The sequence below is a fragment of the Vreelandella stevensii S18214 genome, from assembly GCF_000275725.1.
Taxonomy (GTDB): domain Bacteria; phylum Pseudomonadota; class Gammaproteobacteria; order Pseudomonadales; family Halomonadaceae; genus Vreelandella; species Vreelandella stevensii.
This window is the reverse complement of the sequence record NZ_AJTS01000041.1, coordinates 1-54,488: the sequence shown is the minus strand read 5'-3', so window position 1 is coordinate 54,488 and position 54,488 is coordinate 1. Positions and strand designations below refer to the sequence as shown.

The following is a 54,488-nucleotide window of genomic DNA, read 5'->3' as shown; positions in this document are numbered from 1 at the left end:
GTCGGCCTCATGAATAAGCCGGGATTATCAGAAGGGTAACTAACAGCGGTCGCCCAACCGTTGCAAATGACGCTTTGATGTACTTAAAACAGCTATTTAACCATGGCATCAAGCTAGGGTTTTTGACCTATAACCCTGCGTCTGCTTTCAACGTCAACGATGCGGGCGGGGTCGAGAAAAGCCGTGATAGAGCACTTAGCGTTGAGGAGCTCAGGTTTGCCTTTGAGGTTTTCAGAGAAAATCGCACTAGCTTTACGCGTGACAACTATCTCGCATGCGCACTGCTTGTTGTGCTTGGAGTGCGTAAAACAGAGCTCACTGAAGCCACGTGGTCAGAATTTGACTTGAACAATGCAAAATGGAACTTACCCGGAGAGCGCAGCAAATCGGGTGTGGGAATGGCGATTCCTTTGCCACCACAGGCAGTCGAGTGGTTAGAGGAGCTTCACATCCGTGCTTGTGGTTCACCTTACGTATTTCCTAGCCGTCGTAGCAGTAAGCAGCCCCATATGGGCAAGGATACACTCAATCGCGCCATTGCTAAGCTATTTGGTAAAGAACCAGGCAAGAAGCAGCAACCTGAAAATAGAATGGGTGATTTACCCGAGTTTACGGTGCATGACCTTAGGCGCACTTGCCGCAGTCTGTTGGCTGAGACCGGCGTACCTAGCCATGTGGCTGAGCGTTGCTTGAATCACAAGCTGAAAGGCGTTGAAGGCGTCTATGATCGGTATGATTATTATGAGGAACGAAAGCGTGCTTTGATAAAAGTAGCAAATTTATTTAATTCTGTAATGTTACCAAGTTCCTGCACACCCTGCGCTGCTAATGCTGGGTGTGCTCTGTTAAATCATACTAAGTAGAAAAACTTTATTTTTAGTTTGATGTAAGTGTTGATTGTAACGCTATTGCTGGATTTCAGCTTGCCAACTTAAAATTTTTAATAATGATTGAATCCATGTCTACTACTTTTTTCTAAGGCTTTTTCAAGTATCGTAGAGTTTACGGATCCGTCACGAGACTGCATGATAGAGATTTTAGTTGCCAGCTCTGTAATACGCTCTCTGACTGAGTGAAAATAAATAGCGCGTACACTGAAGTCTTTAACTGGATCTCCTGCATTCTTCAGTACTTCAAGGTAACAGCGGTGATTTATTTCGTTCATCAACTCATCGATCAAACTATCCACGTCACTTTGATGTATATATTGTTGTGCTACATCTAAAAACGAATCGCTTAAATTGCTGGTTTCTTTAGCTATAAAATTCTTTTTTCCCAGCGCCTCGTTAATAAGGTCGCTGAGTGTTTGTGCTTGAGACTGTTTACGCTTTTTCGCTAAAAGCTTTAGTTGCTTTATTTTTTTCTCTGGGATTTGAAGAGAGACTGGGTTGCCATTCTTCTTACGGTATTGGTACGTATTCCAGGCTCCTTTCATTTGCCTGCTGGCTTCTCGATATTCAGCTTCATCAGGAAGCTTCTTCAAGCTTTTAGCCATCTCAACATAACCGTACTCAGCAGGCGGTTTTACCGAAATGAACGCCGTAGAACCTTTGAAAATCTTACGCGCCAAGTAACTAGCTATCCACTCCAGCTGAGCAGGATCACGAGTTACGATCCAATCGAAAGGTTGAGTCATGAACAATTTCCACTAGTGAATTAGATATATCTAATTTTTTTTGAGTCGGCTGTCACATGTCAAATACATTGTACACATGCAATGTACGGTTTCAATGGTTAATTACAATGTAATAGAACAACGTAAAAAAGTGAATTGTTAAAAGTCCGTGAAATCGGATTTTTATTTTTTGTAGAATGCCGTAAGCTGCATGCTATGCACACATCCATTCTGACCTACAAGAACGCTCGCCTAACGCCCGAAGAACGATGGCTACTGATGCAGTGGGCGTCTGTGATAGGCGCTGACCAGAGCTTTGATGGCACTTTGAAGGATCTCTTCATGAGCCTAGGCATGACGTATGCGCAAGGCCGTCGAGCCTGGGGTTGTCTCATAAAAAAACACGGAGAAAGGCAAAACCAGTTTATTGAGATTGAGCGGCTACCTATTAAAGGACCAGGTCGGCCAGCGGTACGTTATCGTTTATCAGCAAAGTTTGTGAAAGAACTACAGAAGTATCCGTTGTCTTCTACGCACCACGTAGAAGAAATAGCCACACTTACCAAAACGACCCTACTATCTGCTGAAAATAAAAATAAGGATCTGGTAAGAGATGGACGTCGCCGCCGTTCAAGGTTGACCTTGCCTAACCGGTGGCTATTAATGGTGTTGCTAGCTCATGCTGATACGCCAGGTGTAATAACCAGCCTTGGAATATCAACAATACGTCACCTCACTGGGATGTCACGCTCCCGCATAGATAGGCAACTGAAGAAATTGGTTGATTTAGGTATCGTTGCTCACCATGAGCCAGGGCGATACTCACACCAAGCTAAAAAACGCAAAACCTCTATTTATCTGCTTGATTTAGCCCACCCCTCATTTGGAAAACACACAAGAACGCCCATTACAATTGTGTCGCCGCCTTCAAGCACCAAACCCGAGGTAACGGAATCAACAAAAGGTGAAATAAAAAGAACGGAGTTAGTCGGTGGAATAGTGGATGCAGTGATGACTGCAGGGGTATGCAGCTTGCAAATCGAAGCATTGTTGAAGGAGTACAATGCCAACAAGGGTTCTGATAGTACCGTGTCAGACGATACTAAGGATGAATCAAAACGAGAGCATGATCCTTATCGCGAGGCTAAAAAATATCAAGAGAGATACAACGAAATCAAAATGGTTTTTGACCTGGCGCTATCAATGCTGCCAAGCACACGTTATCTAGAAGGTGGCGTTGAAGAACTGCTTAAGCGCTACGATGTGGAGGATGCAAACTGGTTACTTACCAGTGTTCATATCGATACTTGTCGTCTGCTAACTTCCTCCTGGAATGAATTGAAAGAAGGTTGTTCCGGGCCTGAACAGCCACAACATGACGTTATAGTGGCGACTGCTCGTCGTTTAGGCATAACGCCTGAATATGTGATCGAAACGAAACCTGAGCAGGAGTCAGAATGGGCGTCTGAAAAAGCAGACAACTATACAAAGGCCTTGGACGATAAGCCTCCCACAGTAGAACCAATAACAGAACAATTCTCTTATCACCCCTTGGCGCTACTGTTTTATGCCCTGTCACATCACCTAGCCAAACAGCTTCAGCGTGACATCATCCGTAATGGACACGGAGACGACGAAGCAATGACCTACATGCTTGTGCCTGTTTTTCCCAATTCACCTAACGGCTCGACCTTACCCGCGTTTCAACTACGTAGCTATGGCCTGCGTTCCGAAGATGCCGGTAAAGAGCCAACGACCACTATATCCCGCAGCCCTGTCAGCGAGGATCTAAAAACCTATTGGCAAACACATCATCAGGATTGCCTTTCAGCTATCAATGATGAGTCAGATGATGCCACAGAGTCTGACGCTCAAGAGCCTAGCGACGCATAACCACCAGTCGCCAAAGCCACTCTCCAATTAAAAAATACTCACCTGCCTCATCTCATGAACGAATAACAGGAGTTCGTCATGAGCAATCGATTAATCCGCATCAAAGACGTCATGGATCGTACTGGGCTGGCTAGATCGACGGTCTACAAGTACATCAGCCTTGGGCAGTTCCCTCAGCCCATCAAGCTGGGCACTCGGGCTGTTGCCTGGGTCGAGCGTGAAGTGGAAGCCTGGATCTGCGAAAGCATCGAGCGCAGGAATGAAGCAGTGCTGAAGTAACTCAATCTTTCCTCATTTAATTGAAGAGTGATTATTCGCTGACGGCGACTCACTCCCACCAGCAACCATCAGTACCTATCGGTCACTACCCATTCCCAAGAACCTTGTTTAATTATTATTAGTTAAATCAAATATTTAAATCAAAGGGTAATGGGAGGGGCATCAAGCCCCGTCCCTGAGTAGCGAGCGTAAAGGTAGCCATCCACACGTATCCGTCTCAATGAATCCAGCCTCCGCTGGAGGCTTCGTCGTGCCTGACATACATGCTCATGCCTCCGAAGGCATGGGTCGATCTCACTATCGAGGTAATTAAAATGCTTCAACGACACCCATCAAACGCTAATTTGTGCTTGAACGCTGCTCCTACCTTCAACGGGCTTGCTCTCCAAGTGAAACATCTCCCAATGGCCGATGAATACCTTCAGGCCCTTTACATTACAATGCACAAGGCTCTCGCTGACTACCCTCGCGTGCTAGCCTTCAGGGTCGATCCTGTCATTCCCACAACGATAAGCGACCGGATGAGGCCGGAGGATCACAAAGGCCTTATCGCAAGGTTCATCGCTTCCTTTAAAGCGATTATCAAACATGATCGTGAGAGTAAACGCCAAGCTGGCTGGGTGCCTGACACTAAGGTGCGCTACGTATGGTGCCGGGAGGTTGGCCTTAACGGCAAGCCGCACTATCACTTCTTCTTCCTACTGAATCGTGACGCGTATCACATGCCAGGTAAGGCAGGCTCTCAAAACGAGAACCTTATCAGCCGGGTGTCACGTGCTTGGTACAGCGCGCTGGGAATCACTTGGAACCCTCAAGAGCCATGGGTACACGTCCCTGATAACCCTTACTACTGGATCGACCGAGGTGACCTAACTAGCTTTGAGCAGGCTTTCACACGTGCCTCTTATCTCTGTAAAACGAATACAAAGCAGTACGGGCTAGGTGTACGAGCGTTTGGTACTAGCCGCCAATAAGGGACATTGTCTATCGATCCACAAGCTCACTAAACCTATCCAGGCAATGGATACGGTCAGTGGAGTATCGCTTTGCCCTCATGCCCCCACACCGCTAAACTCGGCTCACTCTTTTGTGGGGGCTAGGTATCCACCATGCCGACGATTACTGCCATATATGGAATCATCGATGAGCTACACCGTTACGCTGCAACAGCTGGAAACTCCAGTAGCACATGAATTTACGACCAAGAGATTATGAGTGCAACAAAATAAACTTTGGTATCGCGCCTGCAATGCGGAAACCAAGAATTATCAATACGTTATCTTTTCCAGGGATTACATTACTCACATGTCTTTCATCCTGTTAGCAGCCAGATGACAACCAGGCGGCGACCATATATCTGTGATATTGGCCTACCCTAAGAACATGAAGGACAACATAACACTTGCTGAAAAGGCCGCATTGAAAACACTGACCCACCAATTAAAGGAGGAAGTTTCTGGATGAGCATTTTTGACGAACTCCAAACATCGCTGCAGGAAGCCGTTGAGATTAATGGGTAAGCGGATTAAATGGTTGATCTTACCTTTGCATGAGAGTGAGACAGACCGGCATCTCATCGGATTATCTGGTTGATGCTTCACCTACTGCTGGTGCATGTTTCCTTCGCTAATTCCAGCAAGAACCCCACACGCCTCAACTTCCCGGTCATCGTTGCAACTCGCTCTCAGTGAAACGAGTTGTTTCTCAAGCGCTTGCAGAGCGGTTATCTGCGACCGCACATGAGAGATGTGATCATCGAGCAAGGCGTTGACGGCGGTACAAGGCTGATGAGGGTCGTCCTGATAGCTCTGTAGTTCGTGAATCTCAGCCAGTGACAGGCCCAGGATTCTGCAGCGACGGATGAAGGCCAGCCCCTCACCATGCTTCTCGGTATAGACACGGTAACCGTTGTCCTGCCGATCAGGCGGCGGCAACAAGCCCTGCTGTTCATAGAAGCGGATCGTCTGTGTTTCGACCCCTACCAACTGCGCCAACTGACCAATGCGCATCAGCCTCCTCCCCAACGGATTCTTTACTCTATTGACCTTATAGTAGCTTTATAGTTTTAAATGGTACCACAACATTGTTCAAGTGGAGTCGTATCATGAGCAAATCCTGTGGTGGCGCCTGTGGCGGTGATGCAACGTCCGCAGCGGATACCGATATACAGGCCTCCTCCGAAGCGCCGGGGAGATGGGTCAGCGTTTATGCCGTGCCGAAGATGGACTGTCCGTCAGAAGAGCGCATGATTCGCCTGGCCCTGAGCGGCTTTGAGGAGATTCGAGCGCTGTCCTTCGACTTGTCGAACCGCCGGCTGAAGGTCGTGCATGACGGCGAGGTCGAGCCCGTCACCTCGAAACTGAAGACCTTGGGGCTAGGCGCCTCGCTTCAGGAAACCGTTGCTGCAAATCCGGAGACCATCAAGGCCGCCGAGTTTTCGGCAGCTTCTGCTAAGCAAGAATCCAGGACCCTGCGCTGGCTGCTTGGCATCAATGCAGTCCTGTTCGTGGTGGAAATGACTGCCGGCCTGATCGCCCAGTCCACCGCCCTGATTGGAGAATCCCTGGACAATTTTGCCGATGCGGCAGTGTATGGGCTTGCCCTTTATGCAGTCGGACATAGCGTAAAGAAGCAGGTGCGTGCCGCGCACCTTGCTGGTGTACTGCAACTGATCTTGGCTGTGGGCGTGCTCGTAGAGGTGGTGAGACGCTTTGTATTCGGTAGTGAGCCAGAATCGATGGTGATGATGGTTATCGCATTCGTCGCATTGATTGCCAATACCGCCTGTCTGCTGATGGTATCCAAACATCGAGGGGGCGGAGCTCATATGAAGGCTAGCTGGATATTTTCGGCCAACGACGTGGTGATCAACCTGGGGGTCATCATCGCCGGCGCCCTGGTCGCGTGGACCGGGTCCAATTATCCGGATCTGATTATCGGCACCATCGCGGGGGTCATTGTACTTAACGGTGCCAGACGCATTCTGGCGTTGAAGGGTTAAATAATGCTCATTATTGGCAAAAAGCTCTCGCCGTATGCCCTATTGTCCATATCGGGCCTGCTGGCAGCGTCTGATCAGGCTGTAAAGTGGCTGGTGCAGCAATCAATGGCCTATGGCGAGTCTATTTCAGTGACCTCATTCTTTAACTGGGTACACGTATGGAATACCGGTGCCGCATTCAGTCTTTTTGCGAATGGTGGAGGCTGGCAGCGCTACTTTTTTATCGGAATCGCGGTAGTGGTCTCGATTTTTCTGATCAAGCTGATCCTTGAAAATCGTCATAAAGGAGAAGCCATCGCTTACAGTCTTATCCTCGGTGGCGCCATGGGCAACCTGATTGACCGGGTCTTTCGCGGCTATGTTGTGGATTCCTTTGATTTCTATTGGCGAGACTGGCATTGGCCGGCCTTCAACCTGGCTGATATTGCAATTGTCCTCGGTGCCTTACTTTTCGTTTCCAGCAGCTTGTTGGGTAAAAAAGCAAACACCAATGCCGAGCCGGATGGATCTGACTGACACCTACGCCATACAATTCCGCGCCTTCCGGGGTGAAGGCGGCATCGAGCGGAATTTCTTTGCAGCATACGCAGCAGGTGGTGCAACTGGCAGTGTTCGGGGCGTTTGCGTTCATGGTGGTACTCCTCCAGATTGGTAGCGAAGCTCAAAGCTGCCCACTCTCGGCTGGCTGGGAAGCGGTCATGATCTTCCCTTGAAGGCCCGCAGCAGCCGCGTCACAGACAGGACAAACAAGCCGGTCAGCGTGAGGGCTGCAATACCCCAGTGCTCCCCGATGAACGCGCCGGCCGTCGTGCCGGCTAGCACAATGGCGAGAATCGGCAAATGGCAGGGACAGGTGAGCACGGCCAGCGCGCCCCACAAGTAGCCGGTGATCGGTTTGTGCGTCTCAGACGGCAAGTGCTCTGGGCTGTTCATGGCAGACTCTCCGCGTGCTGTGCCGGTTCGGTTGGCATGGCGGCCAGTTGCATTTCGAGGCTGGCCAGGGCCTCGCGCCGACGCTCGACGAGTTGCCGCAACACGGCAAGCTGCGCAGACGCACCGTCACCGTCCGCAGCATCCAGCGCCCGGCACAGCCGCGCCAGTGCGTCCAGGCCGATACCCGCTTCGAAGGCAGCCCGTACAAAGCGCAGCCGTTGCAACGCGGTGTCATCGAACAAGCCGTAGCCGCCCGTGGTGTACGCGACCGGCCGTAGCAATCCGCGCAGCAGGTAGTCGCGCACGATATGCACGCTCACCCCGGCATCAAGGGCCAGCCGGGACACTGTGTAGGCGCTCATTGAACACCTCCTTTTCCTCATCCGGCGCAGCACGAAAGCTGCTTCACGTCCTTGCTGAAGGTCTGCGCCGCGAGCTTCAGCCCTTCGACCATGGTCAGGTAGGGGAACAATTGGTCGGCCAGTTCCTGCACGGTCATACGGTTGCGAATGGCGAGCACCGCCGTCTGGATCAGTTCACCCGCTTCCGGGGCCACCGCTTGCACGCCGATGAGCCGTCCGCTACCTTCCTCGATGACCAGCTTGATGAAGCCGCGTGTGTCGAAGTTGGCAAGCGCACGCGGCACGTTGTCCAAGGTCAAGGTGCGACTGTCGGTCTCGATCCCGTCGTGATGTGCTTCCGCCTCGCTGTAGCCCACGGTGGCGACCTGCGGGTCGGTGAACACCACGGCCGGCATTGCGGTCAGGTCCAGGGCCGCATCGCCGCCAGTCATGTTGATCGCAGCACGGGTGCCGGCCGCTGCCGCCACATAGACGAACTGAGGCTGGTCGGTGCAGTCGCCAGCCGCATAAATGTGTGGCGTACTGGTGCGCATGCCCTTGTCGATGACGATGGCCCCCTGCGCATTGGCAGCGACTCCCGCCGCTTCCAATGCCAGGCTGCGCGTGTTCGGTGCCCTGCCAGTGGCGACCAGCAGCTGGTCGGCGCGTATTTCACCGTACCCGGTGGTCAGCACGAATTCGCCGTCCACATGCGCGACCTGGCTGGCTTGCGTGTGTTCCAATACCTTGATCCCTTCGGCACGGAACGCGGCTGTAACGGCCTCGCCGATGGCCGGGTCTTCGCGGAAGAACAGCGTGCTGCGTGCCAGGATCGTCACTTTGCTGCCCAGCCGGGCAAAGGCTTGCGCCAGTTCCAGCGCCACCACAGACGAGCCGATCACGGCCAGGCGCTCGGGAATGGTGTCGCTGACCAGGGCCTCGGTGGAAGTCCAGTAGGGTGACTCTTTCAGGCCCGGAATCGGCGGCACGGCCGGGCTGGCACCCGTGGCGACCAGGCAGCGGTCGAACGCCACCACACGCTCGCCGCCATCGTTTAAACGGACGGCAAGGCTCTGGTCGTCCTTGAAACGCGCTTCACCATGCAGCACGGTGATGGCCGGGTTGCTGTCCAGGATGCCTTCGTACTTGGCGTGGCGCAGCTCATCGACGCGCGCCTGCTGCTGGGCCAGTAGTTTGCTGCGATCAATCGCAGGCACAGTCGCCGCGATGCCACTGTCGAATGGGCTTTCACGGCGCAAATGGGCGATATGGGCAGCGCGGATCATGATCTTGGACGGCACGCAGCCGACATTGACGCAAGTACCGCCGATGGTGCCGCGCTCGATCAGCGTGACGTTCGCACCTTGCTCGACGGCCTTCAGCGCCGCCGCCATCGCGGCTCCGCCGCTGCCAATAACGGCGACGTGCAGTCCGTCCCCATCACCACCAGCCTTGTCGCCACCGCCCAGCCATCCCAGCGCCTTGCCAAGCAGTCTGCCCCGCGCTGAAGTGGATGGGGCATCGGCGGGTGTGGCCTTGTAGCCGAGGCCGGCCACAGCGGCGGTCAGCGCCTCTGGCGAGGTGCCGGGATCGGTGGCGAGTTGCGCGGAGCCTTTCGGGTAGGACACGAGCGCCGACAGCACGCCCGGCACTTTCTCCAGGGCGTCCTTGACATGTGTCGCGCACGAGTCGCAGGTCATTCCGGTGATATTCAAATACATTGCATCGTTCCTTTTCGTTTCGGCAACTGCCAATGCAGTTAGCCGTGTTTGGGTGGTAGTTCGCAGCGGCGGTTGGCCGGTGAGAGCAGATCCCAGATCGACACCCCGATCATCAAGGCCAGACCGACATAGAGGAGGTTCGCCGTCCACCAATTGCCAAAAAACAAGAGCATGGCCGCCAGCACGATGGCTGGGCCGACCATCCCGAGCAGGCTGCGGTACCATTGCCGATGACTCAGCCAGCCCAGTGCATTCGCCAGCAAAGCCACGACTGCGAACAGCGGCAGCAGCTTGGAGATAAACAACCCTTCGTATTCCTGTAGAAAGCCAAGGCCGATGGCCGCGCCCAGGCTGGCGATAGCCGGGAAACAGGCAGCGCATCCCATCGCGGAAACAACGCTGCCAAGCGCGCCAGCCTTGTCGGCAATGCGTGTAATCAGTCCCATGATCGCCCCAGGTTCGGGTTCAGTGGCTCACTGCTTGACGCTGGACGGAAAGCCCGCATCGCCAGTGGCCTTGATCAACTCATGCACACTGGTCTTGGCATCATCGAAGGTGACAACCGCTTCGCGTGGTTCGAAGGTAACGTCAACTTTATCAACGCCTTCAATCCTGGAAATCGCCTTCTTGACGATGATCGGGCAGGTGGGGCAGGTCATGCCCGGTACGGACAGCGTGACGGTCTGGGTGGCGGCCCACACGGGGGCAACAACGGCAGCGAGGGCGAGGGCGGCAAACAGTTTTTTCATGATGAACTCCTGTGATTAATAGAAAAATGGCATGACGTAGGGAAATCCGAGCGCGACCAGGACCAGCGCGGCCACGATCCAGAAAATGAGCTTGTAAGTAGCTCGCACTTGGGGAATCGCGCAGACCTCACCCGGTTTGCAGGCTTGCGCCGGGCGGTAGATGCGCCGCCAGGCGAAAAACAGCGCGACCAGCGCTGCGCCGATGAAGATCGGGCGATAGGGTTCCAGCACCGTCAGGTTGCCGATCCATGCCCCGCTGAACCCCAAGGCGATCAAAACCAGCGGCCCCAGGCAGCAGGCCGACGCAAGAATGGCGGCCAGCCCACCGGCGAAGAGCGCGCCGCGCCCGTTTTGTGGTTCAGACATACGCTTGTCCTTTCAAATTTGGTTTGGATAGCTTAAGCTTACTTCCGTAGTTATGTACGGAGTCAAGCGATATGCAAATTAATTTTGAGAATCTGACCATTGGCGTTTTTGCCAAGGCGGCCGGGGTCAATGTGGAGACCATCCGGTTCTACCAGCGCAAGGGCCTGCTGCCGGAGCCAGACAAGCCCTATGGCAGCATTCGCCGCTATGGCGAGGCGGATGTAACACGAGTGCGGTTCGTGAAATCGGCCCAGCGGCTGGGCTTTAGCCTGGACGAAATCGCCGAGCTACTGCGGCTGGAGGATGGCACCCATTGCGAGGAAGCCAGCGGCCTGGCCGAGCACAAGCTCAAGGATGTGCGCGAGAAGATGGCCGACTTGGCACGCATGGAGGCCGTGCTGTCTGAACTGGTGTGCGCCTGCCATGCGCGGAAAGGGAACGTTTCCTGCCCGCTGATTGCGTCACTGCAAGACGGAACGAAGCTCGCTGCATCGGCGCGGGGGAGTCACGGGGTGACTACGCCTTAGCGTGCTTTATTTTCCGAATTCTGAGACGACCCCAAAAAGCAAACACCAATGCCGAGCCGGATGGATCTGACTGACACCTACGCCTATACAACACCATGACCGAACTTCCCGACAACATCCTTCACCTCCGCAATACCAAGTACTGGGCTGCAAATCAACCGACGACGAAATGCACTTCCAGGTGGACGTGCCCGATCCCATCGCCTGCGAGGAATGCGGCGTGCAGGGTGAGTTCGTACGGTTCGGCAAGCGTGACGTTCCCTATCGTGATCTGCCCATCCACGGCAAGCGGGTCACTCTCTGGGTGGTCCGCCGCCGATACACCTGCCGGGCCTGCAAGACAACATTCAGGCCCCAGCTACCGGAGATGGTAGACGGATTCCGTATGACACTGCGGCTGCATGAGTACGTGGAGAAGGAATCCTTCAACCACCCCTACACCTTTGTGGCGGCACAGACCGGCCTGGACGAGAAGACGGTGCGCGACATCTTCAACGCCCGCGCCGAGTTCCTGGGGCGCTGGCACCGCTTCGAGACGCCCCGCATCCTGGGCATTGACGAGCTATACCTGAACAAGCGCTACCGCTGCATTCTGACCAACATTGAGGAGCGAACCCTGCTCGACCTGCTGGCCACCCGCCGCCAGGACGTGGTGACCAACTACCTGATGAAGCTGAAAGACCGGCAGAAGGTCGAGATCGTCAGCATGGACATGTGGAACCCCTACCGGGCAGCGGTCAAGGCTGTGCTGCCCCAGGCCCGTATCGTGGTCGATAAGTTCCATGTGGTGCGCATGGCCAACGATGCCCTAGAGAGAGTGCGCAAGGGCCTCAGAAAGGAGCTGAAACCGTCCCAGAGCCGGACTCTCAAGGGAGACCGGAAAATCCGGCTGAAACGCGCTCACGAAGTCTCAGACCGGGAGCGCCTCATCATGGAGACCTGGACAGGCGCGTTCCCGCAACTGCTGGCCGCCTACGAGCACAAGGAGCGCTTCTACGGCATCTGGGACGCCACCACACGGCTCCAGGCAGAAGCCGCCCTGGACGAGTGGATAGCCACCATCCCGAAGGGCCAAAAGGAAGTCTGGAGCGATCTGGTCAGGGCAGTGGGAAACTGGCGCGAAGAGACCATGACCTACTTCGAGACGGACATGCCCGTCACCAACGCTTACACGGAGTCCATCAACCGACTGGCCAAGGACAAGAACCGTGAAGGGCGCGGTTACTCCTTCGAGGTGATGCGGGCACGAATGCTCTACACCACGAAGCACAAGAAGAAGGCACCGACTGCGAAGGTCTCTCCTTTCTACAAGAAAACCATCGGTTACGGACTGCCGGACTTCGCAGAGGAACTCAACTACGGAGTCGATCTATCAACCATCTGAGGGTGGTATCAGATTGATGGGGTGAAGGTGCCCCATCAACCATTAAATCCGTATACCCAGATTAATCAGGGCAACACTGAGGCTAGCCGCACAGCACGCCATGAAGTAGCCGATGTAAAAGCCATTCGTACCAAGCTCAATGTTTCTCAGGCGGAATTTGCCAGCGCAATGGGAACCAGCGTGGATACGATCAAAAGCTGGGAAGGCAAACGTAATAATCCTACGGGGCTAGCCGCTAAGGTACTGGCGACGATTCGGAATAACCCAGACTTTTTCAATGAAATTGCTTCACACTAACACCTACTTTCCTGACATAAGAATAATGGTAATTTGACGTGAGTGTGAAAAGCGCATTCTTAGACGCGCACTCCCGGAAAAATTGCGCCATCACCTGAAGCCCTTGAATCCGCATGCGAATGCAATGGCCTTGTTCAGCCAGCTACATACTACTGTCAACCACCGTAAGGTTGTCTTGGTCTGCGCAACAATATCTTCTTCATTAACTAAGACCCTCTCCTAGGGAATCTGCGCAGTCAACGAATCGGAGGCGTCCAATAGCCTGCTCGTCACAGAGTCAACAGCCGTTGCACAGATCTCGTTACGGTTGTACCAGACCCTAACGAGTTTAATGGCGTACAGTTACCACACCAGCCCGAGCCAACTCGGTGAATCGCATTACCTTTTCTTCAACTGTTCATTTTATTTCAGCTTAAAACCGAGAGGTTGCCTGAAGTTTACTATCTGGATTGAGTATTGCACGAGGGGCTTTCATCATGGCCTGAAACTCCAAAGCGAAGACTTGAATGCAAAATCACAGGCCAGCGGGCAATAGAGTGATCAAGCACACTCATAAGACCGGCGCAAACAAATAGGCCGCTCGAGCCGCCACCCGATGCCAAAGCGGCTTATCGCTGATCTCTTCTGGCTGCATCTGCCGTGCCCGCGCGAAATCCGCCTTGAACATCGCATCAACCTCGGCGGCAAAGTCGGCGTCCATCACCATCGCCGTCACCTCGAAGTTGAGTCGAAAGGAGCGGTTGTCGAGGTTAACGGTACCCACTGCCGCACCGATTTCGTCAACCAAAAAGGCTTTGCCATGTAAGAAGCCCCCCTCGTAGCGATAGACCTCGACCCCCGCCTCGAGAAGCGAATCGAGAAAGGCATAGGCCGCAAAGTAGGTTAGAAGGTTATCTGGACGTTCGGGAATCAGGATTTTCACCTCTACTCCGCTTAACGAGGCTAGTTTAAGCATCGCCAGCACCCCCTCATCTGGCACAAAGTAGGGACTGGATATCCAGATACGCTCTTGCGCGGCGTGAATTGCCTGTTGAATCATCAGACTAGCCGTCTCAAATCGGTCTGCGGGCCCACTCGGAAGAATGAGCACCGGTGTACCATGGCCGCTTGGAATTAGCGGTGACCAGGGAAGCTCGGGGATTTCCTCAGTCGCCCAGTGCCAATCTTCAAGAAACACCAGCTGCAGCGCCAAGGCCGCAGGCCCCTCAATCATTAGGTGGGTATCACGCCACGGGCCAATTCGTGGGTGGCCTTCCAAGTATTCATCGCCAACATTGAATCCACCGACCCAAGCTCTTTCCCCATCGGCCACCATTATCTTGCGATGGTTGCGAAAGTTGAGCTGGAAGCGATTACCTGTCCCCCGCGTAGAATGAAAGCGATGTACTCGAACACCCGCCTCTTCCAGCGTCTGGAGATAGTGGCTCGGCAACGCATAACTTCCAATTTCATCGTATAGAAAGAAGACCTCCACGCCCTGCCTAGCCTTCTCAATCAGCCGTGCCTGCAGCGCCAATCCCACTGCATCAGCCCGAACGATATAAAACTGCACAAGCAGATAGCGCTCAGCAGCATCAATACCGGCAAACAAGCTCTCGAAGGTCTGCTCACCGTCGATCAGCAGTTCCACCCGGTTGCCACCTAGAAACGGCAGCTTGGCCAGCTGTTCGACACCCACCAGATGCTTGTCAGCGTGTTCATCCGAAACCCCATGAGCCCGCAGCTCGGCCAGTTTTTCAGCAAGCGCCTGCCCCAACACCGAGTTCTCGTCGCGTCGTGCAGAGACATAGCCCTGGAATTTCGTGCGGCCGAACACCCAGTAGGCTGGCACCGCCACATAGGGCAATGTGTTTAGTGAAACGATCCAGGCCACAGCTCCCTGAGAGGTACGGCTCGACATCATCGCATCCAGTGACGACACAAACCCAACCAGATGAGCAACTCCCACCACGAGCAGTAAACGACGCCAGAATCGACGTCGCCTGGAGGGCAGCGTTACTGCCCCCGGCTTTTCCCTTTCATCGCTCATGCTCCCCCTAAACCACCTTTTCTTCGCTGTAAAATCAGTTTTATCATTGCCGCAACCTGAACGGTAAAGACAATACTCACGAGCCCTACAAACCAGAACCGAAACCAATTGGGCCCAGACACCCCACTCTGGAAAACTAGATTCCTGAGACTCAGCTCATAATGTAGGAAGAGAAAGTAGATTCCATGAAGAGCAACTAGATAGAAAACCACATAGGCATAATTTTGAAGATGCTTCCATGTTGAGCTTCCCAGGAAGCGCATGGCCTTGTCGGATGATATGGCAAACAGGACGAGCCCAAAAAAGAGGGCGACTAACCCGACCATATTCGCAAGCCCGAACCCCGGATCCACAAGAACCGGGCCTGAAAGCCCCGCCAAAGGCAGCTCCTGATAGCCTAAAAATCCACGAATCGACCACCGTGCCCAGCCATCCCACACTAGAAAAGCATGCACAGAGGCAAAGATCGCAAACCAGATCCCGAAGGCTCGCCGCCAATTGACAAGAAAGCTCAATTGCCTAGGCCATATTTTCACCACAGGGCCTATCACCATGGTGACAAATAACAGGATAAAAGCAGCATCGCCTAAAGCACGCCAAGTGCGCATCTCAGCGTCCCACTCCATTCGGCTCAACCAAAAAAGATAAGCTGTCATGGCACCAATCAGTACAACAACGAAATGTCTTCCAATTCTATGACGCCTAGTCGACTTATTGGCTTTTATTGAAGACGCCGGTTTCTCTTCACTGACTTTTTTAGCTATAACGTGATTGTTCATATCTTTCTCATACCTAGACACCATTTCATCGAAATGCTAGCCCTATTTCACGCTTGATTAATATCGACTTTATTCGGGTGCCTGTGAAGCTTGGCTGTCTTTTCTCAGCGTCCCATACACCCGTATGAAAGCGTTAAAGACCCACCTCATGAAACAGTATCAAGGGTTGCTCTTGCTCTTCTACAAGCTCATCCTGAGTTGGCGGTTCGATGGGCACTACTTGACCGTCGGACCTCTCCAGCAGTTCTTGGAGTTGTGCATAATTTACCGATTGATCCACGATGTACTGATTGAGCATCGGCTGCGTCTCAAGCAGTGATTGTATGCCGTGATTCTGATCTCCAAGAAACTGATATACCTGCACAAACGCAGTGCCATCGTCCCAGCCGACCTTGATGGGCTGATCGACGATATTAACCTGAGTACCTAAAGGCACAGCACCGAATATTGCTTTAATATCTTCCGGAAACATGCGTATGCAGCCACGGCTAGCGCGCATGCCAATGCCGTCTGGATCATTAGTACCGTGAATTAGATAACCAGGTATATCGAGTAGGATGGCATGCTTGCCGAGTGGGTTATCGGGACCTGGCGGCACCACGGCGGGTGCTGATTCGCCCCGCGCCGCCGCTTCTTCACGCATGGAACGTGGCGGATACCAGGCAGGATCCTCAAGCCGCATGGTAGTGGTGGTAATTCCCAGTGGGGTGTCATAGCCGTCTCGACCAATGCCGATCGGATAGGTCTCGACTCGGGGCACCTCACCTTCGCCTACCTCCGGATAATAATAGAGACGCAACTCGGCGATGTTAATTACAATGCCAGTCCTCTCGGCATCGGGCAGGATGTGCTGGGCTGGCACGACCACTTCTGTTCCGACGCCCGGCACCCAAAGACTGACGTTCGGATTAGCCCGACGGATTTCCTCGTAGCCCAGGTTATGGGTACGGGCGATATCGAGGAGCGTATCCGCCTCGTTGTCTACCACTACCTTATAGGCCTCACCAATCAGGTCACCGTATTCAGGCAACCTGTAGTGGCCCAGTGGCCACTCCCCTGTTTCTTCAGCAAGCACAGGTGAAGTGCTCAGCAGCGTAGCAACAAGCAACGCGCCTAGCCCCGTTTTAATAGTAATGGCAGTGATGGTGTGGGAGTGCCCAAGCGTTAGTATCATTGTGTCTTCCTCTCTCGGCGGCGCAGATATAAACCGGGTTGGCTATGATTCTCCACCGGCTGTTGGCGCGACCAGGTGATCAGTGCCATGCCGACCAGTATCATCGGGGTAGTCAGGAGCATTCCCATGGTGACCCAGTCAAACGCAAGGAAGCCGATGTGTTCGTCCGGCAACCTCACGAATTCAACCGTGAAGCGGAATACGCCGTACAGCAGCAAAAAGAGACCAGAGATCAGGCCTCGCCGACGCGGTTCAGCGGAAAGCCACCACAGCAGCACGAACAGCACCACCCCTTCCAGGGCGAATTCATAAAGCGCAGAGGGGTGGCGTGGCTCTGGGCCCATGTGGGGAAACGGCATCGCCCAGGGCAGGTTGCTGACGCGCCCCGGCAGCTCGTGATTGATGAAATTGCCGATTCGCCCTGCACCAAGACCGATCGGCACCAGTGGTGCGATGAAGTCGGTTAGGGCAAAGAAGCCGAGCCGATGCTTTCGCGCAAACCATAGCGTCGCCGCCAGCACCCCGAGCAGTCCACCATGAAAGCTCATACCGCCTTCCCAAACTTTGAACAGCCATAAGGGGTTGGCCATAAACTGTTCTATTCCATAGAACAGGACATAGCCCAACCGGCCACCAACCACTACGCCTACCGCGGAGTAAAAGATCAGGTCGCTAATGTCATCGTGGGTTAGCTTAAGCCGATTAGCTCTAAGGCGCCCAAGCCACCAGGCGGCGCCGAAGCCCACCACATACATCAGGCCATACCAGTGAATCGCGAACGGGCCGAGGCTGATGGCCACTGGATCAATCTGGGGATATTGCAACATGTGGTATCTCCCAATTCATTAGAGGTGCGACCAATCGCGCCCACCGTTATTACTGATCAGCAGTTGATTGAGGTCATCAACCGCCACCAAACGCTGGGAGTCGTGCGGATCCAGCGCCAGATGCATCAGATAGCGCTCTTCCCAGCCACGCTTGACTACCTCCCAATCCCGGCTGCCCTCCCCAACTCTCAGCAAGCCTACCCCTATCATGAAGGCGTAAAGCTCTCCTTGGCTGGCCACCACCAGGCTCGTAGGGCGACGCTCAGGGTATACTTGTCGCCATCGTTCGCCTCCGTCAGGACTCATCAATAGCCCGGTTTGGGTGGCGGCATAGAGTTGTTCGGGATCACGGCTCGAGGCAGCCAGTGAAATCAGCCCGGCCGGCGCCTGGGCGCGAATCTGCCAATTGGCTCCACCATCCTGGCTGGCTTGGAGCTGGCCACTATTGGCCCCATAGAGTACGTTGGGACTGGCCTCACTGATGGTCATCTGATGAAAGTCCACCGGGCCGTCAACGCCGATAGCTAATTGTGACCAGCTGCGGCCTGAATCCTGGGACTTAACCACGCCGAGGTTGCCTCCTCTGGCCGGGTGGCCGCTGGCAAAGAAGGTCTCGGCTTCTTCTGGGTGAGGAGCAAAGCCCATGAAGTCATGGGTCTCCTCCGAGACCCGGTGGGCCATTCCATCACTACCAACGGCATAGAAGCCATGATGGGTGGCCAACCATAGTCGTTCGCTAGTCGATCGATCAACGGCTAGGCCGTGAATATGGGTCTGCTCTCGCAGTTGCTCAAGACTGATACTACTCGGTTCTCGGGAGCAACCTGAAAGCAAGGTAAGCAGGAAGGCCACGGCGAGTGGCCAGCGATAATAGGTCATGACATCACGTCCTTATCAGTCGTCAGGTGGACAAGCACCACGCAAAGCCAACGCGCAACGCCAAAGCAAAACAAGGCAAGGCAAGGCAAGGCAAGCTCAACTCACACGGATCGTTGCCATCATGCCTAGCTCTTCGTGTTCGATGATGTGGCAGTGGAACAGCCAATCGCCGGGCTTGAGGAACACCATGCGCAGCCTGAGACGCTGATAAGGAGCCAGGTTGACGGTGTCCTTCCAGGCCAGCCAGGGCGCGTCTCGCCATTCCCTGTCAGCATCGCGGGTAGCGATCACCTGAAAGTGGGTGCCATGCACATGGAAGGGGTGATCCATATGGGAGTTATTGAAGACTTCCCACTCCTCTACCTCGCCAACCTGCCCCTCAAACAGGACGTCGTTCATGGCAAAGGCACGGCCGTTGATCAGAAAATCCACCTTGGGTCGAACCGCTCTATCATCGTCGCTAGCGTGACTCGCCCCATGCCCCGGCCCATGGGTTCCGTGATGGCTGTCACTGCCGCCGTGGCCGGCATGCGGATCGCCATTCACCGCACCGTGATTGTCATGGTCTGGCATCACCTCGGTCAGTTCCACTTGACGTCTCACCACTGGTTCGCCCAGGGGTTCGATATGGGACAAGGGGTCAGGTAACGCGACGGCGGGGTATACGCCAGTATTTAGGGTATGAATCGATAATAGCGAAGCAATCTCGTCCAGATGTGCCGGCTTAGCCCCCATCCAACCACGTGTATAGGGATGACTCGCCAGCTCAAAACTCCTTTCAGATTTCTCGCTGATGCGTACTAGCAGATCGACCCGCTCACCCGGGGTGAGCAGCAACTCTTCGAGTGGTTGTGGTCGCTCGATCAGCCCGCCATCGGTACCGATCAGGGTCAACTCGTGATCTTCCAAGCGTAAACGCAAGTACCGGCCAGCACAGGCGTTGACCAGCCGCAGCCGCAGAGTAGTGCCCGGCGCCACATCAAGACGTGGCTCGCGTTGGCCGTTGACCAACAGAAGCTCCCCCTCGCGTCCATTCATCCAATCTTCGCTGGTATGGGGCGCCACTTCGCCATTCATATTCAGGCGCAGGTCGCTGACCACTAGCAAATGCTCTTCCACCTCCGCGGGCAACACGCCTAATCGGGGCCTGACCAACAATGCACCCGCTAAACCATGAGCTACCTGACGCGCAGTACCTTCATGTGGGTGGGGGTGAAACCAGTGTAACCCTGCACTCCCCCTATGAAAAACATAACGATAATGTCGTGACTCTCCTGGTAATACGGCTTCCCAGGGTGCCCCATCTTGCGACTGGGGCACCGGTACCCCATGCCAGTGCAGCGTCGTTTCCTGCTCAAGCTCGTTTATCAGCGTAATGTCTAACTCATCCCCCTCGCGCACCTCAATCAATGGCAACACTTTACCGTTGTAGAGCCACAACTTTGCCTCCAGCCCATCGCTCACTGGCAGCGCATGGGCAGCGGGGGTTAACACACTTTGAAAGCGCCCAACCTGATCACTCAAGTTTGCAATCCGAGGCAATGGTTGAAGGGGTTGTCCTGCAGGGATGCTAGCGTTATCCAGCAGAGCTGTTGGTGACGCCTGTGTATGCCGTCCGGCCAAAGCGTGAACCAATAGGCCAGACCCAGATAGGGCAATACCACCCAGGGTGGTGTAGCGAAGAAATTCGCGACGTTTCATGGCTATTCCTCGTGATTAAAATCATCATCTTGGCCCGCCATAGGCGAGCTGAACGTTCAGCGATGAAGGTTTAAACGCGAGGAGGGCGATCAAAGAGCGCGCGCGGAGCTGGCGACCAGTTGACCAGATAACGAGGCAAGGTCGACGTGGCGGAGGTTGCGTCTTCGATAAGCAGCGCTAGGTTTACCGCACACTGAGCACAGGGCATACAGCACTCTGCCATATGAGAGGCATCGTGGTCGCCAATGCTGACAGACCCAACAACGTCGATCGCTCCACTGGCTAGATCAATGTCAGTGAACAGACAAGGTTCATCTTCATGATGATCCATCGCCATGACCATCAATGGCTGCGCCAAGGCAAGGCTTAGCAGCAAACAAAGCAGCCATTTAAAAGCGGAGCAATTCATGACAAAGAAGTAATCACTATCGAGTGGAGGATATTAAGAGTATTTCATGGCTTCACAGACACACGCAACCCAAGTGCAGCAGGCAGGTTGCCGAATTACCAAAATTGATACAGGTCAACAAACTGCCTACTTTCACGCCCTGAGATGCCTTGGGCATGCCTGAATGCCATATTGAGAATTGACCTAGGTGCTACACATAGCCTCAATACTTCAGGCATCGGCCTTTGATATAGGCCTGTCGCTGATATAGGCCTGTCGCTAAGGAGAACGACCATGGATATTCGCAAGCACACTCTCGCCTTCGGACTCACCCTGGCCCTCGCAGCCAGTGGTACCGGCATTGCTTTCGCCCAGGGAATGATGGGTGACCAAGCGGGCCAGGGACGCTCCATGATGGAGGGCGGCATGGGTTCCGGCATGATGGGTGGCGGCCAAGGCGGAATGGGGCCCGGCATGATGGGGGAAATGATGGGCGGCGGCATGATGCCCTGCCCGATGATGGGCGGCGCCGGCATGGACATGATGTTGATGCTCGATGATGATCAACGCAGCGAGATGCGTGAGCTGATGCAGGAGCACCGACCTGCCCAGTTCGAACGCATGGGGCGGATGATGAACCTACGCGACGACCTGATGGCGGAGATGCACGGCGATCGCCCAGACCCTGATGAGGTTCAGGCGCTACACGGACAGATGGCCGAGTTGCACGGTGAGATGATGGCCGAGATGGTGCGCATGCGAAATGCCATGCATGACCTGATGAGCGACGAGCAGCGCCAACAGCTGGAGCAGGCCACACCCGAGAGCGGCGTCGATTCTGACGACCACGACGCCCACCACTGACCGAGATGTCACTGCGTAGGCATTAGGACGGACGGCCAACCCTGGCCGTTCTCTCATCAACGCCAGCAGGAGGTACACGATGTCCGATTCGACCCCGAACATGATCACCCTGACGGTGCCCGGCATGGGCAGCGACCACTGCGCCGGCATCGTGCGCAAAACGCTCGAACGCCTTGATGGCGTGGGCACGATCCAGACCAATATCGCCAACCATCATGTCAGCGTGACGGTCGAGGAAGGCGGACCCGACGGCAACACCCTGAAGGGAGCCGTCGAGGGTGCCGGCTATGACGTGGCCGCCGTCAGCGGTGGTGGCCAGCAGCAGATTCGCCTGACGGTGCCCGGCATGGGCTCGGACCACTGCGCCGGCATCGTGCGCAAGACGCTCGAACGCCTCGATGGCGTGGGCGAGATCCAGACCAATATCGCCAGCCACCGCGTCAGTGTGACCATCGAGGCCGGTGGCCCCGATGGTGAGGCGCTGAAGCGCGCCGTCGAGGGGGCCGGCTATGACGTGGCCGCCGTGCAGACCGAGGAGCAGGAGGCGGGCGACGGCGACGCCGAGATCGAGGAGGCCTACCTCGCCCAGGCGCGCAAGCGCCTGATCATCGCCGGCATACCCGCCACCCTGATCATGCTGTTGATGATGCCGCACATGTTCTGGCAGCCGATCCCGGGCTACCTGGCCATCGTCGCCCTGCTGGCCTTCCCGGTGATCTTTCTCTACGGCGGCGCCGCCACGCACCGCTCGAGCTGGCGCTCGCTGAAGAACGGCACCTTCAACATGGACGTGCTGATCTCCATGGGCAGCCTGCCGCCCTACCTGATCGGCCTGGTCGGCTTCATTACCCCCATGACCTCGTTCATCGAGATGGGCGCCACCATCATGACCTTCCACCTGCTGGGGCGTTACCTGGAGGCCCTGGCCAAGGGGCGCGCCTCCCAGGCCATTCGCCGCCTGCTGACCCTGGGCGCCAAGACGGCCCGGGTGGAGCGCAACGGTGAGGAGGTCGAGGTGCCGGTCAAGGAGCTGGCGCCCGGCGACATCATGATCGTGCGCCCCGGCGACAAGATCCCCACCGACGGCGAGGTGGTCGAGGGCGAGAGCCATCTCGACGAGTCCATCGCCACCGGTGAATCGATCCCGGTCTACAAGAGCCCCGGCGACAGCGTGATCGGCGCCACCATCAACAAGGAGGGGCGCCTGCGGGTCAAGGCGACCCGGGTCGGCGGCGATACTTTTCTCTCCCAAGTGGTGCGCCTGATCGACCAGGCCCAGGGTTCCCGGGTGCCGATCCAGGAGTTCGCCGACCGCATGACCGGCCGCTTCGTGCCGGCGGTGATCCTGATCGCCCTGGCCAGCCTGGCGGCGTGGCTGCTCATTCCGGATGCCCTGCGCCCGATCCTCGACTGGGGCGCGACCTTCCTGCCCTGGGTCAACCCCGAGGCCGCCACCCCGGTGCTGGCGATCCTGGCCGCCGTGGCGGTGCTGGTCATCGCCTGCCCCTGCGCGCTGGGCCTGGCAACGCCCACGGCGCTGATGGTGGGCTCCGGCATCGGTGCCGAGCGCGGCATTCTGATCCGCTCCGGCGAGGCGATCCAGACCTTCAAGGACGTCAAGGTGATGGTGCTGGACAAGACCGGCACCATCACCCGCGGCGAACCGACGCTGACCGAGGTGGTGGCCGCCGAGGGCGTCGAGGAGACGCGCCTGCTGACCCTGGCGGCGAGCGTGGAGAACGCTTCGGAGCACCCCATCGCCCGGGCCATTGTCGACGGTGCCAAGGAACGCGATGTGACGCCCGGCGAGGTCAGCGAGTTCCGCTCCACCGGTGCCCGCGGCGTCTCGGGCCGGGTGGGCGACGCGAGCGTGCTGATCGGCAATCGCCGGCTGCTCGAGGAGGAAGGCGTGGCCGGCCTCGAGGCCCTGGATGACGCCATGGGCAAGCTCGAAGCGAAGGGGCGCACCGTGGTGATCGTGGCCGCCGACGGCCAGGCCCTGGGCCTGGTGGCCGTGGCCGATACCCTCAAGGAGGAGTCGGTCGAGGCCATCCGCGGCATGCATGCGCTGGGCCTGCACGTGGTGATGATCACCGGCGACAACGAGCGTGCCGCCCGGGCCGTGGCCGAGGAGGTCGGCATCGATGAGGTCCAGGCCGGGGTGCTGCCGGAGGGCAAGGTCGACGCCATTCGCGCCCTGCAGGCGAAGCACGGCAACCACGTGGCCATGGTGGGAGACGGCATCAACGACGCCGCGGCGCTGAAGCAGGCCAACGTGGGCATCGCCATCGGCGCCGGGGCGGACGTGGCCATCGAGGCCGCCGACGTGACCCTGGTGCGCGGCGAGCTGACCGGGGTGGTGGAGGCCATGCACCTCTCGCGCGCCACCTTCGGCAAGATCGTTCAGAACCTGATCTGGGCCAGTGCCTACAACGTGGCAGCCATTCCCATCGCCGCGATTGGTCTGCTGCACCCGATGATCGGCGTCATCGCCATGACCGCAAGCTCTCTCTCCGTCATTGGCAACTCGCTGCTACTCAAGCGGCGCTTCGCCACAAACAACCCACAAGGAGACGCCAAATGAACCGCATTCACCACTGGATGATGACTGCTTGCTTAGTAATTATGGGCGTGGCCATGTTCTTTCTAATGTGGCGCGGCCAGTCACTGGGCACTGGGGCCTGGCTGTTGCTTCCCCTGACACTCTGTCTTGGCATGCATTTCCTCATGCATCGCCATTTCGGTCATCATCAAAGAAATAAGGATGAGAAGTGAGCCAGCGTCATTGCGTTCATGAAATCGATGTCTTCGGCATCAAATATAGCCAGTACTAGCTTCAGTCTTCCTTAAAGAGACAGGTGGCCAAGTAGTGACCACCTGCTATTTAAATATATAGATTTTGCTGGACTAGCATAGGTACTACTCAATATCCTGGATTTGAATATAGATAGAAAAAATAAAAACAAATAAAAAAAATAAAAAAAATACTTAATTTAACAAGAAGGAAATAACCATTGCCCTACTACCCAAACTGCATGGGCATAAGCTAGCAAGCAACCGGCCAGTTACTAAATCATGATCGCCAAAATATTCAGGTTTCTCGCTCTGTTCCTTGGCAACCGTAGTGCTAATGCTGGATGATGGCAATTCCAACTAGATGCTGACGCGTCCGAATTGCCAAAATAACGAATTATGCGGGAAAACACGCTGTCCTCCTCTTTATATCCTCTATTCTAAAGAGCTAAGCTGATTCATTCACTATGTACGTACCGGCACCCAAAATACCGGTGGGGTTAGGACTAGACATGGCCAAAGCAAATCCATAAATTCTCAAGTGGGCTCGAGAAACTGCTGGCCTAAGCCTCGAGGAGGCGGCTAGCAAACTAGCCCTTGGCGGAAAGAGAGTGACCGGCTCAGAAATGTTGGCAGCGTATGAAGCGGGTGACCGTTCACCCACTCAGCCCCAATTGATGAAAATGGTTAAGCATTACCATAGGCCTTTCATAACTTTTTTTCTGCCTACTCCGCCGCGTAGTGCCTCGTTGGGCGAAGACTTCCGTCGTCTTCCTGAGGCGAAGCGGGATGAGCATCAAGGTAGCGTAAGCGCTCTTGTTCGTGACATCTACCTTCGCCAATCACTAGTTAAAGATGCTCTTATTGACAAAGAGGAGGACGTGATTGTCGATTTTGTGGGTAAAGGGCAAGTCACTTCAGCCGTAGATAGTGCCTGCCGTACAATAAGGGACTATTTTGAAATCGATATTGCCGCATCACTACTGCTGCATGCCTTCTTCCTGGTCACCAATCTCAGCCAGTTCGACTGGCCGCCGGAGAAGGTTCTGGCGCTCTACCGTAAGCGCGGTAGTGCCGAGGCGCACATGGGCGAGGTGAAATCAGCACTCGACGTGCATCTCTCCTCGACCGACCGCGGCGCTTCCACCGTTCAAGAGGTGATGGCCCGCAACGAAGTGAGTCTGCTACTGAGTCTCTACGCCTACCAGGTCTTGCATGGACTGCGCTGCCTCCTGGAGCGGCAAACCCACCAAGGCTGGAGCCTGAGCCGGATGCGCGAGCAAGTGCTCAAGATCGCGTCCACTATCTCGCTACACGCCCGGCGCATCACTGTTCACCTTGGCGATGCCGCTGACAAATGGTGGCCCACCTTGCTTAAGGGGCTACCGAAGCTGACCGCACTGAGCTGATACACGGTTGATATCACAACCGATCCAAGCGCAAGGCGGCCATCACGATGGCTGGCGATCACGGCTGCCCTGCCTGATGGCCGGAATCGATTACTGAAGGTTATATAGCAACAAAGAAACCGTACTGTTTGGGTATATATCGGCAGGTACTCACACCGCAAATACGGCTGCTGGGAGTCGGTGCCAGCAACCTGGGGCTTCGCGATGCTCAATCAGCACACTCATGAATAAGGCGGGATAAGTGCTACGCAAGTCTGGTTGAATTAACTGAATACAACCTGGATATAGTCCAGTTAATTATCTGACCCAGATTATGCTTTGGTGTAAGAGAGGTAGGCTTAACCTACCAACATGCGTAATGGCATCCACAGACCCATGGCGATCATTACCAGATTTTCAGTTAACGATACAAAGCCCAGCGGCACATTACTGTTTCCGCCGACGCAGGCACACTTCAGCTCCCGCTTGTCGATATACACGGCTTTAAATACAGAGACGGCACCTACCGTACCAACAAATAGGGCAAGCGGCGCGGCAAACCAGGTTAATGCCCCGGCCAGCATGAGCAGGCCAGCTAGTGTTTCGGCGTAGGGGTAAACGTAGCTGTAGGGCACATAGCGCTGAGCCAGCAAATCGTAGTTCAAAAACATATTGCTGAAACTTTCGACATCCTGCAGTTTTTGTAGGCCAAGTAGCACCATAGCGGCAGCCACTGCATATTCCGGCATACGCGCTGTGAGTAACGAACCCTGTACGGCCCAGCTAATAGATAGACCTATTAGCAGTGCGACGGCAAAAATCGCCAGCACGGGCCGATAAGTCTTTTCTTTTGAATTGGAAACGCTCATTCCCAAATGTTTGCGTAATTCTTCATAGCCTCCAATGCGGCTATCACCGATGTACACTTGGGGCGTAGTGTCGACGTTTTCTTGAGCCTTGAACGCGTCTATCTCATCACGGGAGGTTAACGTGTGATCGTCAACTTCAAAGCCTTTACGCTTGAGTAGATCAAGCGTTTTCAAACCGAACGGGCACATATGCTCGGCGGTTTTCATCCGGTAAACCCGTGCAGAGGTAGTGGGTGCTGACCTTGGCATTGTGCCTCCTTTGCTAAAAAAGTAATGTTAACTAAAAGCATAGAACCTATGTGCCACACACAGGCAAGCACACCCTACTCTTTTATTTTAATATTCTAGCTACGGTTACAAATAGGCTTATGCAACGATAGACATGCCTGCTAAATAAAAGGGCCAGCATGAAGGCTGGCCCTATATTTTAAATCATTGACTATATATTAATAGTCAACATGTAACTCATAGCGGTTATTGTCCTTTTCTTTAGTACCTCCCAATGCATTACCTGTTACTTCAAGCTGATAATTACCTGGCTGCAATTGGCGAACCATTTCAAAATGGCCACGGGGGCTGGATGCTTCTGCCACCTGCTGTCCAGCTGCATTGTAAAGCACAGCAGAGATACGGTTACCAGTGCTGGTTGCGCCTGGGAAGTGCTCACTTGCTATCTTCAGCGTAGTCGCTTGTTGAATGTTAATATTGAAACGCTTTGATTGGCCTTGGGCCAGCAATTGTGTAGAAGAGACGCCTCTTTCAAGTAGTGGCAAATCTTGGATGGTCGTCCCATAGTTAGCCAATGCAGGCGTTGAAAGAATGCTAGCTACAAGCGCTCCAAAGAGAATTGATTTAACTTTCATGATAACTACTCCAGTGGTTGGTTACATGGTTATATTAGCTGGGGTTTTTGAAATGAAGCTGAATATAAAAATAAAAAATAATAAAAAACGCCACCATTTGGTGACGTTAAAAGTTACACACTGTCAGAGTCGTTAGAACATTAGTTTAACACCGGCAACACCTCCAGTATCTTCAGTGTTGTCGCCACTGGCTCGGGAGAGATCTGCAGTGTCGCCGTATTCTTTCTCCCAATAGGCACCGATGTAGGGGGCGAAGCGTCGGGTCACTTCGTAGCCTAGCCGTAGGCCAGCACGAACCGAGTTAAGGCCTTCGCCCACGCCAAATTCTTCAACTTCACTGGCGGCCACGGCAATTTCGGTGCGCGGCTGTAGGTAGAGCCGCTGAGTCAGGCGCAGATCGTATTCGCCTTCAAAACTGGCGGCCACGTCGCCATCTTCACTCACTTGTAATGCCACGTCGGTTTCAATGCCGTAGGGCATTACGCCTTGCAGGCCGACAACCCCATAAGTGCGTTCAGCGTGATCATCGGAGAAAACACCGCCTTGATAACCGATCCCCCCCTGTAACTCCCAAAAATCAGCCACTAAACGACTATAGAGTAGTTCCAAAGACTCAAACTCAGCATCTTCGCCGTCGCCCTGGACATTTTCGCCTTCTGACTTTAGGTAAATGCGGTTGATATCGCCGCCGTACCAGCCTTGAAAGTCCCATACCACGGCTTCTGGGCCTTTATCAGGCACGCTATATTCGAGCCGATCAAACAGTGCCATACCCATATTATGTTCCTCAGTGGGCGCTGGCCAACTGTCTGGTGCCGCATAGCCATCTTCGGCTTGAGCGGTCGTGGCGGCGGCCATGCCAAGGGCGGCGCTGGCGAGGGTTAAGTAGCGCTTAATTTTGGCTCTTCGACGCTGAGTGTGGAATTCATTCCCTGAGCCAGGCCAGAATATAGTCTCCACAACGGCAGCAGGTATGACATGGACGGCACCCAAATTCTGACTCTCGGCCTGGGCCTGCAAGCGCCCTGGATTCTCAAGGATCAGCACCTGGATACTTCCGTATCGCCCCATCGGCTGGATCTCTATGTCGAGGCCGAGCGAGGCAGCCTCTACTCCTGTCCTGAGTGCGGCCAGGCCTGTCCGGCTCACGATTTCGCTGACAAGATCTGGCGGCACCTGAATTTCTTCCAGCATCACTGTTACCTGCATGCCCGCGTGCCTCGCACCAGGTGCCCCGAGCATGGCGTCAAGCGCATCGAAGTGCCCTGGGCGCGGCCGGGCAGTGACTTCACCCTGCTGTTCGAGCAGGCCGCCATGTCGTTGGTCAAGGAGATGCCGGTACTGGCTGTCTCCCGGCAGTTGGAGATCTCCGATAAGCGGTTGTGGCGCATCGTGCACCACTACGTCGGCCGGATGCTGGAGCAGCTGAATCTGAGCAATATAGCCGCCGTCGGCGTCGACGAAACCGCCTCCCGGCGCGGTCAGCGCTACGTCACGGTATTTCTCGACATGCAGCGCAAACAGGAACCGGTGATCTTCGCCGTCCCCGGCCACGGCAAGGAGGCCATCGAGGCCTTCCACGCCTTCCTGGTGGCGCACGGCGGCGACCCGGACAACGTGGTCGAGGTCGTGTGCGACATGTCACAAGCCTTCCTCAGCGGCGTGGCCGAGCATCTTCCCATGGCCGAGGTCACGGTTGACTGGTTTCATATCGTGCAGACCTTTACCAAGCGGCTGGACGAGGTGCGCAAGAAGGAGCGCCGGGAGCAGGGACACCCCAGGTCGCTGCGCTGGGCCCTGCTGAAGAGCCTGGACAACGAGAACCTGACACCCAAGCAACTGGCGGCGCTCCAGGAGCTGGTGACCGATCAGAGCGCCACGGCCGATGCCTGGATCATCAAGGAAAAGCTACGCTGGGTCCAGAAGGCCTCAACGCCCAGAGCGGCCCGGTGGCGCATCACGAACTATCTCAAGGTCACGAAGGCGGCAGTCTCGGAGAAGCCTCTCCTGACGCCGATGGGTAAGGCCCTGGCAACGCTGGAGCGCCATGCCGATGCGGTGGTTAGGCGCTGGATCTCGGGACTGACGAACGCACGACTGGAAGGGATGAACGGCCTTTTCCAGGCGGCAAGGTCACGCGCTCGCGGCTACCGTAACGAGGCCAACTTCATCGCCATGATCTACCTGATTGGCAGCCCGGTGGGCCGCCTGTTCGATCAGGCCAAATCCACATGAAGTGACGAAGAACCTTAATTTTCATACTGCCTCCTTAAGAAACTTGAACAACGCGGAACATGCCAGCATCCATGTGATAGAGAAGGTGGCAGTGGAACGCCCAACTGCCCTCTGCATCTGCGGTGATCAACGCAGATACGCGCTCACCGGGCTTCACATTTAGGGTGTGTTTGCGTGGTATCAATTCCCCTTGGCCGTTTTCTAGCTCCATCCACATACCGTGGAGGTGAATAGGATGCTCCATCATGGTGTCGTTAATCAGAATTAGGCGCAGCCGCTCATCTTTCTCAAAATGAATAGGGCCGGTCACTTCGCTAAACTTCTTACCGTCGAACGACCACATATAACGCTCCATATTGCCGGTCAGGTGCAGCTCAAGCTCACGGCCTGGCTCACGGCGATCAGGCCATGGTGTGAACGCTTTGAGATCCCGGTAAACCAATACGCGTCGTTCGTCAGGATCAATGCCGATTCCCGCCTGGTTATAGCGAGAGCCCGGCTGAGCTTCACCGGCGAGAAGCAAACCATTTGCGCCTATTTTGGCCTGCTCGGCTGCCATCCCCCCCATAGTAGAGTGATCCATGCCTTGCATGTTGGACATACCGGAGTGATCCATCCCAGCCATGCTGGAATGATCCATCCCCGACATGTTGGACATGCCAGAGTGATCCATCCCCGCCATGTTGGAGTGATCCATACCGCCCATACCGTGGGCACCCATGGCTTCCATACCGCGGTCTGCAATTTGACGGCGTTCAGGAATCTCCGCCTGCATGCCTTCACGTGGAGCTAGCGTGGCGCGTGCATAGCCGCTCCGATCCATGGCTTCGGCGAAGATGGTGTATGCCCGGTCGTCTTCAGGTGAAACCAGCACATCGTAGGTTTCAGCCACGCCAATACGGAACTCATCAACAGGAACGGGTTGCACCGGTTGTCCATCAGCGGCCACCACGGTCATCTTCAGGCCAGGTATACGAACATCGAAAAAAGACATGGCTGAGCCGTTAATCACGCGTAGTCGTATCCGCTCACCAGCTTTGAACAAGGCATTCCAGTTTTCTTGAGGAGAATAGCCGTTGAGAAGATAAGTATAAGTACTACCGGTGACATCGGCGATATCCCGCGAACTCATGCGCATTTGAGCCCACATGCCGCGCATTTCAGCGGTCTGAGCAAAACCGTTGTTACGAACATCGGCAAAGAAGTCAGCAATCGTGCGCTCTTGGAAGTTGTAATAGCCTTCCATGGTTTTCAGATTACGGAACACCGACATCGGGTCTTCAAAAGTCCAGTCGGTGAGCAGTAACACATGCTCACGGTCGTAACGGATAGGCTCACGCTCGGCAGCGTCGATAATCAATGGCCCTGCATGGCCAAGCTGCTCCTGCATACCGGAATGACTGTGGTACCAGTAGGTACCGTTCTGACGGACGGGAAAACGGTAGGTAAAGGTTTCACCAGGGGCGATACCTGCAAAGCTAACGCCAGGCACACCATCCATTTCCGGCGGTAGAATGAGACCATGCCAGTGGATGGAGGTGGGCTCGTCCAGCAGGTTGGTGACACGCAGTACTGCGTCTTGACCTTCTTTCAAACGAATCAGCGGGCCAGGACTGGTACCGTTAATGGTAATTGGTTGGGCTTCTTGTCCGTCAATAGGCAACGATTCACGGCGGATCGCCAGCGATACCTCGGGCCCTTCTTCAACGCCCTGAGCATAGACGTTGGTACGGCCCCAGGGGTTTGCCCAGGCGGGAGTTAACCCCATTGCTGCAGCAGAACCTAAGCCTAAGGCAGCGCCTCCTTTTAACACTTGCCGACGAGAAAGAGGGTGAGAAATGATACTTGAGCGTGCCATGTGTAACTCCCATCAATGGTGAATAGCACCATCTTGATGGAAGAAGCTGAATCAAAGCTGAATGATGATTAATTGACCACTTCAGCCGTCAAGGGCAAAGCAATCGTCACTCGTAAACCACCCAGTGGGCTTCGTTCAAACTGAGAGTGACCTGAGTAGCGGACGATTAACTGTGCAAGAATCGAAAGGCCTAAGCCGTAGCCAGGACGGCGCTCATCCAGTCGTGTACCACGCTCTCCCAGGCGTGAAAGTTCCTCTTCTGCAACGCCCTGACCATCATCATCAATAGTTAGCGTAAGTGCAGTTACAGTGACTGCAATATCGCAAAGAACGCGCCTGCTCGACCATTTTCCTGCGTTATCAAGCACGATGCCTAATATTTCTGAAAAATCGTGAGATTCAATGGGAACTTGTTCTTCCTCACGTGCTGAGTGAGTCAGGTCGAACATACGCTCAGGATAGAGGCTACGGAACATCTCAATCAGCCGTAAGCTATCACGAGTAACGTTGGCCATTCGTCCCACATTAGGGCCTGCAATACGTGAACGACGCAGCTCCGCATCCAACTGGGCGTTAATGTCTTCAATACGGCTGAGTAGTTTATGGCGCCGGTTGTCATCAATAGGCCGGTTGCCACGCAGTACTTGAGTAACGGCTGCCAGCGGTGTTTTTAATGCGGTGATAGGTTGGCGACCGATTCTCGCGAGCGCTTCAGACGAAGATCAATGTCGTCCATGAACCAGTTCAACTGGTCGACTAATTCATCTAGCTCCGAAGGGGCTACTAATGACAAGCGATCACGTTTGCCTGATCGCAATGCTTCAAGTTGTTGGCGCAGTTGCCAGAGTGGTATGAGTCCACGGTTAACCGCTAGCATGTTGAGTATGATGAGCATCCCTAAAAGCACGGCGGCGATCCCACCGACCCACCAGTGTAAAGTTGCAAGCCCTGATTCTACTTGGGAAAAATCCTCGCCCACCAATAGCACACCCTGCGTGCCCTGCCACTCAAAATGGCGGCGATAGACGAGCATGTGCTGTGTTCCGCGATTCACATCTATTAGGGCATCGCCGCTCTCATCTAGCAACGGAGCCAGCTGTTGCTGCCATTGCGGGTCAGAAGCGCTGACCGAGCCATTGAAACGGAGTACGTAGAGATGATGAAAGACTTGATAGCCTTGGCTAACCGAGTCGAGCGCAGTCGGTACAGCCGTTTGGTCTTGCTCTAGCTGCGCGACCGCGTGGTTTGCTTCACGTTGTAAGCGTTCACCTAAAAAATCCCTTGCCAGGCTCTGTAAAAAGATCCCGTGCAATAGCCACGTGGTGACCACCACCAGTAGCGCGACGCCGCCTAACCATGCGAGTAGCCGAATGCGTAAACTGCGTCTATCAATGTGAAGCAAAGAAATACCCCTGACCACGTCGCGTTTGAATGACTGATTTACCGAGATAACGGCGCAGACGAGCGATGTAGACTTCCACCAAGTTAGGTGCGGCAGCGTCCTGATCCAAGGCGTAGAGCTGCTCTAGTAGCTGATCTTTCGAGTGAATACGGTCTGGATGAAGCATTAAGTAGCGCAGTAATCGAAACTCCGTTGCTGTTAGCGAACGCCACGTTTCTCCTTCTAAGCACACGCGTTGACCCGCCTCATCCAACGAGACACCGTTAAGCGTAATCACATGAGATAACTGACCAGACTGCCTACGCAACAAGGCCTTCAGGCGAGCCATAAGTTCGGCTTCGTGGAAAGGCTTGGTGAGATAGTCATCGGCTCCGGTTTCAAGTCCGATAACTTTATCTTCCCAGGTATCGCGCGCCGTCAAAATCAAAATAGGCGTACTGCGCTTCTGCTTGCGCCAATGAGCGAGAAGATCTAACCCCGACCCATCGGGCAAACCGACATCTAAAATAGCCAGCTCATAATCCTCGGTTGCCATCAGCGACTTGGCCGCTTTCAATGAAGCGGCCAAATCAACCAGGTAACCGTTGTCCTTGAGACTCTCTGCCAAGCTTTCTGCTAACAAATCATCATCTTCGAGTAGCAACAGTTTCATGGGTCTGCGTCAGATTAGAGAGAAAAATTACCGTACATGCCGGATTCATAATGACCAGGAATGTTACAGGCATACTCTAGCTCGTTAACATTGTCAGGGACACTCCATAATAAAGTCCCGGTTTCACCAGGCGCAATGGTGACACCTGCCATGTCCATGCTGGCCATATCGTGACCGCCGCCGTGTGACATATTCGACATATCGTGGCCTCCGCCGTTGGCCATGTTTAGCATCATTTGACGATGTTCTTCTTGGGCTTCTTTGCTACCAATCACAAACTCATGTTCTAAATTGCCGGTGTTGGTGATTTCAAATTTAACAATTTCACCCGCCGCCATTTCTAGCGTTTCAGGGTCGAACCACATATCGCCAGCATCAAGAGTGATCGTGCGGTCAACGTCAGCGTCGGTCAGGCCACTGTCACCGCCGCCATGGCCGGGCGCAGCCCATGCCGCGCTTGTTACTAGGCTTAGTGAAAGAGCAAGCAAAGGAGTTGTTAAAATGGTGTTGCGCATGGTCATTTACCTCAAAAGGGTTGTTGTCACTGCTTATTTATACGGTGTTAACCTGAAACGAGCCTGAACCCAGCGGGCAGAATATGATCCATAGCAACTTTTCATTGTTCACAAGGTTACAAGGCTTGACCTTGAGGTAGCCCTAGAGTCGTAAACTTAGGACGTAATTTCTAACTGACTTGATCGGAGGCTTACCATGATGAATGCCGATTGCTTAGCTTTTATGAGCTCAATGGGCTGGTACGGCTGGCTGATGCCGCTGTTTTTTCTTCTGCTCGTAGGCTTAGGTATCGCGTCGCTCGCAAAATACTTGTTTAGCCACACAACGAGGGCAGGCCGTTCATGAAACATCTTAACGCTACTATTCTATCAATTGCTTTGGCTCTCGGGGCTACATCGGCTCAGGCTGCACTGCCGGACGAAGCTACACTGTACAAAAATCCTCAGTGCGGATGCTGTGATGAATATGCTCGCCACTTGGAAATGCTGGGAGTCGATGTAACCATTGTCGATAACGTTGAGCTCGGCGATATCAAACAGAAGGCTGGCGTCCCTTATGGTTTGGGGTCGTGCCACACCATCGAAATAGGTGACTACTGGATTGAAGGGCACGTGCCGATGGAAGCGGTCGAGGCATTATTTGAAGAACAACCTGACATAGGTGGGATCGGCCTAGCAGGGATGCCCATTGGTACACCAGGCATGCCAGGGCCTCAGGGTGAGCCTTACGAAATCTATATGTTCACTGACCACAAAGACGATTCGTTTATGACTCTGTAGTAGATTTTTTGATGTCATTACTAGGCTCCCTTGTCCTGCATGAGGTGCTGGCTAAGCTCCTCATGTATTTGACACTAAAAGCCACTTAAGACGGCTAGTGGGAGTCGATGATGGTTTTATAAAGCAGGCAGCCAGTAGCTCACACCGTTCATGGTCACCTGTACCCCGTCTCCTGAAAGCTCTATGGTCTGACGACGTAGTGCTTTTTTGGACAATTTCTTGTCATGAAAATATTCCATGGCTGTGACGATCCATTGCTCCCTCCAGCCCTCTCCTTGATCAGCACACTTCGCCATTTTCATCATGGAGCGAGCCAACTTTTCTTTCCGCCGTTTTCTTACTCGCTTCTCATCCACTCTAGGGGCTAGTGTGGTGGCATGTTGGCGATTTAAAAAATTGGTAAACCCCGTCACCGAGGCTGCTTGTCCGGGCACCGCCTGCAAATAGTTGTCCACATCACCCTGTTGAGGTAGCCGCTGCCCCTCCCGGTCTGAACCGCCCCGGTTATTCCGGAGACCGGTTTGTTTGAGTCAAGCAGCTTCACCCGACTCTTCCAGTTGACGATAATACGTCCTTTCTCGTTCTGCTGGTGGAACGTTTCCGATGGGTTCCAGCAGTCGGCGGTTGTTGAACCAGTCAACCCACTCCAGCGTGGCATACTCAACGGCATCCAGTCCCCTCCATGGGCCACGATGATGGATCACCTCCGTTTTGAACAAGCCGATGATGGTTTCAGCCAGCGCATTGTCGTAGGAGTCGCCGGTGGTGCCGACTGAGGCATTGATACCCTCGTCAGCCATACGCTCGGTGTAGCGGATCGAGAGATATTGGCTTCCCCTATCACTATGATGGATCAACCCTTGTCTGTGTTTTCGTGCCCACAGAGCTTGCTCCAGAGCGTCCAGCACCAGTGCCGTTCTCATCGACGTCGCTACACGCCAACCCACGATACAGCGTGCATAAACATCGATAACGAACGCAACGTAAACGAAGCCAGACCAGGTAGCGACATAGGTAAAATCGGCTACCCAAAGCTGATTAGGACGCATAGCCGTAAAGTCACGTTTCACTAAATCAGGTGCCCGTTTCTGGCCGGGATCACTGAGGGTCGTGAAGGGGCGTTGGCCTCGCACCACGCCGCGAATTCCTAGGCGGCGCATGAGCCGTTCTACAGTGCAACGAGCAACATTAACGCCTTCACGGCGGAGTTGCCGCCAGACCTTACGGGCACCGTAGACGCAGAAGTTTTCTTCCCACACGCGCTGAATCTCAGCGGTAAGAAACGCATCCTGTCGATACCGGTCTGCCCGCCGTTCAGGATCAGCTTCAAGTGCCTTGTGGTGGTAATACGTCGATGGGGCGATTGGCAGTTGACTACAAATCGACTCGACCCCGAACTGAGCACGATGCTCGTCGATAAATGACACCATCAATTGGGTTTGCGGTCGAGCTCCGCCTGGGCGAAAAAAGCAGCCGCCTTACGGAGAATTTCATTAGCGCGCTTCACATGCCCAGTGCACCGCGCTCTTCGTCGTCGGCTACGGCCTGAATCATCGAGCCGAAAATATCAGGATTGATCTGTGTCCAGTCCAGGCTGCCGATGTGGAGTAGATAAGAGCGTGCAATTTTGCTGAAGCGCGGTACGTCGACACTGCCGGAAAACAGACCACCGTTTACATAGGGAAACTTCCCCGCCCAGCGGGGGATGTTCGCAGCAGCATGCTCTTCTTTCCGCGTGTTCATGGCGCGGAAGATTTCGCTAATCACTTCATGGGTGTTGGCAGAATCTCTGGCGCTCATTTCTGAGACGGTGTCGGTAAATAACCCGCTACCGGCAAAGATGTCCGTATCTTCGGCAAAGAAGCAGAAGATCAGCCTAGCCATGAAATGGTTCATTTCATGGCGCTGCTCTTCCGTGCCCCAACTTGGGTTATCTTTCAGTAGCTCCACATACAGCCGGTTCAGGCGGCTGGTGGCACGAATATCAAACGAGCTTTCACGCACCTGTTTAACAGTAGTGATGCCCGCCAGGGGCAAAAAGAAACCGAAGTGGTCAGGGAATTCTTCATATTTGCAGGCAACCGTCTCGCCGCTTTCCAGCTCCTCGGCCTCTAGCATCTCACCATCGGTGGCAAGCACGAACTTCGCCTTGGCACGCGTAGTCGCGGGGCTAACCTTCAACGCAGCTAGGGTTTCGGTAACGGCACCAGCCTCCGCCACCGCGATATGGATATTGTTGGTCTGCAATACCCCGCCCCAGGAGCCAGAAAAGTCCGACTTATTCGACGTACCCGAACGCAACCGTTTGATAGTGGTTGCCTTGTTGCCAAAAGCTTCCAGAAAGGCATAAGGGAACTCAGCCGGATCAAAGGGCTGTTGTGCCAAGTCAGAAATGGCGGATTCGATTTCAACTGCGTTCATGGAGTGCCGTTTTTCCTATTCAACTGCTGGCGGGTGCTACTTAGTCGACAAGCGGTGGGGTAACATCGGTCAAATCGCAGGATAATTAACGCTGTACCGGCTTGCTAGAGCGGAAAACACTGCCCGCTGCCCGCGTCATTGACTGACCAACGCCACGCAAACCCCGGCGTTATCATGACGGAGTGACAGAAGGTTTCCAAGGACTGGGTATTCATTTCATGAAAGCTATTCTCTACGCTTGATTCTACCTATCGAGCTGGTCCATCGGAGCAACACTGATGCAAACGCCTTATAGCTCAATCGCTTTGCGTCATGACCCACTCACTTGGCAAAACATCTAACTTGCTTCATTTTTTTCGCAAAATCACCTGACAAATGGCACTTAGGCAAAAAAATAAATTGAGCACTGGAGACAGGTACTGCCCCTGGGGCAGTACCTGTGCCTTCGAGTATGAACTTCTACAGATACCCTTTTTCTGCGAATGACGTGCATCCATCACTCCCCACCACCACATGGTCAATCACCCGAATATCCATCAAGCCAAGCGCTTCTTTTAGGCGTTCAGTGATACGCCGATCCGCATCACTAGGCTCAGGATCACCACTAGGGTGGTTATGAACTAGGATCACAGCGGCGGCGTTGTAAGCGAGTGCCGCCTTTAGTACCTCTCGTGGGTACACGCTGGCTGAATCAATGGTGCCGCGAAACAGCTCTTCAAAGCGGATGACACGGTGTTGGCTATCCAGAAATAGTACGCTGAATACTTCATGTTCGTAGTCTTGAAGCAACAGCTGCAGGTGCTCAAACGCTTGAGAAGGTTGGGATATCTTGCGACCTTTGGCGAACTTGCGGCGTGCGAAACGCTTAGCCATCGTAATGATGTCTGTTTCCGTGACCGGTGACGTGACTAAGTAGGTGCCTGCCACTTCACCGGCTTTGAGTTTGCTATGGGGCATGATGACCTCCAAAAAATAAAGATGCCGGAGTGGTGGCCCCGGCATCTACGTAGTTAGTAGTGAATAAGTGTTGTGGTTTAGCGTGTAAGTCACGCCGCCATCACTTGGCTGATGCGTCGCTCCATCTCTTCATGAAAGGCCTCGACTCGCTCGGCAATCGTGCGGATCAGAGCCTCGTCTCGGTAAGCACGCTTCACAAACAGCGGCATACCCGGCCAGTAGCTCACAAAATCGATCCATTCCCGTTCACTGACCCAGAGCCCTCCCTGGCATTGGGGCACGTGCTCGTCGGGGATTTCCCCGCTGAGCAGTACCTCAATTTGGAACTTAGGCAGCTTGGTTTTGATCTCCAGCAAGCCGTTTCTGCCGATCAAACTATCCGGTGAGTAGCCCACGTTGTGGTTGAGGATTAGGCCTACTTCTTTAGGCTTCGGTGCGCTGGTCATATCGCGATACAGCGAGCGAGCGACGCTCTCTAGCTCCTGGCCCCGCTTGGTATGGGCGTTGCCTTGAAACGGCTCGGCCAACTCGCCGGTCACACGCTCGCCGATCAACTGGTGCATGTAGGTAATGGCTCCGGTACCCAACCCACCGGGGCCTTTGCCGTTTACCAGCAATGCCTTGAGTTCTGACATGGTGACGCGCCCAAGACGCGCCGCCAGCCACTCAGGAGAGCCTTGTGGCATGGTGAGTATCTTCATAACGCCTCCTGTAGGCGGTGAGTGAGCAGGCTGCGCCGCTATTTCACGGCTCGCTTGGTGAGGGATGCACGGAGCTTGTCGAAATCTGCCTGAGGCACCTGAACCGCAGCGCCGTATTTGCCGCTGAACCACTCTTGGGTAGTGGCCGGGCATTGGCTGATCAAACGCTGAATCTGCCCCGCTTGAAAGGCCGTAACCCTCTTTACAGCTGCTCGTGTGCTGGTCTGGCCATTATCGTCTTGCCCGCGTGTGGTGATGTTGAGCAAGGCGCACAGCACATAGCGCTTGCCGTAGCTGGTAGACGATCCAAATGCCTGGACGGCATTTTTGTTACCGCTCATGTCCGCAGGTAGGAGCATGCTGGTCTCTTCCCGGTGGCCGTCCTTGTGCATCAGCACGCCCGTTACTTGGATACCGCGTTCCTGGGTTTGAATACGGAAGCTCACCGCGAAGCCGTGTTTTTGCAGGATGGGACGAACGGTATCGACAATATCCTCCAGCGTGGCGTAGCAACCGTTGTTGGTTTGCCCACGCTCTTCAATGCTGGGCAACTCGGTCTGCATCGCTGCCATGGCCGCGCTGTAGGCCATCATGGCCTGGCGGTCCATCACGCGCTCCTGCATTTGCAGCAGGCGCTCCATCTTGTCGATATCGACGTCCGGGTTAAGCGCGGCACGCTCAATGACCTGGATAATGGCGGTGCTATCAGCCGTCGGATGCGCTTCTAGCGCCGCCGAACTTGGGGAGTGCTGAGCGTTGGCGTCTGCTTGAATGGAAGGTACTGGGCCTTTTTGGGGAGACGCATTTACTACATGAGTACGCTGTGCCATAGGGCACCTCCTTTTACGTGAAGAGGGAAATGCGGGCTGGTCAGCCCTGTTCATGGGGTGCGTCATTAACGAGCGCAGGAACGTCAGGTAAGTGACGCGCAATGTCAGCGGGATCGATACGCTCCAGGCGTATCTCCGCGCGATAGAACTCGCCCTGGGCACACACCAGCGACGTTGCTTTGTGGGCGTCGTGTTCTAGCAGTTGTTTGGTTAGTCGAGTGAGCGCCATCTCAATGGCGTCAGAAACAAAGCTCATGCGGGTACCTCGCGGTATAAGCCCAACAGCAAAACGCCCAGCCTTTTTAGGGGCTGGGCGTCTATGCCGTGAGGGTTAGGATGATCATTCGGTGAATCGCTTGTGGGAATGGGGGTATGGATGTCTACGACACCAACTGTAGGGCGGCATCCAAGGCCTCTTGCTTGAGCTGTGCCCCCTGACCAAACCAGGCTGAATCCATACGGGTATCGTTACTGCGTGCGCGCTTGTCGTGATCGACGTATTCCGTAACCGCATTGAGCAAGCCCCAGGCCGTGTCTTTGGCGGTCACTAAGTGAGCGCCACGACCTTCGCCTTGGTAGAGCTTCTGCACCTTATTCAGCGCCCGGTAGTTGGGCAGTTTAGAGGGATCGTCCAGCGGCTTCTCTGCCCCACAAATCACCGACTGAAGATACTGCTGCGCTTCCTGCCGAGTGATTTTACGCTCCGCTAGGGTTTTCATCCGATACATGAAGTCATTCCATTGCGACACCGAAATACCTAACTGACGCTTCACGGCACGCGGATCAAACTCTGAACGATGGGGCACTTTCACCGCTTGCGACGTGCCATCGACGGCAATTTGCAGCGTGTTATTGCACACCACCCGCACCGTGGTAGGCGTGGCCATGGTGGCAAGCGTGCCATCGCAGGAAGTGGCCAACAGCAGGTAGTCATTGACCTCATCCTGGCCTTTGAGCGACGTGCTTAAGCCACTACGGGCTAGCGCCCAGAACTTACGTCCGCCTTTCAGCACGCCAGCGGTTTCTAGCTCATATCCGGCGTACTCGGTCAGGTCACGGTAAAACTCCAAAATCTCCTCGGGCTGCACCACTTTATAGCGTTGTGACACCACCGACAGCGGTGCTTTGGTATCTGAGCGGTAGAGCACTTTTTGCTCAGGGAACGAGTGAATGCTGCCCAGGTGGCTAGCCCCTTCGGCAATAAAGCGCACCGGCGCTTCTTCAATATGCCAGTTCATACCGGCCTGTTGCTGCCAGACCTCCAGCGGTTGATGTCGAGAAAGTTGCTGCCCCAGGCCATGCCAAGGGGTATCGCCTACGTAAGCCATTTGTTCAACGAGATGTGCCATGAGTCATTCTCCAGACATAAAAAAAGCGCCGACCAAAGGCCAGCGCGCGAAAGTGAATAGGCGGATCATTCGCCCCACACAGGGCGAACAACGATAGGTTAAGCGTTAGGTGCTAAAGGCGGGTAGGCGTCGCGGTAGGTGCAGCCGCAAGACAAGCATAACCACGGTGTCCCGCTGCCAACTGGCAGCCACTGCTCAAACAGCGAGGTGGCCATGCGTGAGCCGGTTTGACCTCCGGCCACGGCACCCATCATGGCGGCAGGCAGTTTTGCCAATGGAAAGCGAGTCACCGCCAATGGCAGTGGGCCGGAGATGGCCGTCGCGCGCCATGCGCCAATAGCACCGCCAATCAAGGTGCTGCCTACCACGCTTATGCGCTGGGCTGTATCCAGATTCAGCATGCGCGTTGATGCACAACGCTTACAGGGTGGGGGCATATTGAAGCTCCTATGCAAGGGAAAAAGGTTCCATGGGGATGGATGCATAGGAGTGATATAGGTCTGAAATCGGTTGGGATACGCCGATGAGGTATTGCGTTAAGTAAGCGCTTTTTAGATGCTGTTTTTATATACAGCTATCGATGGAGGTGCTCATGACTTTACCAGTGACATTACTGGGACAATCAGACGCTTTAACGGCGTCGCAGTCCATACCGCTCTATACCTGTGCCGTGCGCGCAGGCTTTCCATCACCCGCAGATGACCACTTGGACACCGATCTTGATCTTCACCGCTATGTGGTGAAACGGCCTGCTGCAACGTATTTCGTACGTTCTGAAGGAGACTCCATGATTGGTGATGGAATTCATCATGGGGATTTGCTGGTGGTGGATCGCAGTCTCGAAGCCTTACCAGGTCGCATTATCGTCATTTGTGTTGATGGTGAGCTCACAGTAAAGCGCCTTGAGCGAGTAGGGCAGCGGACTTATCTCCGGGCAAGTAATCCTGCTTACCCTCCCATTCCTTTAGATGGTCGTGAGTCGCACGTCTGGGGCGTCGTAACTCATGTGCTTCACAGCTTTCCAGGGGCAACGCTGCAATGATGGCCTTGATCGACTGTAACAATTTCTATGTCTCCTGCGAACGTGTCTTCAACCCGTCACTGGAAGGTCGTCCTGTAGGGGTACTATCCAATAACGATGGTTGCGTCGTCGCCCGCTCTAACGAGTTAAAAGCACTGGGCGTTGAAATGGGGGCTGCCATGCACCTGCTACCACCAAGTGTGCGCCGCCAAGCTGTGCTGCTATCCAGCAACTATGCGTTGTATGGAGACATGTCTCAGCGGGTAACCGAGGTGCTGGGCGAGTTCTCACCCCATGTAGAGGTGTATTCCATTGATGAGAGTTTTGTCGGGTTTCAGGGATTTGAGGTAGACACCCTGGAGCAACGAGGCCAAGCTCTGCGGGATACGGTGAAGCAGTGGACAGGTATACCTGTGTCAGTGGGTTTTGCGCCGACTCGGGTGTTGGCCAAGGTCGCCAATCATGCCGCTAAAAAACACCCTGCATATAGAGACCAAGGTGTATGCACGTTGCTTGCAGAAGGCGCGCCTACTAAAGCGTTGTTGAAGCAGTTGCCTGTCACCGAACTATGGGGCATTGCACGCCGCACCAGCGAGCGATTACGCGTCATGGGCATTGAGACTGCCTGGGACCTGCGAGAGGCAGACCCGAAACATATCCGTCGGCAATTTAGTGTGGTGCAGGAGCGCATTGTCTGGGAGTTGCGGGGGCAACCCTCCATTCAGCTAGATGACATGGGCCAGCCTAAACAACAGATCATGGTGTCTCGTTCGTTTGGGCGGCTTACCAACGATCCCCATCAGTTAAGGGAGGCGCTACGGCATCATGCTGCCAGGGCGGGCGAAAAACTTCGTAAGCAGCAAAGCGTCACTAGCGCCGTCATGGTGTTTATCCGCACCAACTCGTTTCGTACGGATTTACCCCAATATCGTCAACGAATGGTCATTTCTCTGGATCGGCCCACTGATGATAGTCGTGAGATCATCGCCGCTGCGGTACAGGGTTTGCGTCGTCTCTGGCGAAAAGGGTACGCCTTTCACAAAGTGGGTCTCATGCTGCTTGATCTATCGCCTAAAGCTAACCGACAGCTCACTCTCACTGAAACCCTTCAGACTGATGAAGAAGACAAACGTAGCGAACGACTGATGAACACTATGGACATGCTCAACCGTGAGCTAGGCAGAGGTGCTGTGCAAATTGGCTTGGCGCGCTCTAACAACGCATGGTCACTGCGAAGCGAGCGACGAACGCCGCGTTACACCACTCAGTGGGGCGAGCTGCTAATAGCAAGGACTGGATTCAAAAAATTAAGAACACCTTAGCCATCAGGGAAGCTCTCAGCTCCATGCCATGATATTTCTTTAGAGTCTATCTTTAGATTCGTTAAGATGAGAGCCCCTGCGATCAGGAGAGTCTAGCCCATTGCATTGATCACCGACTGATCAAGTCTGTTAGGCTGCAAATGAATTGCATGATGGAGTACCTCAACAGCCGTACTAGCGACGTGCTGACGACTCGTCGCTAACTTTAGGCAGAAAATCTGGAGCATACGCGACAAGCGATACTGCTAGCTGATCAGTCACCCTGCCTTGTGGAAAGTGCTACATCATCAATCGCCGATCACGGGGATGAGGAAATGGCAGGCCGAGGGCCTCGGGTTATTTGCCAAGCGGGCAGGCAATCACATAGGGCCCTACAGCTATGGCCTTGGAGGGAGCTTCTCTAGACCAAATGGGTAGTATATTGGGTAGTGAAATAATTTTTTTTATGTTTTTTTGTAATAGTTAATTGATTTTTAAGATATTTTTTTATAGATCAATATTAAGATACAGAATATTGAGTGATGAGGTATTGGCATTGACTTGGCATGCCAAACTCTACAAGCTGAAGTTAAATGGACAGGGAGTGCCCGGTCGGCGTCTAAACCTCGGTGAGTGCATCGGGGTTTTTCGCTTTTGGGCATGACTTAATATTGCTAGCAGGTATCCAGCGCCGCATCCTTATGCAGTCTGCATAATCTGAAGAAATCTCCGCTATGACTCAGTTGACTCCTGATACTCACGAGATGCTAGAGAGCTTACGCTCGGCGGTTGCCGAAACGCTCGAGCGCAAACGCCGCCTTGGTCAATATGCCGTGGTTTGGGAGAACGATAGGCCTGTCTTTATAGGGGATGATGCGCCAACTCAGCAGGGTGATGAGCAGAGCGGACAGGATCTAGAGTCGCATTGAGCCAAGCGATCATGTCAACGATCTGCGGTGTGCTCAGGTGCCTAATAGCCCCTTGTTCTCCCACCACGCCTGATTCAACCACTTGGTGATGAGATCAACGGTGCTGGCTCTCGCTCCGAGGTGCTTGGCCACTACCGAGAAGCTGCTGAGAACGTCCACTGTCTCTTGAACGTACGGCAGGGCCTGTTTCCAATCCGTGAAACCTGCCTGTGTTGCCAGCCGTTGCATCGCCTTGAGAGGAGGCTGTTTGCCAAATCCCATGTAGGCGGTCGCGTGCTCTGCAAAAGGGTGGGGGCTAAAGGTCACGTCATAGAACGGCGCTGGTCTCCATTGGCCTGTATCGTCTTGCAAAAATGCCCAGTTTTTACTGTGATCGTCCTGGTTGCAGGCAAACAGATTAAACAGCGCGCGTCGAAATTGCAGTTGGCCGACGGCGGGAGAGCGGCATAGCTGGCGGCTGGCTTTGATCAGGTCGGCGTAGTCCAGGCTAGGGGTTCGGAAATCGGCATCCAGCAGTCCACAGGCGCTATGCATGTGGAGACGCCCGGCAGGGTGCGCCTGATGAACCCAGTCAAACCGTTTGATGGCAAGCCAGGCGCGCTCACCTTGACTCGTAGGCACGCGAAGCAGCTGCCATTCGGGCGGCTCAAGCCCCGCTGTGTTCGCTAGTTCCAGGTAGGCCGCTTCGCAGAGCCCTTCGTCGTGACCCAGTGGCAGGTGTTGAGAAGTGAACTTGACCAGCCAAGCGTCATCCCCTGGCTTGGCGTCGGTTCGGCACGTTGTTGGCTTGTCCGGTGGCATGAAAAGCTGCGCTTTGGGCCTGGCTCCGCCGGAACTACCCGCTGCGACGAGAGCACTCAGCACGTCTTCCGTTTGACCATCGAAAACGGCCTGAGCCGTTAAGCCAAGTGTCGGCAAGTCTTCGTGATCACCCTGTGTCGGTGCTGCCTCTGATATGGGCTCAAAGGCAAGAGCGCCCATCCCTCGATGGCCAACGAATGCCAGCCGATCCATCGCCGTCAGTTGTGTCGGGGCGATGCCCTGCTGACGAAAGACACGATCTTGCAACAGCAGTCCCCAGCCATCGGGTAAACAGTCGCCAAATACCCCATGTAGACCTTGGTGTGGTATTTGGGGGGCAGGTTGAAGAGTCAGGTCGCTGTTGAGCGTAAAGGGCGACAGGTTGCCATGCTGTTCCACGTAGCCTTCTGCGTATTGAAAGAAGACCCCTTGGCGGTTCTGCGCTAAAACGCCAGCCGCGACCCGCTCTCCCGTTGAGAGCGTGCGTGTCACGTTCAACCGCTGCGTTGGCTTAAAGGCCATCTTTGAGCACCTCTTCGATGGAGGAGGGCTGTTTAGTGGGGAGGGCATCGGGTTGGGTCAGCGCATAGAGCCGTGCCAGGTCATCCAGGCTTTGCCAGAGCAACAGCAGCTGGCGGAGAGAAATTTGCCCAGTGAGCTCGAATTTCTTGATGGTAGGAGCGGGCACACAGCTGCGCTGCGCCAGCGCCGCACGGGATAGCTTGGCCTGCTCGCGAAGCCTGCGTAGGTGGGCAGCAAAGGCCTGCTGAACATCGGTATCGTCCAACAACAGAAAACGGGGCATAAGCTCACTTCCCTCTTTGGATACTACTATATCCATTTTAGGCTATTTTAGCTATTTATGGACACGGTTATATCCTTTTTATGGCTGCTGAATACACCTTCCTTCAGCGCTCTTTTCCATTGCCTTGCTCACAGCCCCAACAACTCCTCCACCGGCAAATGGCTGGTCGCTTTCATTTCCCTCAGCGAGAGGTTGGAGCGGATGCTCGATACCCCGGGCAGTTTGCGCAGCACCGTTTCGACGAAGTGGCTGTAGTCGTCCAGGTCTTTGGCGACGACCTGTAGCAGGAAGTCGGCTTCGCCGGTGGTGTTGTGGCAGCTCAGTACGCGGGAGCTGGCCTGGATGATGCGCTCGAACTCCGCCGTTGCGGCTTCGCTGTGCTGGGTGCAGGTGATTTGCACGAAGGCCAGCACGCTGGCGCCCACTTTGCGGCGGTTGAGGATGGCCTGGTAGCCTTCGATCACCCCCAGCTCTTCCAGGCGTTTGTGGCGCCGCCAGCAGGTGGCTTCGCTCAGGTGCAGCTGCTCGGCCAGCCGTGCGTTGGCCACCCGCCCGTCTGCCTGCAGCAAGGTGGCTAATCGGGCATCCTTTTTATCAAGCTCGCTCATTTTGAAAGGCTCTTTCGGTTTATTCATGTTGTTGAAAAGAGTGCTTCAAAAAGGCGCAGGATGTCCATCAGAAGGAAACGTAATTTCGGGCGTGGCTCGCTATAGTGCGTATACATCCAACGCATCGCCGACCGTTCAGGAGTGAGCCATGAAAGCCGTGGTATTCGAGCAGTTTTCTACCCCGCCCAGCATCCAGCAGGTGCCCGACCCAGCGCCAGCGCCTCACGGGGTCGTGGTCAAGGTGATAGCCAACGGCGTATGCCGCAGTGATTGGCACGGCTGGATGGGCCACGACCCGGATATCCAGCTTCCCCATGTGCCGGGCCATGAGCTCTCCGGTGTAGTGGAAGCGGTGGGCAAGGACGTGACGAAGTGGCGCATTGGCGACCGGGTGACCGTGCCGTTCGTGGGCGGCTGCGGCATCTGCCCGGAGTGCCACACCGGCAATCATCAGGTGTGCGATGCCCAATTTCAGCCGGGGTTTACCCACTGGGGCTCGTTTGCCGAGTATGTGGGCATTCACTACGCCGATGTGAATCTGGTCGCACTGCCGGATACCCTGACGTTCGATACCGCCGCCAGCCTGGGCTGTCGGTTCGTGACCTCTTTTCGTGCGGTGGTAGACCAGGGCCGCGTGTCGGCGGGCCAGTGGGTGGCGGTGCACGGCTGCGGCGGTGTGGGACTGTCGGCCATCATGATTGCCAGCGCAGCCGGCGCCAACGTGGTGGCGGTGGATATTTCCGAGCAGGCGCTGGCTTTGGCGCGCCAGCTGGGGGCGGTGGCCACGGTGAACGCCAACCAGGTGGCCGACGTGGTGGAGGCGGTGGTCGAGATCACCCAAGGCGGCGCGCACGTTTCGCTGGACGCGCTGGGCCACCCCACCACCTGCTTCAACTCCATCAGCAATTTGCGCAAGCGCGGCAAGCATGTTCAGGTGGGGTTGATGCTGGCGGACCACAGCACGCCAGCCGTGCCGATGAGCAAGGTGATCGCCAACGAGCTGGAAATTCTGGGTAGCCATGGCATGCAGGCGCATCGCTACGGTGCCATGCTGGCGATGATCCAGTCAGGCAAGCTGGCGCCTGAAAAATTGATTGGCCGCCGTATCACGCTAGAAGAGTCCGTGCAGGCGTTGATCAACATGGACAAGTTCGAAGGCGCGGGGATCACCGTGGTGACGAAATTCTGATAAAAGAGGGGAAGACCGTTCTCATCAGAGGGTTTGCCCATGTTCACCCTGCGTATCTTCGCGCTGTGCATGCTCTCGGGCCTTCTTGGCCTTGTGCCCCTTGTTGCTCAGGCCAATACCGCCACTTGGCAGGCGCTGCAGCAGGGTGGGTTGGTCATTCTCATGCGCCACTCGCTGGCGCCGGGCATCGGCGACCCGCCGGGGTTTGTGTTGGAAACGTGTGCCACCCAGCGCAACCTTTCCAGTGAAGGGCGTGCTCAGGCCGTAGCGGCGGGTCAGGCGTTGCGGCAGCAGGGCGTGGCGATCGATGCGGTTTACAGCTCCCAATGGTGCCGTGCACTGGAAACCGCCGAGCTGATGGCGTTGGGGCCGATAACGCCTGCGACGTGGCTGAACTCGTTCTTTAGCGGGCGGGGGGATCAGGTGGCCATTACCCAGGCAGCGCGCAGGCGTATAGAGGCGTGGCAGGGGCCAGGCAACCTGCTGATGGTCACGCATCAGGTGAATATCACGGCGCTGATCGGCGGCGGTGTCAGTTCCGGGGAAATGGTGGTCGTGCGCCCCCAGAAGGATGGGTTTGCGGTGGTGGGGCGGCTGAGCATTCCCAGCCGCTGAGGTTTTGTGCATTTCCTTCAATGAACCAAGGCAAATTATTCGCTCCTCATTGCGTCGCTGAGGTTTTACGCTGGGCGTATCGATAAGGAGGACGTCATGTCATCACCCCATACCCCATCCGTTCGCCGCATGGTCGCTCAGCACCCTGCCCATCGTGACGATATCGGAGACCTGGTCACCCGCAGGCCGCTGCCGGGGCCTGGCGTGGATCAGCTCGATCCGTTTCTGTTCCTGAATCACCACGGCCCGCAGGTATATTCCGCCAATAATCGTGGGCTGCCGTTTGGGCCGCACCCGCACCGGGGGTTCGAGACGGTCACCTTCATTCTGGAGGGCTCGCTGGCCCACGCCGACAGCGCCAAACATCAGAGCGTGATTCATGCAGGCGGCGTGCAGTGGATGACCGCGGGCAGCGGCATCGTGCATGCAGAAATCTCGCCCCCTGAGTTCTTGCGCGAAGGCGGGCCGCTGGAAATCCTCCAGCTGTGGGTCAATCTGCCGTCGCGGCTGAAGATGAGCGAACCGCGCTACGTGGGCCTGCAGCAGGAAGGCATACCCGCCGTTCCCCTAGCGGGCGGCGGCACGCTCAACCTGATTGCCGGGGAGTGGCAAGGGCAGTCAGGCCCGATCGAGTCGCTGACCGGCGTGTTCATGTCCACACTCGCGCTGCCCGCAGGGGCCCATGAGCAGCTTCCCGTAGCCCCTGGGCGGCAGGTGTTTCTGTACGTGGTGAGTGGTGACGTGACGGTGGGCGGCGAGCCTGCCAAAGCGCATCATTTGATTGAGCTCGACCGTGACGGCGAAAGCCTTGCCATCGAGGCAGCCAGCGATGCGCGCCTGCTGTTTGGCCATGGCGATGTCATCGATGAGCCGGTCTACTCCCACGGCCCCTTCGTGATGACCACCCGCGACGAGATCGTGCAGGCGGTAGAGGATTACCAGAACGGCAAGTTTGGCGGGCTGACGCTTTAAAGGCCCGTTAAGAGCTCATTTCCAAACCCTCTGACGATGGGCGCTGGGGGCAGGGCAAAACGAGGGTCCTTTGCCATGGATGGCAAAGGTAGCGCCCAGGGAGGGGTTTACAGCGCCCTCGCGACGCCCTGCCGCCGGATAAGCCCACGTCGTCTACTGGTTGTGAAAGGCGCGCTAAACCGGCTCGCCGCGATAGTAGTGCCATAAAAACAGCGACCCCACGCTGCGCCAGGGGGACCAGGGTTCCACCAACTGGCGGGCCTGCTTCGGCGTGGGTTTGTCCTCCATGCCCTTTAGGCGGCCCAGCGCCACTCTTAACGCAAGGTCGTCGGCGGGGAAGATATCGGGGCGCTTGAGCGAGAACATCAGGTAGATCTCGGCGCTCCAGCGGCCAAACCCACGCAGCTGGGTAATCGCGGCAATCGCCTCGTCATCGCTGAGGTGCGCCAAGCCATCGGCGCTAAACGTGCCCGCCAGCTCCGCCTCTGCCAGCCCTTTGGCATACTCGATCTTGCGCCACGACAAGCCTGCATCCCGCAGCGCCTGGCCTTCCACCTCCATCACCGCTTTGGCGTGCAGCTCCGGCAGCAGTGTATTCACTCGGCCCATGATGGCCCGTGCGGCCTCGGTGGAGATCTGCTGGCTGACGATGGTCGAGAAGAAGGTGGCAAACCCGGGGTCGCGCTGGCGCGGGCTGGGCGCACCTACCAGGGGGTAGGCACGCGCAATGTCGGGGTCGGCGTGGGCCAATGCCTGCATGGCGTGCTCGATCATATCAACGGGCGTTTGATCAGACAGCATGATATCTCCTGAGATAAATGGGTATTAAACTGCTCATTTATGATAATTTGATTTAAATTTGAGTATTAAAGTGCACATTATGCTGCTTCGAACTACACTTTTGAGCATTAAACTACTCATCAAATGACGCGTTAAAGGTGAGCCGTGTTGCTAACCGTTCAAGCCTTCCATCAAGGGCAGTGGCACGATGCTGCCGAGCTGGTGTTCGAGCATCCAGAGCGGGGCCGTCGAGGGCCTGCGCGTTTGGGCTACCTTACCGATTATGCCCTTGAGTGGCTGGATCACGACGATGAGCACGCCTGTAGCCTTCGTTTGCCTATCGAGTTGATGAATACCCATCAATCGCCACGCTGGTTCACTTTTTTAGACGATATCATGCCCTCTGGGGCCAGCCGCCGTTACTGGGTCACGCAGTTGGGTATATCGGCACTTAGTGAGGCGGAGCAGGATGCCGCGCTACTGGCAAAGGGAACGATTGCGCCAGTGGGCAATTTACGTATCAAAGAGGCCCTTCCTGAGCGCCCAGCAGGCAGCACGCTGGAGCAGCAGCGCTTTGCAATGGTGGATGTCGTCAATCGGGATAGCGACTTTCTGGCCTATGCGCAGCAGATGGGGGCTGCTGGGGGGGGCGCGACTGGGGCCGGTGGTGAGGCGCCCAAGCTGCTGTTGCGCTGTTCATCAGATGATCAGGTCTGGATTGATACCTATCAGGACGATCCGGCGAATATCGATCAGCACTATCTGGTGAAATTTCCTCGCGGTCAGCGCACGGTGATCGATAACGACATATTGCGTGCGGAGTACTATTTCTATCACGAGTTAGCGTCGCTGGGCGTCGCGACCATCGATACCCAAGGGATGCGTCTGATCGAAGGTGCGCGATATCCATTGCTCTGGTTGCCCCGCTTTGATGTGGGCTATCAAGAGGGAGCGCTCGCGCGGTATGGCCTGGAGTCTGTTTACTCCGTCATGGGGAAAGAGCCGGGAAGCTTCTTGAATCATTTTGCCGTGGTCGGGGAGTTGGTGGATATGTTGAGCCAACAATTCCGCGTGCGTGAGTCGGGTGACCATTTCGATACGGCGCGCTTTGTCAGTGAGTGGGTGAAACGCGACCTGCTCAATGTTGCGTTTGCCAATAGCGACAATCATGGCCGCAATGCGGCGCTGCTGAAAACACCGCAAGGAACCTGGTGGGCACCGGTGTACGACTTTGCGCCCATGAAGGCAGATCCTGAGGGAATCGTCAGAACCATTACCTGGGGGGCGCCGTTTGAAGAAGGGCGAGAGTTTAACTGGGCCGCCATTGCAGAACGACTGAGCGTTTATCTTCCACCAGAGCGGCTCATGGCAGAGCTGAAAGCCTTGGGTAGCCAGCTAGTGGGCTTGAAGAAACGGCTAGCGCAGCGGGGTGTACCCAATACCATTTTGGCATCGGATGCAGTGGGGTTGGATCATCTGGATGCCAAGCTGAAGCGCTGGGGGTTGGTATGAAGCGTAAAGAGCTCACCAGCATCGAGCGGGAGGCGTTGCTGACGACATTAGCGGCCCAACTGGTGCGCGAAGAAATCAGCTCTGGGCAGGTGCTGCGTCAGCTCCGCCGTGAGGTACTGGGCATGTCGCAGACCCAATACGCCGATCTGGTGGGCATCAGCCGTCGTTCGCTGTCAGACCTGGAAGCCGATAAGGCAAGCCCTACCGTGGCGCTGCTCAATCAGGTCTTCCGGCCGCTGGGTCTGCAGGTAGGCTTGCTGCCGCGCAACCGCGAGCTGCGCGAGCGCTTATTGTCAGCCAATGCCACGAGGGGCTGACCCCCTTGTTACATCGTTGGATGATTGAGTTCGCACGCTAACTTTTTTCATGCCTTGTATTTCTACTTTCGTCTAATCCTGCCATCATTTGCGACTATCCAGGATCGTTTCGTGAACAGGCGCGTTATCCCGCGCCTGGGGAGTGAGGTATGCAAGCATCATCAACGGGGCTGGCGCGGCATCCGCGGTGGGCGGAATTCGTGCTGGCGCTGGGCGGGTTCGGCATCGGCACCAGCGAGTTCGTCATCATGGGGTTGATGAACCGCGTGGCGGAAGACCTGGCCGTGAGCGTGCCGCAGGTAGGCTATTCCATCAGCAGCTACGCCCTGGGGGTCGTGGTGGGGGCACCGCTGATTTCGGCGCTGGCCGCGCGGGTGCCCAAGCGAGCGCTGCTGATCGCGCTGATGCTGGTGTTTGCCGTGGGTAACATTGCCAGCGCCATGGCGCCAGGGTTCTGGTCGTTCGTGGGGCTACGCTTTCTGGCCGGGCTGCCCCACGGGGCCTACTTTGGCGTGGCGGCGCTGGTGGCAGCAGGCGCCGTGCCGGTCGATCAACGGGCGCGGGCCATTGCCAGGGTGATGATGGGGCTGACGGTGGCCATTCTGATCGGGGCGCCGCTGGGCACCTGGGCAGGCAACCTGTTTGGTTGGCAAATTGCCTTTGCCGGGGTGGGCGTGATTGCTCTGCTGACGGCGCTGTTGATTCGCCTCTGTGTGCCCGTGCAGCCCTTCGATGCCCAGGCCAGCCCGCTGCGTGAGCTTTCCGCGCTGGTCAAGCAGCGTGTGCTGGTGACCATTGCCATTGCCTGCATCGGCTGTGGCGGCATGTTCTCGATTTTCAGCTACGTGATGCCCACCTTGACCCAGCAGGCGGGCATGCGTGAAGCCCTGGGCCCCTTGGTGCTGGTCATCTTTGGCCTCGGCTCCATCGCGGGCAATCTGATCGGTGGGCGCATGGCCGATAAAAACCTGATGCGGGCAATTCCCGCCATCCTGGTGTGGTGCGCGGTGGTGCAGGGGCTGTTCTACTTTGCTGCCAATCAGGTGTGGAGCGGGCTGCTGTTCGTTGGCCTGGTCGGCACCAGCATGGCCCTGGCGCCTTCGCTGCAAACACGCTTGATGGACGTGGCGGAAGATGCCCAGACCATGGCGGCTTCCATGAACCATGCTGCGTTCAACGGCGCCAACGCGCTGGGGGCGTGGCTGGCGGGGCTGGTGATCAGTGCCGGGTTCAGCTGGTCGAGCACCGGGCTGGTGGGAACGGGGCTGGCGCTGTGCGGGCTGGTCATTTTTGCCTGGGGGCGCTGGCTTGAAAAGCGCGCTGAAGCCCCTCGCCAAACCGTGGCGCAAGGCTATAAATAAGCGGCTGCTCAAGTAGGGCGTGGGTCATTAAAGGTGGCAAAAAAGCTGGAGTGTTCCTAGGGTGTAAGATGCAACCCATAAGGAGGTGACCCATGCAAAGCCCATCATTGAAAGTCTCGCGTACCCTGACCCTGAGTGCCATCGCGGCGCTGACCTTGGCCCTGGCGGGCTGCGGCGCGACCACCGGAGAGCGTGCCACCAGCGGCGCAGGCGTAGGTGCTGCCGTGGGCGCTGGCGCTGCCGCAGCCACTGGCGGAAGCGTTGGCCGTGGCGCGGTGATTGGCGCGGGCGCAGGTGCTGCGACCGGTGCCCTGACCGATGAAGAGGACATCAGCCTTGACTGACGTCGGCACAGGCCACTAGCGACACAGCCTGAAACCGCGCATGCCCAGATGGAAATGGTCGGCATGCGCGGCATTGTAATCCGGCCCCAGTACGTTGCCGAAGGTATCACAGGCGCCATCCCTCGCTGCCCGCAAGAACTCCCCTGCCTCACCCTCGTCGTCCCAGTCGCGAATCAGCGTAATCTGCCGACCATTCTCGAAGCGAAAGCCCACCACATCCAGGGCTTCAGCCGTGGCGTGCTCGCTGCGTCGACCGCTTTCACGGCCGTAGACATTCCGGCAGGCAAAGCTGCCCACATGATCCACTTGGGCGACCGGGCTGCCCATGATGGCTTCGGCAGCCGGTTGCAGGGCGTGGCGTTCGTACATCACCCAGGCCAGGGCCAGCGGGCAGGTGGCCACGAAGCTCTGGTTGAAGCGCACGCTGCTGGACTGCATACGCACCACGTTACTCAGCGGGCAGCTGGCGGTGGGTGAGTAGTCGGCCAGCGGCGTGTAGCTCAGCCCGCCCTCGGGGACGGTGTCCAGGGCGGCCAGACAGGCCTCACGGTCGTCGTTGAGGCGCTTGAGCTT

Annotated in this window: 58 protein-coding genes, 3 pseudogenes and 1 other annotated feature; of the genes and pseudogenes, 24 read left to right on the top strand and 37 right to left on the bottom strand. The window is 55.6% G+C overall.

What is annotated here, in order from left to right; all coding sequences use genetic code 11:
* Positions 1–77 precede the first annotated feature (77 nt).
* Entirely contained in the window at positions 78–863 is a 786-nt protein-coding gene (locus HSS18214_RS18865) for a tyrosine-type recombinase/integrase (protein WP_083844209.1), read from the top strand.
* 77 nt (positions 864–940) lie between these two features.
* On the opposite strand, the gene HSS18214_RS0112095 is transcribed toward HSS18214_RS18865, so the two are convergent.
* Positions 941–1,636, bottom strand: a complete 696-nt coding sequence (locus tag HSS18214_RS0112095) for a hypothetical protein (RefSeq protein WP_016915555.1) — start codon at positions 1,634–1,636, stop codon at positions 941–943.
* A 333-nt stretch (positions 1,637–1,969) separates the two neighbouring features.
* On the opposite strand from HSS18214_RS0112095, the gene HSS18214_RS19125 reads away from it, so the two are divergent.
* From HSS18214_RS19125 to HSS18214_RS19785, 3 genes are all read left to right on the top strand, one after another.
* On the top strand, positions 1,970–3,508 hold the full coding sequence (locus HSS18214_RS19125; protein ID WP_156808517.1) for a helix-turn-helix domain-containing protein: 1,539 nt from the start codon (positions 1,970–1,972) through the stop codon (positions 3,506–3,508).
* Between the two features lie 78 nt (positions 3,509–3,586).
* The gene (locus HSS18214_RS0112085) at positions 3,587–3,787 is read left to right on the top strand and encodes a helix-turn-helix transcriptional regulator (protein WP_016915553.1); all 201 of its coding nucleotides are present in this window, start codon (positions 3,587–3,589) and stop codon (positions 3,785–3,787) included.
* A gap of 263 nt (positions 3,788–4,050) precedes the next feature.
* Positions 4,051–4,761, top strand: coding sequence for an inovirus Gp2 family protein (locus tag HSS18214_RS19785; protein WP_016915552.1), 711 nt, complete (start codon positions 4,051–4,053; stop codon positions 4,759–4,761).
* A gap of 627 nt (positions 4,762–5,388) precedes the next feature.
* Here HSS18214_RS19785 and cadR read toward each other — a convergent pair.
* Positions 5,389–5,796 carry a Cd(II)/Pb(II)-responsive transcriptional regulator gene (gene cadR, locus HSS18214_RS0112075; RefSeq protein WP_004364961.1) on the bottom strand — a complete coding sequence of 136 codons (408 nt, stop codon included), beginning with the start codon at positions 5,794–5,796 and terminating at the stop codon, positions 5,389–5,391.
* Positions 5,797–5,891: 95 nt separating this feature from the next.
* Between cadR and HSS18214_RS0112070 the strand changes: the two genes are divergently transcribed.
* Positions 5,892–6,788 (top strand): cation efflux transmembrane domain-containing protein, encoded by an 897-nt coding sequence (locus tag HSS18214_RS0112070; RefSeq protein WP_016915551.1) that lies wholly within the window; start codon positions 5,892–5,894, stop codon positions 6,786–6,788.
* A gap of 3 nt (positions 6,789–6,791) precedes the next feature.
* On the top strand, positions 6,792–7,304 hold the full coding sequence (lspA, locus tag HSS18214_RS0112065) for a signal peptidase II (RefSeq protein ID WP_016915550.1): 513 nt from the start codon (positions 6,792–6,794) through the stop codon (positions 7,302–7,304).
* Here lspA and HSS18214_RS19825 read toward each other — a convergent pair.
* The 7 genes from HSS18214_RS19825 to HSS18214_RS0112035 form a co-directional block, all read right to left on the bottom strand.
* Entirely contained in the window at positions 7,198–7,419 is a 222-nt protein-coding gene (locus HSS18214_RS19825; RefSeq protein ID WP_083844212.1) for a DUF3330 domain-containing protein, read from the bottom strand. The two genes, lspA and HSS18214_RS19825, sit on opposite strands and share 107 nt — an antisense overlap.
* A 65-nt stretch (positions 7,420–7,484) precedes the next feature.
* The gene (gene merE / locus HSS18214_RS0112060; protein WP_001087807.1) at positions 7,485–7,721 is read right to left on the bottom strand and encodes a broad-spectrum mercury transporter MerE; all 237 of its coding nucleotides are present in this window, start codon (positions 7,719–7,721) and stop codon (positions 7,485–7,487) included.
* Positions 7,718–8,083, bottom strand: coding sequence for a mercury resistance co-regulator MerD (merD, locus tag HSS18214_RS0112055; protein ID WP_001277466.1), 366 nt, complete (start codon positions 8,081–8,083; stop codon positions 7,718–7,720). The genes merE and merD overlap by 4 nt, the downstream gene beginning before the upstream one ends.
* Before the next feature lie 17 nt (positions 8,084–8,100).
* Positions 8,101–9,783: a mercury(II) reductase gene (merA, locus tag HSS18214_RS0112050; protein ID WP_003055149.1), complete on the bottom strand. Its 1,683-nt coding sequence runs from the start codon at positions 9,781–9,783 to the stop codon at positions 8,101–8,103.
* 38 nt (positions 9,784–9,821) lie between these two features.
* Complete coding sequence (gene merC / locus HSS18214_RS0112045; protein WP_000522993.1) at positions 9,822–10,229, bottom strand: organomercurial transporter MerC; 408 nt, start codon at positions 10,227–10,229, stop codon at positions 9,822–9,824.
* Positions 10,230–10,256: 27 nt separating this feature from the next.
* On the bottom strand, positions 10,257–10,532 hold the full coding sequence (merP, locus tag HSS18214_RS0112040; RefSeq protein ID WP_016915549.1) for a mercury resistance system periplasmic binding protein MerP: 276 nt from the start codon (positions 10,530–10,532) through the stop codon (positions 10,257–10,259).
* A 15-nt stretch (positions 10,533–10,547) separates the two neighbouring features.
* A complete protein-coding gene (locus HSS18214_RS0112035) occupies positions 10,548–10,898 on the bottom strand; it encodes a mercuric transport protein MerT (RefSeq protein WP_001294660.1) in 351 nt (116 codons plus the stop codon).
* A gap of 71 nt (positions 10,899–10,969) precedes the next feature.
* Here HSS18214_RS0112035 and merR point away from each other — a divergent pair, with 71 nt between their 5' ends.
* From merR to nadS, 3 genes and pseudogenes are all read left to right on the top strand, one after another.
* Positions 10,970–11,425, top strand: a complete 456-nt coding sequence (merR, locus tag HSS18214_RS0112030; protein WP_001166628.1) for a mercury resistance transcriptional regulator MerR — start codon at positions 10,970–10,972, stop codon at positions 11,423–11,425.
* Positions 11,426–11,520: 95 nt separating this feature from the next.
* Positions 11,521–12,809: pseudogene (locus tag HSS18214_RS0112020) on the top strand (ISL3-like element ISPpu12 family transposase).
* Positions 12,810–12,836: 27 nt separating this feature from the next.
* Positions 12,837–13,106 carry a NadS family protein gene (gene nadS, locus HSS18214_RS18845; protein WP_083844211.1) on the top strand — a complete coding sequence of 90 codons (270 nt, stop codon included), beginning with the start codon at positions 12,837–12,839 and terminating at the stop codon, positions 13,104–13,106.
* Positions 13,107–13,656: 550 nt separating this feature from the next.
* On the opposite strand, the gene cls is transcribed toward nadS, so the two are convergent.
* From cls to HSS18214_RS18840, 6 genes are all read right to left on the bottom strand, one after another.
* Positions 13,657–15,135, bottom strand: coding sequence for a cardiolipin synthase (gene cls / locus HSS18214_RS0112015; protein WP_050980320.1), 1,479 nt, complete (start codon positions 15,133–15,135; stop codon positions 13,657–13,659).
* A complete protein-coding gene (locus tag HSS18214_RS18485; protein WP_016915544.1) occupies positions 15,132–15,914 on the bottom strand; it encodes a ferric reductase-like transmembrane domain-containing protein in 783 nt (260 codons plus the stop codon). The genes cls and HSS18214_RS18485 overlap by 4 nt, the downstream gene beginning before the upstream one ends.
* Before the next feature lie 133 nt (positions 15,915–16,047).
* Positions 16,048–17,088 (bottom strand): L,D-transpeptidase family protein, encoded by a 1,041-nt coding sequence (locus tag HSS18214_RS0112005; RefSeq protein ID WP_016915543.1) that lies wholly within the window; start codon positions 17,086–17,088, stop codon positions 16,048–16,050.
* Positions 17,085–17,915 (bottom strand): prolipoprotein diacylglyceryl transferase, encoded by an 831-nt coding sequence (lgt, locus tag HSS18214_RS0112000; protein WP_016915542.1) that lies wholly within the window; start codon positions 17,913–17,915, stop codon positions 17,085–17,087. The genes HSS18214_RS0112005 and lgt overlap by 4 nt, the downstream gene beginning before the upstream one ends.
* Before the next feature lie 18 nt (positions 17,916–17,933).
* Positions 17,934–18,794: a F510_1955 family glycosylhydrolase gene (locus tag HSS18214_RS0111995; RefSeq protein WP_026001908.1), complete on the bottom strand. Its 861-nt coding sequence runs from the start codon at positions 18,792–18,794 to the stop codon at positions 17,934–17,936.
* A 96-nt stretch (positions 18,795–18,890) separates the two neighbouring features.
* Entirely contained in the window at positions 18,891–20,495 is a 1,605-nt protein-coding gene (locus tag HSS18214_RS18840) for a multicopper oxidase family protein (RefSeq protein ID WP_026001907.1), read from the bottom strand.
* Between the two features lie 682 nt (positions 20,496–21,177).
* Between HSS18214_RS18840 and HSS18214_RS0111985 the strand changes: the two genes are divergently transcribed.
* The 4 genes and pseudogenes from HSS18214_RS0111985 to HSS18214_RS18205 form a co-directional block, all read left to right on the top strand.
* Positions 21,178–21,747, top strand: a complete 570-nt coding sequence (locus HSS18214_RS0111985) for a Spy/CpxP family protein refolding chaperone (RefSeq protein WP_016915538.1) — start codon at positions 21,178–21,180, stop codon at positions 21,745–21,747.
* Between the two features lie 79 nt (positions 21,748–21,826).
* On the top strand, positions 21,827–24,331 hold the full coding sequence (locus tag HSS18214_RS0111980) for a heavy metal translocating P-type ATPase (RefSeq protein ID WP_016915537.1): 2,505 nt from the start codon (positions 21,827–21,829) through the stop codon (positions 24,329–24,331).
* Complete coding sequence (locus tag HSS18214_RS0111975) at positions 24,328–24,522, top strand: DUF2933 domain-containing protein (protein WP_016915536.1); 195 nt, start codon at positions 24,328–24,330, stop codon at positions 24,520–24,522. Before HSS18214_RS0111980 ends, HSS18214_RS0111975 begins: the two co-directional genes overlap by 4 nt.
* A 998-nt stretch (positions 24,523–25,520) precedes the next feature.
* Positions 25,521–25,949, top strand: a pseudogene (locus HSS18214_RS18205) (transposase); the annotation flags it as partial.
* A gap of 338 nt (positions 25,950–26,287) precedes the next feature.
* Here the strand turns inward: HSS18214_RS18205 and HSS18214_RS0111965 are convergent.
* The 3 genes from HSS18214_RS0111965 to HSS18214_RS0111960 form a co-directional block, all read right to left on the bottom strand.
* Complete coding sequence (locus HSS18214_RS0111965; RefSeq protein WP_229800895.1) at positions 26,288–27,004, bottom strand: MauE/DoxX family redox-associated membrane protein; 717 nt, start codon at positions 27,002–27,004, stop codon at positions 26,288–26,290.
* 239 nt (positions 27,005–27,243) lie between these two features.
* On the bottom strand, positions 27,244–27,660 hold the full coding sequence (locus HSS18214_RS19115) for a hypothetical protein (protein WP_156808516.1): 417 nt from the start codon (positions 27,658–27,660) through the stop codon (positions 27,244–27,246).
* A gap of 132 nt (positions 27,661–27,792) precedes the next feature.
* Entirely contained in the window at positions 27,793–28,437 is a 645-nt protein-coding gene (locus HSS18214_RS0111960) for a copper resistance protein B (protein ID WP_016915533.1), read from the bottom strand.
* Positions 28,438–28,638: 201 nt separating this feature from the next.
* Here HSS18214_RS0111960 and HSS18214_RS0111955 point away from each other — a divergent pair, with 201 nt between their 5' ends.
* On the top strand, positions 28,639–29,895 hold the full coding sequence (locus HSS18214_RS0111955) for an ISL3 family transposase (protein WP_016915532.1): 1,257 nt from the start codon (positions 28,639–28,641) through the stop codon (positions 29,893–29,895).
* 34 nt (positions 29,896–29,929) lie between these two features.
* Here HSS18214_RS0111955 and HSS18214_RS0111950 read toward each other — a convergent pair whose 3' ends face one another.
* The 5 genes from HSS18214_RS0111950 to HSS18214_RS0111935 all read right to left on the bottom strand — a co-directional run bounded on the left by HSS18214_RS0111950 (position 29,930) and on the right by HSS18214_RS0111935 (position 34,322).
* The gene (locus tag HSS18214_RS0111950) at positions 29,930–31,753 is read right to left on the bottom strand and encodes a copper resistance system multicopper oxidase (RefSeq protein WP_026001905.1); all 1,824 of its coding nucleotides are present in this window, start codon (positions 31,751–31,753) and stop codon (positions 29,930–29,932) included.
* Between the two features lie 68 nt (positions 31,754–31,821).
* On the bottom strand, positions 31,822–32,268 hold the full coding sequence (locus HSS18214_RS19600) for an ATP-binding protein (protein ID WP_229800894.1): 447 nt from the start codon (positions 32,266–32,268) through the stop codon (positions 31,822–31,824).
* A gap of 155 nt (positions 32,269–32,423) precedes the next feature.
* Positions 32,424–33,155: a HAMP domain-containing protein gene (locus HSS18214_RS19595; protein WP_016915530.1), complete on the bottom strand. Its 732-nt coding sequence runs from the start codon at positions 33,153–33,155 to the stop codon at positions 32,424–32,426.
* Positions 33,142–33,807, bottom strand: a complete 666-nt coding sequence (locus tag HSS18214_RS0111940; protein ID WP_009288249.1) for a response regulator transcription factor — start codon at positions 33,805–33,807, stop codon at positions 33,142–33,144. Before HSS18214_RS0111940 ends, HSS18214_RS19595 begins: the two co-directional genes overlap by 14 nt.
* Positions 33,808–33,821: 14 nt before the next feature.
* Positions 33,822–34,322 (bottom strand): cupredoxin domain-containing protein, encoded by a 501-nt coding sequence (locus HSS18214_RS0111935; protein WP_016915529.1) that lies wholly within the window; start codon positions 34,320–34,322, stop codon positions 33,822–33,824.
* 342 nt (positions 34,323–34,664) lie between these two features.
* Between HSS18214_RS0111935 and HSS18214_RS0111930 the strand changes: the two genes are divergently transcribed.
* A complete protein-coding gene (locus HSS18214_RS0111930; protein ID WP_016915528.1) occupies positions 34,665–35,102 on the top strand; it encodes a DUF411 domain-containing protein in 438 nt (145 codons plus the stop codon).
* 116 nt (positions 35,103–35,218) lie between these two features.
* Here HSS18214_RS0111930 and HSS18214_RS19590 read toward each other — a convergent pair whose 3' ends face one another.
* From HSS18214_RS19590 to HSS18214_RS0111885, 9 genes and pseudogenes are all read right to left on the bottom strand, one after another.
* Complete coding sequence (locus HSS18214_RS19590; protein ID WP_229800893.1) at positions 35,219–35,557, bottom strand: hypothetical protein; 339 nt, start codon at positions 35,555–35,557, stop codon at positions 35,219–35,221.
* A 75-nt stretch (positions 35,558–35,632) separates the two neighbouring features.
* Positions 35,633–36,609: pseudogene (locus HSS18214_RS0111920) on the bottom strand (IS3 family transposase); the annotation flags it as partial.
* Positions 36,458–36,574 (bottom strand) — a sequence feature (AL1L pseudoknot). (Overlaps the previous pseudogene by 117 nt.)
* Positions 36,606–37,523, bottom strand: a complete 918-nt coding sequence (locus tag HSS18214_RS18195; protein WP_016915525.1) for a type IIL restriction-modification enzyme MmeI — start codon at positions 37,521–37,523, stop codon at positions 36,606–36,608. The pseudogene HSS18214_RS0111920 and the gene HSS18214_RS18195, both read right to left, overlap by 4 nt.
* 459 nt (positions 37,524–37,982) lie before the next feature.
* On the bottom strand, positions 37,983–38,396 hold the full coding sequence (radC, locus tag HSS18214_RS0111910; RefSeq protein WP_443089280.1) for a RadC family protein: 414 nt from the start codon (positions 38,394–38,396) through the stop codon (positions 37,983–37,985).
* Between the two features lie 173 nt (positions 38,397–38,569).
* Positions 38,570–39,181, bottom strand: a complete 612-nt coding sequence (locus tag HSS18214_RS0111905) for a lambda exonuclease family protein (RefSeq protein WP_016915523.1) — start codon at positions 39,179–39,181, stop codon at positions 38,570–38,572.
* 38 nt (positions 39,182–39,219) lie between these two features.
* Positions 39,220–40,011 (bottom strand): ERF family protein, encoded by a 792-nt coding sequence (locus tag HSS18214_RS0111900; RefSeq protein ID WP_016915522.1) that lies wholly within the window; start codon positions 40,009–40,011, stop codon positions 39,220–39,222.
* 40 nt (positions 40,012–40,051) lie between these two features.
* Entirely contained in the window at positions 40,052–40,267 is a 216-nt protein-coding gene (locus HSS18214_RS0111895; RefSeq protein ID WP_016915521.1) for a hypothetical protein, read from the bottom strand.
* A gap of 124 nt (positions 40,268–40,391) precedes the next feature.
* On the bottom strand, positions 40,392–41,360 hold the full coding sequence (locus HSS18214_RS0111890) for a DUF932 domain-containing protein (RefSeq protein WP_016915520.1): 969 nt from the start codon (positions 41,358–41,360) through the stop codon (positions 40,392–40,394).
* Positions 41,361–41,458: 98 nt separating this feature from the next.
* The gene (locus tag HSS18214_RS0111885) at positions 41,459–41,797 is read right to left on the bottom strand and encodes a hypothetical protein (protein WP_081138521.1); all 339 of its coding nucleotides are present in this window, start codon (positions 41,795–41,797) and stop codon (positions 41,459–41,461) included.
* Between the two features lie 155 nt (positions 41,798–41,952).
* Between HSS18214_RS0111885 and HSS18214_RS18835 the strand changes: the two genes are divergently transcribed.
* On the top strand, positions 41,953–42,402 hold the full coding sequence (locus HSS18214_RS18835) for a LexA family protein (RefSeq protein ID WP_016915518.1): 450 nt from the start codon (positions 41,953–41,955) through the stop codon (positions 42,400–42,402).
* Complete coding sequence (locus HSS18214_RS0111875) at positions 42,399–43,703, top strand: Y-family DNA polymerase (protein WP_016915517.1); 1,305 nt, start codon at positions 42,399–42,401, stop codon at positions 43,701–43,703. The genes HSS18214_RS18835 and HSS18214_RS0111875 overlap by 4 nt, the downstream gene beginning before the upstream one ends.
* A 941-nt stretch (positions 43,704–44,644) precedes the next feature.
* Here the strand turns inward: HSS18214_RS0111875 and HSS18214_RS0111865 are convergent.
* The 3 genes from HSS18214_RS0111865 to HSS18214_RS0111855 all read right to left on the bottom strand — a co-directional run bounded on the left by HSS18214_RS0111865 (position 44,645) and on the right by HSS18214_RS0111855 (position 46,825).
* Positions 44,645–45,934, bottom strand: a complete 1,290-nt coding sequence (locus tag HSS18214_RS0111865; RefSeq protein WP_016915515.1) for a type II toxin-antitoxin system HipA family toxin — start codon at positions 45,932–45,934, stop codon at positions 44,645–44,647.
* Positions 45,924–46,217 carry a helix-turn-helix domain-containing protein gene (locus tag HSS18214_RS0111860; protein ID WP_016915514.1) on the bottom strand — a complete coding sequence of 98 codons (294 nt, stop codon included), beginning with the start codon at positions 46,215–46,217 and terminating at the stop codon, positions 45,924–45,926. Before HSS18214_RS0111860 ends, HSS18214_RS0111865 begins: the two co-directional genes overlap by 11 nt.
* A 128-nt stretch (positions 46,218–46,345) precedes the next feature.
* Positions 46,346–46,825 carry an Lrp/AsnC family transcriptional regulator gene (locus HSS18214_RS0111855; protein WP_016915513.1) on the bottom strand — a complete coding sequence of 160 codons (480 nt, stop codon included), beginning with the start codon at positions 46,823–46,825 and terminating at the stop codon, positions 46,346–46,348.
* A 148-nt stretch (positions 46,826–46,973) separates the two neighbouring features.
* Here HSS18214_RS0111855 and HSS18214_RS0111850 point away from each other — a divergent pair, with 148 nt between their 5' ends.
* The 3 genes from HSS18214_RS0111850 (at position 46,974) to HSS18214_RS0111840 (ending at position 49,601) form a co-directional block, all read left to right on the top strand.
* Positions 46,974–48,014 (top strand): zinc-dependent alcohol dehydrogenase family protein, encoded by a 1,041-nt coding sequence (locus tag HSS18214_RS0111850; protein WP_016915512.1) that lies wholly within the window; start codon positions 46,974–46,976, stop codon positions 48,012–48,014.
* A gap of 39 nt (positions 48,015–48,053) precedes the next feature.
* Positions 48,054–48,629: a histidine phosphatase family protein gene (locus HSS18214_RS0111845; protein ID WP_016915511.1), complete on the top strand. Its 576-nt coding sequence runs from the start codon at positions 48,054–48,056 to the stop codon at positions 48,627–48,629.
* Between the two features lie 96 nt (positions 48,630–48,725).
* A complete protein-coding gene (locus HSS18214_RS0111840) occupies positions 48,726–49,601 on the top strand; it encodes a pirin family protein (RefSeq protein ID WP_016915510.1) in 876 nt (291 codons plus the stop codon).
* Positions 49,602–49,775: 174 nt separating this feature from the next.
* Here the strand turns inward: HSS18214_RS0111840 and HSS18214_RS0111835 are convergent, their stop codons facing one another.
* Positions 49,776–50,402 (bottom strand): DNA-3-methyladenine glycosylase family protein, encoded by a 627-nt coding sequence (locus HSS18214_RS0111835; protein ID WP_016915509.1) that lies wholly within the window; start codon positions 50,400–50,402, stop codon positions 49,776–49,778.
* 147 nt (positions 50,403–50,549) lie between these two features.
* Here HSS18214_RS0111835 and HSS18214_RS0111830 point away from each other — a divergent pair, with 147 nt between their 5' ends.
* From HSS18214_RS0111830 to HSS18214_RS0111815, 4 genes are all read left to right on the top strand, one after another.
* Entirely contained in the window at positions 50,550–51,893 is a 1,344-nt protein-coding gene (locus HSS18214_RS0111830; RefSeq protein WP_016915508.1) for a type II toxin-antitoxin system HipA family toxin, read from the top strand.
* Positions 51,890–52,210, top strand: coding sequence for a helix-turn-helix transcriptional regulator (locus tag HSS18214_RS0111825; RefSeq protein WP_016915507.1), 321 nt, complete (start codon positions 51,890–51,892; stop codon positions 52,208–52,210). Before HSS18214_RS0111830 ends, HSS18214_RS0111825 begins: the two co-directional genes overlap by 4 nt.
* Before the next feature lie 149 nt (positions 52,211–52,359).
* Positions 52,360–53,571: an MFS transporter gene (locus HSS18214_RS0111820; RefSeq protein ID WP_016915506.1), complete on the top strand. Its 1,212-nt coding sequence runs from the start codon at positions 52,360–52,362 to the stop codon at positions 53,569–53,571.
* 92 nt (positions 53,572–53,663) lie between these two features.
* Positions 53,664–53,915, top strand: coding sequence for a YMGG-like glycine zipper-containing protein (locus tag HSS18214_RS0111815; protein WP_016915505.1), 252 nt, complete (start codon positions 53,664–53,666; stop codon positions 53,913–53,915).
* Between the two features lie 15 nt (positions 53,916–53,930).
* Here HSS18214_RS0111815 and HSS18214_RS0111810 read toward each other — a convergent pair.
* Positions 53,931–54,488 (bottom strand): extensin-like domain-containing protein (locus tag HSS18214_RS0111810; protein WP_016915504.1); only part of this gene is annotated, 558 nt, incomplete at its 5' end.

What these genes read in the sequence shown, in the direction of transcription:
- HSS18214_RS0111860 (WP_016915514.1), bottom strand. Translation starts at nt 46,217, where the DNA reads ATGCCCCGTTTTCTGTTGTTGGACGATACCGATGTTCAGCAGGCCTTT.
- HSS18214_RS19125 (WP_156808517.1), top strand. Translation starts at nt 1,970, where the DNA reads ATGACGTATGCGCAAGGCCGTCGAGCCTGGGGTTGTCTCATAAAAAAA.
- HSS18214_RS18835 (WP_016915518.1), top strand. Translation starts at nt 41,953, where the DNA reads ATGACTTTACCAGTGACATTACTGGGACAATCAGACGCTTTAACGGCG.
- merE (WP_001087807.1), bottom strand. Translation starts at nt 7,721, where the DNA reads ATGAACAGCCCAGAGCACTTGCCGTCTGAGACGCACAAACCGATCACC.
- HSS18214_RS0111975 (WP_016915536.1), top strand. Translation starts at nt 24,328, where the DNA reads ATGAACCGCATTCACCACTGGATGATGACTGCTTGCTTAGTAATTATG.
- HSS18214_RS18195 (WP_016915525.1), bottom strand. Translation starts at nt 37,523, where the DNA reads ATGAACGCAGTTGAAATCGAATCCGCCATTTCTGACTTGGCACAACAG.
- HSS18214_RS19825 (WP_083844212.1), bottom strand. Translation starts at nt 7,419, where the DNA reads ATGAACGCAAACGCCCCGAACACTGCCAGTTGCACCACCTGCTGCGTA.
- lspA (WP_016915550.1), top strand. Translation starts at nt 6,792, where the DNA reads ATGCTCATTATTGGCAAAAAGCTCTCGCCGTATGCCCTATTGTCCATA.
- lgt (WP_016915542.1), bottom strand. Translation starts at nt 17,915, where the DNA reads ATGTTGCAATATCCCCAGATTGATCCAGTGGCCATCAGCCTCGGCCCG.
- HSS18214_RS0111815 (WP_016915505.1), top strand. Translation starts at nt 53,664, where the DNA reads ATGCAAAGCCCATCATTGAAAGTCTCGCGTACCCTGACCCTGAGTGCC.
- merR (WP_001166628.1), top strand. Translation starts at nt 10,970, where the DNA reads ATGCAAATTAATTTTGAGAATCTGACCATTGGCGTTTTTGCCAAGGCG.
- HSS18214_RS0112005 (WP_016915543.1), bottom strand. Translation starts at nt 17,088, where the DNA reads ATGATACTAACGCTTGGGCACTCCCACACCATCACTGCCATTACTATT.
- HSS18214_RS0111950 (WP_026001905.1), bottom strand. Translation starts at nt 31,753, where the DNA reads ATGGCACGCTCAAGTATCATTTCTCACCCTCTTTCTCGTCGGCAAGTG.
- HSS18214_RS0111825 (WP_016915507.1), top strand. Translation starts at nt 51,890, where the DNA reads ATGAAGCGTAAAGAGCTCACCAGCATCGAGCGGGAGGCGTTGCTGACG.
- merA (WP_003055149.1), bottom strand. Translation starts at nt 9,783, where the DNA reads ATGTATTTGAATATCACCGGAATGACCTGCGACTCGTGCGCGACACAT.
- HSS18214_RS0111840 (WP_016915510.1), top strand. Translation starts at nt 48,726, where the DNA reads ATGTCATCACCCCATACCCCATCCGTTCGCCGCATGGTCGCTCAGCAC.
- HSS18214_RS0111890 (WP_016915520.1), bottom strand. Translation starts at nt 41,360, where the DNA reads ATGGCACATCTCGTTGAACAAATGGCTTACGTAGGCGATACCCCTTGG.
- HSS18214_RS0112035 (WP_001294660.1), bottom strand. Translation starts at nt 10,898, where the DNA reads ATGTCTGAACCACAAAACGGGCGCGGCGCGCTCTTCGCCGGTGGGCTG.
- HSS18214_RS0111995 (WP_026001908.1), bottom strand. Translation starts at nt 18,794, where the DNA reads ATGACCTATTATCGCTGGCCACTCGCCGTGGCCTTCCTGCTTACCTTG.
- merC (WP_000522993.1), bottom strand. Translation starts at nt 10,229, where the DNA reads ATGGGACTGATTACACGCATTGCCGACAAGGCTGGCGCGCTTGGCAGC.
- cls (WP_050980320.1), bottom strand. Translation starts at nt 15,135, where the DNA reads ATGAGCGATGAAAGGGAAAAGCCGGGGGCAGTAACGCTGCCCTCCAGG.
- HSS18214_RS19115 (WP_156808516.1), bottom strand. Translation starts at nt 27,660, where the DNA reads ATGAAAGTTAAATCAATTCTCTTTGGAGCGCTTGTAGCTAGCATTCTT.
- HSS18214_RS18865 (WP_083844209.1), top strand. Translation starts at nt 78, where the DNA reads ATGTACTTAAAACAGCTATTTAACCATGGCATCAAGCTAGGGTTTTTG.
- HSS18214_RS18840 (WP_026001907.1), bottom strand. Translation starts at nt 20,495, where the DNA reads ATGAAACGTCGCGAATTTCTTCGCTACACCACCCTGGGTGGTATTGCC.
- HSS18214_RS0111955 (WP_016915532.1), top strand. Translation starts at nt 28,639, where the DNA reads ATGGACGGCACCCAAATTCTGACTCTCGGCCTGGGCCTGCAAGCGCCC.
- radC (WP_443089280.1), bottom strand. Translation starts at nt 38,396, where the DNA reads ATGGCTAAGCGTTTCGCACGCCGCAAGTTCGCCAAAGGTCGCAAGATA.
- HSS18214_RS0111985 (WP_016915538.1), top strand. Translation starts at nt 21,178, where the DNA reads ATGGATATTCGCAAGCACACTCTCGCCTTCGGACTCACCCTGGCCCTC.
- HSS18214_RS0111980 (WP_016915537.1), top strand. Translation starts at nt 21,827, where the DNA reads ATGTCCGATTCGACCCCGAACATGATCACCCTGACGGTGCCCGGCATG.
- HSS18214_RS0111835 (WP_016915509.1), bottom strand. Translation starts at nt 50,402, where the DNA reads ATGCTGTCTGATCAAACGCCCGTTGATATGATCGAGCACGCCATGCAG.
- HSS18214_RS0111845 (WP_016915511.1), top strand. Translation starts at nt 48,054, where the DNA reads ATGTTCACCCTGCGTATCTTCGCGCTGTGCATGCTCTCGGGCCTTCTT.
- HSS18214_RS0111930 (WP_016915528.1), top strand. Translation starts at nt 34,665, where the DNA reads ATGAAACATCTTAACGCTACTATTCTATCAATTGCTTTGGCTCTCGGG.
- HSS18214_RS0111900 (WP_016915522.1), bottom strand. Translation starts at nt 40,011, where the DNA reads ATGGCACAGCGTACTCATGTAGTAAATGCGTCTCCCCAAAAAGGCCCA.
- HSS18214_RS0111940 (WP_009288249.1), bottom strand. Translation starts at nt 33,807, where the DNA reads ATGAAACTGTTGCTACTCGAAGATGATGATTTGTTAGCAGAAAGCTTG.
- HSS18214_RS0111875 (WP_016915517.1), top strand. Translation starts at nt 42,399, where the DNA reads ATGATGGCCTTGATCGACTGTAACAATTTCTATGTCTCCTGCGAACGT.
- HSS18214_RS0111965 (WP_229800895.1), bottom strand. Translation starts at nt 27,004, where the DNA reads ATGAAAACCGCCGAGCATATGTGCCCGTTCGGTTTGAAAACGCTTGAT.
- HSS18214_RS19785 (WP_016915552.1), top strand. Translation starts at nt 4,051, where the DNA reads ATGCTCATGCCTCCGAAGGCATGGGTCGATCTCACTATCGAGGTAATT.
- cadR (WP_004364961.1), bottom strand. Translation starts at nt 5,796, where the DNA reads ATGCGCATTGGTCAGTTGGCGCAGTTGGTAGGGGTCGAAACACAGACG.
- HSS18214_RS0112085 (WP_016915553.1), top strand. Translation starts at nt 3,587, where the DNA reads ATGAGCAATCGATTAATCCGCATCAAAGACGTCATGGATCGTACTGGG.
- HSS18214_RS19600 (WP_229800894.1), bottom strand. Translation starts at nt 32,268, where the DNA reads ATGGCCAACGTTACTCGTGATAGCTTACGGCTGATTGAGATGTTCCGT.
- HSS18214_RS0111885 (WP_081138521.1), bottom strand. Translation starts at nt 41,797, where the DNA reads ATGCCCCCACCCTGTAAGCGTTGTGCATCAACGCGCATGCTGAATCTG.
- HSS18214_RS0111855 (WP_016915513.1), bottom strand. Translation starts at nt 46,825, where the DNA reads ATGAGCGAGCTTGATAAAAAGGATGCCCGATTAGCCACCTTGCTGCAG.
- HSS18214_RS0111895 (WP_016915521.1), bottom strand. Translation starts at nt 40,267, where the DNA reads ATGAGCTTTGTTTCTGACGCCATTGAGATGGCGCTCACTCGACTAACC.
- HSS18214_RS0112095 (WP_016915555.1), bottom strand. Translation starts at nt 1,636, where the DNA reads ATGACTCAACCTTTCGATTGGATCGTAACTCGTGATCCTGCTCAGCTG.
- merP (WP_016915549.1), bottom strand. Translation starts at nt 10,532, where the DNA reads ATGAAAAAACTGTTTGCCGCCCTCGCCCTCGCTGCCGTTGTTGCCCCC.
- merD (WP_001277466.1), bottom strand. Translation starts at nt 8,083, where the DNA reads ATGAGCGCCTACACAGTGTCCCGGCTGGCCCTTGATGCCGGGGTGAGC.
- HSS18214_RS0111820 (WP_016915506.1), top strand. Translation starts at nt 52,360, where the DNA reads ATGCAAGCATCATCAACGGGGCTGGCGCGGCATCCGCGGTGGGCGGAA.
- HSS18214_RS0111905 (WP_016915523.1), bottom strand. Translation starts at nt 39,181, where the DNA reads ATGAAGATACTCACCATGCCACAAGGCTCTCCTGAGTGGCTGGCGGCG.
- HSS18214_RS18485 (WP_016915544.1), bottom strand. Translation starts at nt 15,914, where the DNA reads ATGAACAATCACGTTATAGCTAAAAAAGTCAGTGAAGAGAAACCGGCG.
- HSS18214_RS0111935 (WP_016915529.1), bottom strand. Translation starts at nt 34,322, where the DNA reads ATGCGCAACACCATTTTAACAACTCCTTTGCTTGCTCTTTCACTAAGC.
- HSS18214_RS0111865 (WP_016915515.1), bottom strand. Translation starts at nt 45,934, where the DNA reads ATGGCCTTTAAGCCAACGCAGCGGTTGAACGTGACACGCACGCTCTCA.
- HSS18214_RS0112070 (WP_016915551.1), top strand. Translation starts at nt 5,892, where the DNA reads ATGAGCAAATCCTGTGGTGGCGCCTGTGGCGGTGATGCAACGTCCGCA.
- HSS18214_RS0111960 (WP_016915533.1), bottom strand. Translation starts at nt 28,437, where the DNA reads ATGGGTATGGCACTGTTTGATCGGCTCGAATATAGCGTGCCTGATAAA.
- HSS18214_RS0111850 (WP_016915512.1), top strand. Translation starts at nt 46,974, where the DNA reads ATGAAAGCCGTGGTATTCGAGCAGTTTTCTACCCCGCCCAGCATCCAG.